Consider the following 54,604-nt stretch of genomic DNA (forward strand, 5'->3'; position numbering starts at 1 on the left):
GGCTCCCGGGCCGTACGGGGCGTTCGCCCCGGCGGGGACGGCCGTCACGGCTGTGGTCAGGACGACGGCGGCGGCGCACAACACGGCTGCGCGTTTTCCCATGGGGTCCTTCCAGGACGCAGGTCTCGGACCGCGCGTGCCACGGCCCTCGCCGTATTCGTCCCGGAACGGGCGCCAGGGGGAACCGGTTCCGGTGAGACTTGACCCGATCGGGTAGGGAGATCCGCTCCTCCGCCCTCAGATGAGCGACAGCTGGGTGGGTTCGGACCGCGTGTGCTCGGCCGGCTCCGGCTCCGGCTCGGGCTCGCGGATCCGCCGGGACATCCCCGCGCGCGTGGGGCCGATGCCGTACTCGCGTGCCAGGTCGTGCACCTGACGGGTGATCCGGCGCTGGTACCACTTCGGCGCGTAGGCCCCGTCCGTGTACAGCCGTTCGTACCTGCGCACCAGATGGGGGTGCTCACGGCCGAGCCAGGCCATGAACCACTCGCGGGCCCCGGGCCGCAGATGCAGTACCAGCGGGGTGACGGAGGTGGCGCCGGAGGCGGCGATCGCGCGCACGGTGGCGCGCAACTGCGCCGGGTGGTCGCTCAGGAACGGGATCACCGGCGCCATCAGCACACCGCACCCCAGACCGTGCTCGGTCAGGGTCCGTACGACGTCCAGGCGCCGCTCGGGCGCGGGCGTGCCCGGCTCCACGGTGCGCCACAGCTGTGGATCGGTGAAGCCGACCGACACGGAGACGCCGACGTCGGTCACCTCCGCGGACTGCTTGAGCAGTTCCAGGTCGCGCAGGATCAGCGTGCCCTTGGTCAGGATCGAGTAGGGGTTGGCGTGGTCGCGCAGGGCGGCGAGGATGCCCGGCATCAGACGGTAGCGGCCCTCCGCGCGCTGGTAGCAGTCGACGTTCGTGCCCATGGCTATGTGCTCGCCCTGCCAGCGCCGCGATGACAGCTGGCGGCGCAGCAGCTCCGGCGCGTTCACCTTGACCACGATCTGGGAGTCGAAGCCGAGGCCCGTGTCGAGGTCGAGATAGCTGTGGGTCTTGCGGGCGAAGCAGTACACGCACGCGTGCGAGCAGCCGCGATAGGGGTTCACCGTCCACTCGAAGGGCATGCGCGAGGCGCCCGGCACCCGGTTGATGATCGAGCGGGCCCGGATCTCGTGGAACGTGATCCCGGCGAACTCGGGAGTGTCGAAGGTACGGGTGACCACGGCGTCCGCGCCGAACAGGGCAGCGTCGGCCCGGCTGTGGTCGGACTCCAGGGTGAGGTTCTCCCAGCGCATGGTGCCTCCTCGGTAGCACTGGGCACAGAATAGAACACATGTTCCCTTGATCGTGCGGTCTATCTCCCAGGTCTGTTTTCGATCACTGTGCGATCGCTTCCGTGTGCTGACGGGGACCCCGATTTGGGTGGTCCGGGAGCGGGGTGGTTGGCTTGCCCCAACCCCGAGAACTCTGGTCCTGGAGGAAGTCAATGGCGCAGGTCGAGGCCACTACGGAGCGGGTCGTCGCGGCGGACGCGGAGAAGGTGTTCGACGCCCTCGCCGACTACAGCGGCACCCGGCGGAAGATCCTGCCCGAGCACTTCAGCGAGTACGAGGTGCGCGAGGGCGGCGACGGCGAGGGCACCCTCGTCCACTGGAAGCTCCAGGCCACCAGCAAGCGCGTCCGCGACTGCCTTCTGGAGGTCAGCGAGCCCACCGACGGCGAGCTCGTCGAGAAGGACCGCAACTCCTCGATGGTCACCACCTGGCGGGTCACCCCGGCCGGTGAGGGCAAGGCCCGGGTCGTCGTCACCAGCACCTGGCAGGGCGCCGGCGGTATCGGCGGCTTCTTCGAGAAGACCTTCGCGCCGAAGGGCCTCGGGCGGATCTACGACGCGCTGCTCGCCAAGCTCGCCACCGAGGTCGAGAAGTAACTCCCGTCCCGTCGCGGGTCGTTGCCGGGCCCGCTCCCGGGCAGCAGCTCTCCACCGCCTCACCGGATCGAGTGGATCTTCCTCTCGCCCGGCGAGGTGCCGTAACTCGTCGCGCTTGCTCGTAGTTGTCGCTTACGCGGGAATTGTGCAGCAGCGCGACGAGGGGAGCGGTACGTGGGCGGGATCACTCTGGTGAAGGATGAACCGGCCGCGGCACCCCCGGACGCTCCCGCTCCGCATGACGCTCACGGCCCCGAACTCAGCCCCGCCCGCGTGCGGTTGGTCTTCTTCGCGCTGATGCTCGCGCTGCTGCTCGCGGCGCTGGAGCAGATGATCGTCGCCACCGCGCTGCCGAAGATCGTCGGCGAACTGCACGGCCTGGAACGGATGTCCTGGGTCATCACCGCCTATCTGCTCACCGCCACCGTCGGGTTGCCCGTCTACGGCAAGCTCGGCGATCTGGTCGGACGCAAGGGCGTCTTCCAGTTCGCGATCGTCGTCTTCGTCGTCGGCTCCGCACTCGCCGGGCGGGCCGAGACCATGGACCAGCTGATCGCCTACCGAGCCGTCCAGGGCATCGGCGCCGGCGGCCTCCTGATCGGTGTGCAGACGATCATCGCGGACATCGTCCCCGCCCGGGAACGCGGCCGCCATATGGGCCTGATCGGCGCCGCGTTCGGCCTCGCCTCGGTGGCCGGACCCCTGCTGGGCGGTTACTTCACCGACCACCTCTCCTGGCGCTGGTGCTTCTACATCAACGTCCCCTTCGGCCTCGTCACCCTGGCCGTCGTCGCCGTCGCCCTGAAGCTGCCCCGGCCCAGGGCCAGGGCCCGGCTCGACATCCTCGGCTCCCTGCTGCTCGCCGCCGCCTCCACCTGCCTGGTCCTGCTGACCAGTTGGGGCGGCACCGAGTACACCTGGGACTCCCGTGTCATCCTCGGCCTCGGTGCGGGCGCGGCCGTGGCCACCGTCCTCTTCCTGGTCGTCGAGCGCTTCGCCCCCGAACCCCTCATCCCGCTCAGGCTGTTCAGGGACTCCGTCTTCAACGTCACCGGCCTGGTCGGCCTCGTGATCGGTGTCGCCCTGTTCGGCGCGGCCGGCTACCTGCCGACCTTCCTGCAGATGGCCGACGGGGCCACGGCCACCGAGTCCGGCCTGCTCATGCTGCCGATGATGGGTGGCATCGTGGGCGCCTCGATCATCTCCGGCCAGCTCATCAGCCGCACCGGCCGCTACAAGCTCCACCCCGTGCTCGGCAGTGCGCTCTGCGTCGTCGGCATGTGGCTGCTCTCCCGCCTCGACGCCGACACACCCCGGCTGCACTACAGCATCTGGATGGCCGTCCTCGGCGCCGGGATCGGCATGGTGATGCCGGTCCTGATCCTCGCCGTGCAGAACTCCGTGCGCCCCGCCGACCTCTCCACCGCCACCAGCGCCAACAACTACTTCCGGCAGATCGGCGGCAGCGTCGGCGCCGCGATCTTCGGCACTCTCCTCGCCGACCGGCTCGCCGACGCCCTGGCCGAACGCCTGCCCGTGCGCGGGGCCCCCGAACTGCCGGACCCGCAGGCCATCACCCCGCAGCTGGTCCACGCCATGCCCCCGCATCTGCGGGACGCCTACGTCCAGGCGTACGCCGAGGCCATGCCGAGGATCTTCCTCTACCTGGTGCCGGTGCTCGTCCTCGGTCTGCTCATCGCGTGCTTCCTCAAGGAGAAGCCCCTGGCGTCCCACGACGCCCCGGCCCCCGAGACGGAACCCGCGCCCGTGCACACCCCGGTCCCCCCGGCCCGTTCTCCGCGCTGGGCCGGAGTCCCCGTCCTCGGCACGGTGCAACACCCGGACGGAACCGCCGTCTCGCGCGCGGCGCTCACGCTCATCGACGTCACCGGGCAGCAGGTCGGGCGCGGCGCGAGCGGTGAGGACGGGCGGTTCGCCCTGACGACGCCGGGCGAGGGGACGTACGTCATGATCGCCGCGGCGGGCGGCCACCAGCCGCAGGCCGTCTCCGTGACCGTCGGTCGGTCTCCCGTCGAGGTGGACGTCGTCCTCGGCGGCGCCGGAGGCCTCGCCGGGCGGGTGCTCACCCCCGACGGCACGCCCGTGGACGCCACCGTCACGCTCACCGACGTCCAGGGGGAAGTCGTCGCCACGACCCGCAGCGACCGCGAGGGCGGCTACGTCATCACCGACCTGGTCGCCGGCGAGTACACCCTCGCGGCCAGCTCGGCCGCCTACCGCCCGGCCGCCGTCCCCGTCACCGTCCAGGCGGCCCGCGAGACCCGCCGGGACATCGAACTCGCCGGTGGCGCCGTCCTGCGCGGCACCGTGCGGGCGGGTGGCGGCCGGCCCGTCGAGGACGCGCGGGTGACCCTTCTCGACGCCGTCGGCACCGTCATGGACACCCTCACCACCGGCCCCGACGGCACGTTCCGGTTCGTCGACCTGCCCTCGGGCGAGTACACGGTCATCGCCACGGGTTACCCGCCGGTCGCCTCCGTGCTCCAGGTCGCCGGAGGAGGCCGCACGGAACGCGATCTTCAGCTCGGGCACGAGGACTGAGGCGCACACCGGTGCGGGCCGCTGTCCTGCGGGGACGCGGCCGGCCCCGCAGTCGCGCACGCCGGCGCCGCGGCGCCACGTCAATTCCCTTATTGCCGCACATCGTTCCCGTCCGGAGCCGTACGGTGGAGTAGGCGGCACAGATCTTGCGGAGCCGTGGGGAGAGAGGGCCTGGGGCATGAACCGTGGCACCGAGAGGGACGGCGCGGTGACAGAACACGCCGCGACCGGCCGTATCCCGCTGGCCGTGGTCGTGGTGGACCGCGAAGGCCTCGTCTCCCACTGGAGTTCCGGCGCACGACGCCTGTTCGGCGCCGCGAAGGAAGAGGCGATCGGACGCCCGGCCGTCGACCTGCTGCCCGTCTCCGGAGCGCTGCCGGACGAGGACGACGGCACGCCGTACAGGGCTTACTCCGCCTACGACGGACTCGGCCACGACCTCGAAACGTCCCTGGACGGACGGCTGTACTACCCGGCCGCGGGCCGCGCCCGGCTCACCGTGCCCGAGCACGATCGCGTCGACGTCCTGTGGTGGGCCTACCCGCTGGTGGGGCCCGGCCCGGAGCGGCTGCTCGTGCTCGGCGCCGACGTCGGCAGGCTCCAGCGGGACACGCCCGAGGACCACACCGCCTTCGAACGCGTCGCGCCCGGCTTCGCCCTGCACACCGACTTCCCGGGCGCCGAGGAACTCGCGCGCAAGCTCCCCGAGATCCTGCCCAGCATGAGCGTCGAGGAGGGCGCCCGCATCGTCGGGCAGATCCTCGAACTGGGCTATCCGGTCCTGGAGTTCAGCCAGAGCGACCGGGTTCCCGTCACGCCCGACTGGGGTGTTCCCCGGCGCGTGGAGCGCAGAGCCCGGCGCGAGCGCGCCGCACGGGCCGCCGCCGAAGGCGTGCCATTACCACAGGAGTACGCCGACGACGGCGAAGACCTCGAGTACGTCGCCGTACGCGAACGCCTGGAGTTCCTCAACGAGGTCAGCGGCCGCATCGGCACCTCCCTCGACCTGGCGCAGACCATCGTCGAGGTCAGCAAGGCCGTCGTGCCCCGCTTCACCGACGTCGCCGGCACCTACCTGCGCGAACAGGTCGTCGCCGGCGAGGGATTCCCCGACGGCGTGCCCGACACGACCACCATGTGGCACCGCGTCGCCGTCGAGCACACCGACGAACCCGGCCGCTGGGACGACGTCGTACCGGTCGGCGAGGCCATGCCGTTCCCGGCGCACACACCCTTCTTCCAGTGCATGACCACCGGCGAACCCGTCCTCGTGCCGCGCATCAGCGAGCAGATGGGCCACGCCATCGCCTCGCAGTTCGACAAACGCGACATCCGGCCGCTGATCACGGGCCGCTCGATGCTGGTCGTACCGCTCAAAGCCCGCAACGTGGTGCTCGGCTTCATGATCCTGCTGCGTCACCCGGAGCGGGCCGAGTTCAACGACATGGACCGGGTCACCGGCGCCGAACTAGCCGCCCGCGCGGGCCTCGTGCTGGACAACGCGCGCATGTACACCTACCAGGAGGCGGTCGCCGAGACCCTCCAGGACAGCATGCTGCCGCACATCCCCTCGCGCAGGGCGGGCTGCGACATCGCCACCCGCTATCTGCCCGGCACCCTCCTCGGCCGGGTCGGCGGCGACTGGTTCGACTCCGTGAAGCTGCCCGGCGCCCGCACCGCCCTCGTCGTCGGCGACGTCATGGGGCACGGCCTCAACTCGGCAGCCATGATGGGCCAGTTGCGTACGGCCGTGCAGACCATGGCCGCCCTCGACCTGCCGCCCGCCCAGCTGCTCCGCAACCTCGACGACCTCGCCCAGCGCCTCGGCGAGACCTACCTCGCGACCTGTCTGTACGCCGTGTACGACCCCATCGCGAGCGAGCTGCACCTCGCCAACGCCGGACACATCCCGCCCGTCCTGGTCCGCGCCGACGACGGCCGCAGCGAGCTGCTCGACCTGCCCACGGGCGCGCCGGTCGGCGTCGGCGGGGTGCCCTTCGAGACGGTACGCGTGCGCGTGGCACCCGGGGACCGGATCGTCATGTGCACCGACGGACTGGTCGAGGTGCGCGGTGAGGACATCGGTGTCGGCCTCGCCACCCTGTGCGAGTCCGCCGCCCACCCGGCCGCTTCCATGGACGACGCCTGCGACACCATCATCCGTGCCCTCAACACACGAGGCGGCCGCAAGGACGACGTGGCCCTGCTGATGGCCCGTCTCAACGGCATCGCACCGCAGGACGTCGCCGAATGGCGGCTCTCCCTCGATCCCGTGGAGGTCGGGAGGGCCCGAGCCGTGGTCCGCGAGCAGCTGCACTCCTGGGGCCTGCCGACGCCGGCCGACAGCGCGGAGCTGATGGTCAGCGAGCTGGTCACCAACGCCCTGCGGCACTCCCACAGCCGCCCGGTCGTACTGCGCCTCGTGCGCGGCGACACCCTGCTGTGCGAGGTCGACGACGACGACCACGATCTGCCGACCCTCCTCAGCGCGGGGCCCCACGACGAGGCCGGGCGAGGGCTGCGCGTGGTGAGCACACTGGCCCGCGAGTGGGGCACCACCCGGACCGGCGGCGGCAAGACCGTGTGGTTCGAACTCGCGCTCCCGCGACGCTGATCACGTAACGCCCGCCGAGGGCGTACGACGGCGTGCCGGGTCGCGAATACGGAGTGAAGGTGTGCGTCACCGGCTTGTAGCCGTCACCCGGCCGCGATAGACCGTACTCGCCCGCACGTTCAGGGCGGGTCGGCATCGCACCCTGGGGAGTCGGTCATGAGCGTGACGAGTCGGTACCGCGAGGCCTGGGAGGGCTTTTGGAGTGAGGCCCCGGACGAACAGGGGGCGGTGTTCTGGGACGCGGAGCCGGCCCTGACCGTCGGCCGCCACCTGGCACTGTTCGAGACGCACCTGACCGATCCCGGCCTGCCGATGGTGGACCTGGGCTGCGGCAACGGCACCCAGACCCGGTTCCTCGCCGACCGCTTCCCCCGCGTCCTCGGCGTCGACCTGGCCGACGCGGCACTCGGGCATGCGCGCACCTGCGACCCCGCGGGACAGGCGACGTACCGCCTGTTCGACGCAGTGGACAAGACCGAGGCCGAGACGCTGCACGCCGAACTCGGGGACGCCAACGTCTACATGCGGGGCGTCCTGCACCAGGCCGAGCCGGAGGACCGGCAGCCCATGACGGACGGGATCGCCACGCTGGTCGGCGAGCGCGGCCGTGCCTTCCTCGTCGAGCTCTCCGAGTCCGCGAAGCCGGTCCTGACGGGCCTCGCCCAGAGCCCCGCCGGACCGCCCGCCAAACTCGCGCCGGTCTTCCGGCACGGCATCGCCCCGGGGGAGGTGGCCGACGCCGCGATACCCGAGTATCTGCGGGCGGCCGGGCTGACCGTGCTCGCGAGCGGCGAGATGCCGCTGGTCACCACCGAGTACCGGCCCGACGGCACCCGGATCGAGCTGCCGTCGAGGTGGGTGGTGGCGGGCCGGACCGCCTGACCGGGCACGGCCGGCCGTCGCCCTCCGGCGCGGCGCGCGCCGGAGTTCACCTCGTCGTGACTCCGCACGGACGACGTGCGCGGCTGAGCCCGGGGCGTGGCCTCAGGACTCGGTGGGCACGCAGAGTACCGGCGTGCGGGACAGGTGCAGCAGCTTGTGCGGGGTCGATCCCAGCAGGGCCCCCCGCAGCGGGCTCTCCCCCCAGCTGCCGACCACGATGCACCTGGCCGCGTGCCGGGCCGCGGCGTCCAGCAGCGCCTCCGCCGGTTTCCGGTCGACCACCTCGATCCTGGTCGGCACACCGGCCTCGTCGGCCACCGCGACGGCGTGCGCGAGCGCGGCCCGACCGGCCTCGTGAAGGGCGTCGCGGTGGGCGGAGTACTCCTCGCCGAGCGCGCCCGGTGCGGCGGCGCCGTAGACCAGCACGAGCGGCTCGCCGAACGCCGCCGACACCTCGATGGCGACATGCAGGGCGCGCACCGCGCCGGGGGACTCGTCGTAGCCGAGAACGATCGACATCCTCAGCCCTCCTTCGTGTCGCCGTGGACCAGTGCGGGGTCGGCCACCTCGGGGCGTTCGGACCAGAAGGCGGGCGCCGTCACACGCCGCACCAGCATGAGGATCACCCCGGTGAGGGTGATGCCGATGCCGATGACCAGCGGGGGGCCGAGCCCGAACCACGAGACACCGCTGTAGGAGTTGGCGGGATCGGACATGTCACTGATCGACTCGGCCAGCAGCCAGACCAGCAGCCCGGCACCGACCACGGGGCCGAGGCCGATGAGGACGAAGTGGCGCAGGCTCTCGGTGAGATGACGGCGGTGGTAGACCGCGCAGGCGACACCCGTCAGCGCGTAGTAGAACGCGATCAGCAGCGACAGCGCGGTCAGCGAGTCGAAGAGGGCGTTCTCACTGATCCGGCGGACGGCGAGATACCAGGCGATCGCGATGCCGGCCACCCACCAGGTGCTCACGTCCGGGGTGCGGAACCGTGCGTGGATGTGACCGAAGTGCGCCGGCAGGGCGCGCCGGCGCGCCATGGACAGGGCGGTGCGTGACGCCGGGATGATCGTCGTCTGCGTCGACGCCAGCCCGGAGGTCGACACGGCCAGCAGTACCACCCAGTCCAAGGCCCCCATCGCCTCCTCGGCGAGCAGGGCGAAGATGAACTCCTCCTCCTCGGCGTTCTCCGCCAGGTACGCGGGCCCCGCGTAGGCCACGACCGCGACGGCGACCGCCACGTAGGTCACCAGCAGGATCACCGTCGACCACACGGCCGCCCTGCCGGGCGCGGTGGCGGGGTTCTCGGTCTCCTCGGTGAGGTTGACCGCCGACTCCCAGCCCCAGTAGATGAACACGCCCAGCAGCAGACCCGCCGTCAGCTCCGCGCCCCCGGCGCCGAAGGGATCCAGCCAGCTGATCGACGGGTCGACGGAGTCGAGCGTGCCGGTTCCGGCGTAGACGCGGTAGATCGCCACCACGGCGAACGCCAGCAGGCAGCCGACCTGCGCGAGGATGAGCACGTTCTGCACCCTGGCCGAGACCTCGGTGCCGATCACGCACACGGCCGTCATCACCAGGATGAGCAGCACCGTGAGCGCCTCGCGCGCGACATCGTTCTCGACCCAGCCGTCGAGGCCGACGGCGAGCAGGGCGAAGGTCACCGCGACGTCGGCCAGCGAGCCGACCACCAGGACCCCGGTCATGGTGATGGCCCAGCCGCCGAGCCATCCCGCCCACGGGCCCATCGCCCGGGTGACCCAGGAGAAGGTGGTCCCGCAGTCCTGGTCGACCTTGTTGAGGTAGTAGAACGCGGACGCGATCAGCAGCATGGGCACGAACGACGCGAGCATGACGCCCGGCGCGTGGACGCCCACCAGCGCCACGACCGGGCCGATGGCCGCGGCCAGCGAGTACGCGGGCGAGGTGGCGTTGAGACCGATGACGAGTGCGTCGAGGAACCCGATCGCGTCGGCCTTCAAACCCCTCGGGGGCCGGGTGTCCGCGCCGCCTTCGGCCATGCTCCCTCGCTTCGGTCGTGTACGACCACATGAAACCGGGAGGCACGGGGGCCAGCGCGTCTTGGACTTACCAGCGCGGGGTGTATCACCCGAGTGCGCTCGTACGGGAACGTCAGCCGTCGGCGGGAACCGCGGGCGGGGTCTGGGCCCGAGCCATGACGGCCAGGTCGGCGGGACTGCGCGGGCCGGGCGCCGCCTCGTCCAGCAGGCCGTGCGTGCGGAGCACCTGGGTGGCCGCGATACCCCAGGGCAACCGCAGGCCCGCCTGCTGGAGGAGGTCGGTGCGGGCCAGCATCGCGGGCGCGGGGCCGGTGCGTACACCGGACGGCGTCAGGAGCGCCGCGTCGTCCGCCCACCGCAGGGCGAGGTCGACGTCGTGGGTGGCCATCACCACCGTGGTGCCGCCCGCGCGCAGCCCGTCGAGGGTGGCCAGCAGGCGTTCCTGGCCGTCGGGATCGAGGCCGGCGGTCGGCTCGTCCAGGATCAGCACCCGCGGCCGCATCGCCACCGCGCCCGCGATGGCGGTGCGCTTGCGCTGCCCGTACGACAGCAGGTGCGTGGGGCGGTCGGCCAGCGCGGTGATGTCCAGGGCGGTGAGCGCCTCGTCGACCCGCGCCCGTACCTCGGCGTCGGTGAGGCCGAGGTTCAGCGGGCCGAAGGAGACGTCCTGGGCGACGGACGCCGCGAAGAGCTGGTCGTCGGGGTCCTGCACCACCAGCTGGACGGTCGTCCGCAGCCGGGTCAGCCCCTTGCGGTCGTACGTGACCGGGGAACCCTCCACCGTCAAGCGGCCCTCGTGCGGGCGCAGCCCGCCGCTGAGCAGCCGCATCAGCGTGGTCTTGCCGGTGCCGTTGCGCCCGAGCAGCGCCAGCGCGCGCCCCTCGTGCACGTCGAAGTCGAGGCCGTCGAGGACGAGGGGGCCGTCCTCATAGGCGTAGGACGCGCCCCGCAGGGCGACCAGGGCGGTGGGCTCGCTCATGGCAGGGCCTTCTCCAGTACGAGGGTGAGGGCGGCCAGCGCTGCGAGCAGCACGCAACTCCAGGCCGTGAAACGGACGGAGACCCGGGCCTCGGGCACCAGGACGCGCAGGGTGCCGTCGTACCCGCGCCCGGCGAGCCCTGCCTGGAGCCGGGTGGCACGGTCGAAGGCGCGCACGAAGGCGACGGCGCCGAGCCCGGCCAGCGAACGCCACTCCGCGGCTCGGCTCATGTGCCCGAGCCGGGCCGCCTGGGCCTCCCGGATCCGGCGCACCGAGTCCAGGAGCAGGAAGCTCATGCGGTACGTCACCAGGGCCACGTCGACCACCGGCGCGGGCACCCCCGCCTTCACCAGCCGGGGCAGCAGATCGGACATCGGGGTGGTGAAGGCGAACAGCAGCACCCCGAGGGAGGCCGCCGAGGTGCGCAGCAGCAGTTCCCCGGCGCGCAGCGGACCGCCGTCGGCGAGGGACACGAAGCCGCCCGGTCCGCCGACCTGGACGAGCAGGGTCACCGCGCCGGTCACGCAGAAGCCCAGCGGCACCCGGTACGCCCGCCACAGCCGGCGCCCCGGCACCCCCGCGGGACCCAGCAGCACCACGAGGGCGGTGACCAGCACCAGGGCCGCGCCCGGCCAGGGCGGCAACGAGATCGCGAGCGCGGTGAGACCCAGCCCGAGCACGGCCTTGTCCACGGGGTGGCGGCGGCGCCAGCGACTGCTGTGCGCCGCCGCGTCGATCGGCAGCACGCGGGCTCAGTCCCCTTCGGGCGACGGCTTCCCGGCGGTGCCGCTCGGGACGCTCCCGGTCTCCCGGTCCCGTTCCCGCTCCAGCGCCCGCTGCTCACCCTGCCGCCGCCCCCGGTGCAGACCGAAGTAGTAGGCGAGCACTCCGGCGCCGAGCGCCGCCTGCAGGGAGAACAGCGCCGACTCGATCTCACCGGACGGCGGTTCGTACAGGGGGGAGAACCAGGGCTCGTAGTCCGGCTCGATCTCGGTGATCGCCGACTCGGCCTCACCGTCGGCCCCCGTGAACGGCTCCTCCTTGTGGTCGCCGAGGCCGAGCACCAGCGGCAGCACGGCGAGCGCGGCCACCACGAGCAGCAGCACGAGGTTGATCCTGGTGTTCTTGCTCATCGGGCCGCCGCCTCCGTCTCGGTCCGGGACTGCTTCTTGGCGAGGAGCACGCCCAGCCGGGTGAGTTCGCCCTTGCTGGACTGCACCAGCAGCCGCATGACGAGCACCGTGAGCAGACCCTCGCTCACCGCGAGGGGGATCTGCGTGACGGCGAAGATGGAACCGAACTTGCCGAGCGCGCCCAGGAATCCGCTGCCCGGGTCGGGGAAGGCGAGCGCCAGCTGGACGCTGGTGACGCAGTAGGTGGACAGGTCGGCGACGAACGCGCCGAAGAAGACGGCGACCATCAGCGGCACGTCGAAACGCCGCAGCAGCTTGTAGACGGCGTACCCGGCCCACGGCCCGGCGATCGCCATCGAGAAGACGTTCGCGCCGAGCGTGGTCAGACCGCCGTGCGCGAGCAGCAGGGCCTGGAAGAGCAGGGTGATCGTGCCCAGGACCGCCATGATCGGGGGCCGGAACAGGATGGCGCCCAGCCCCGTGCCGGTGGGATGGGAGCAGCTCCCGGTCACCGACGGCAGCTTGAGCGCGGACAGGACGAAGGTGAAGGCTCCGGAGGCGCCGAGGAGCAGGGTGCTCTCGGGATGCTCCCTGACCTCACGGGTGAGTGAACGGACTCCGTGGACGACGAACGGCGCCGACGCTACGCCCCAGGCGACCGCGTGCGCCGGAGGCAGGAAACCCTCGGCTATGTGCATGGCTCAGCAGACCCTCTCCAGCACCTCGTGGATGGTTGACGTGCCTTGGCCGGTCTCCTGGCTGACGGGTACCACCGCCCGTGCTCCGCCTTCCCGGGTCCCGAGGGACCCAGTGGCTGCCCGTGAGGGCTGGAGCCGGACTTCCCGATTCACAGTGGCGAGGGCCGCACCGGCATCACACCGGATTTCCCGTTCACCAAGGCGTGGTGACAGTAGTGCCCGCACCGGGTGGCTGACAAGCGGGCCCCGGGGGCGTGAAAGTGGCGTTCGCCCGCTTCATGGCGGGTTTCCCCCTCGGCGCGTAACGTGACGGAACATGAAGATCCTCATCAGCGCCGACATGGAGGGCGCCACCGGCGTGACCTGGCCGGGGGACGTGCTGCCGGGGACGCCTCAGTGGGAGCGGTGCCGCGGGATGTTCACCTCGGACGTCGACGCCGCCGTGCGGGGATTCTTCGACGGGGGCGCCGACGCCGTCGTCATCAACGAGGCGCACTGGTCCATGCGCAACCTGCTGCTGGAACGGCTCGACGAGCGGGCGGAGATGCTCACCGGCCGGCACAAGGAACTCTCCATGGTCGAGGGCGTCCAGCACGGCGACGTGGACGGGATCGCCTTCGTCGGCTACCACGCGGGCGCCGGGATGGAGGGTGTCCTCGCCCACACCTACCTCGCGAACCAGATCACAGGGGTGTGGCTGAACGGCGTCCGCGCGAGCGAGGGGCTGCTGAACGCGCACGTCGCCGCCGAGTACGGCGTTCCCGTCGTGCTCGTCACGGGCGACGACGTGGCCTGCGAGGACGCGCTCGGGTACGCGCCCGGGGCGCTGAAGGTCGCCGTCAAGGACCATGTCTCGCGGTACGCGGCGGTGTGCCGTACGCCGGCCAGGACGGCCGCCGGCATCCGCGCCGCGGCCAAGGAGGCCGCCTCGCTGGCGGTCCGTCAGGAACCGGTGCACGCGGGGCCGTTCACGGTCGCCGTCGAGTTCGACGCCGAGCACCTGGCGATGGCCGTCACCGTCGTCCCGGGTGTGGAACGGACCGGGGAGCGGAAGGTGGCGTACACGAGCGAGCACATGTACGCGGGAATCCGTACCTTCAAGGCAGTGACCACGATCGCCTCGGCGGCGGTGGAGGAGCAGTATGGCTGACCAGCTGGCACTGGACGAGGTCGTGACGTTCACCTCCGACCTCATCAGGATCGACACCACCAACCGCGGCGGCGGGGACTGCCGCGAGCGCCCCGCCGCCGAGTACGCCGCGGCCCGGCTGGCCGAGGCGGGCCTGGAGCCGGCGCTGCTGGAGCGGACCGCGGGCCGTACGAACGTCGTGGCCCGCTTCGAGGGCAGCGACCCGTCGGCCGACGCGCTGCTCCTGCACGGTCATCTGGACGTGGTGCCCGCGCAGGCCGCCGACTGGAGCGTGCACCCGTTCTCCGGGGAGATCCGCGACGGGGTCGTCTGGGGCCGGGGTGCCGTCGACATGAAGAACATGGACGCGATGATCCTGGCCGTCGTGCGGGCCTGGGTCCGGCAGGGCGTCCGGCCGCGACGCGACGTCGTGATCGCTTTCACCGCCGACGAGGAGGCCAGCGCCGAGGACGGCGCCGGGTTCCTCGCCGACCGGCACGCCGGGCTGTTCGAGGGCTGCACGGAGGGCGTCAGCGAGTCCGGCGCGTTCACCTTCCACGACGGCGGAGGGCGGCAGATCTACCCGATCGCGGCGGGCGAACGCGGCACCGCCTGGCTCAGGCTCACGGCCCGCGGACGGGCCGCGCACGGCTCCCTGCCCAACCGGGACAACGCGGTGACCCGCCTCGCCGCGGCCGTCACCCGGATCGGCGAGCACGAGTGGCCGCCGCGGCTGACCCCGACGGTCCGGGCCTGTCTCACCGAACTCGCCGCGCTGTACGGCCTCGACGCCGATCTGGACGATGTGGACGGCCTGCTGAAGAAGCTCGGCCCCGCGGCCAGGCTCGTCGAGCCGACCGTCCGCAACAGCGCCAACCCCACCATGCTGGAGGCGGGTTACAAGGTGAACGTGATCCCCGGGCAGGCCGTCGCCCACATCGACGGGCGCTGTCTGCCCGGCGGGGAGGAGGAGTTCGACGAGACCCTCGACCGCCTCACCGGACCCGACGTGGACTGGGAGTACCTCCATCGCGAGGTCGTCGCCCTGCAGGCGCCGGTCGACTCACCGACCTACGCCCGGATGCGCGCCGCCGTCGAGGAGTTCGCGCCCGAGGGGCACGTGGTGCCGTACTGCATGTCCGGGGGCACGGACGCCAAGCAGTTCTCGCGGCTCGGCATCACGGGATACGGCTTCTCCCCGCTGAAGCTGCCGGAGGGGTACGACTACGGGGCCATGTTCCACGGCGTCGACGAGCGGGTGCCCGTGGAGGCGCTGCACTTCGGCGTCCGGGTGCTCGACCGTTTCCTGCGGACGGCCTAGGCGGGGTGGGGGAGACAGTGCGGACACTGGCCTACGGTTCCTGGCCCTCGCCCATCGACGCGGCCTTGGCCGCCGCGCACGACGGTCGTCCCGAGTACGTGGGTTTCGTGGGGGACGAGGCGTGGTGGACCGAGCCGCGCCCGACGGAGGGCGGCCGGCGGACCCTGGTACGGCGCCGGACCGACGGCCGTGAGGAGTCGGTCCTGCCCGCCCCGTGGAACGTGCGCAGCCGGGTCGTCGAGTACGGCGGGCAGCCCTGGGCGGGCGCGATGGTCGAGGGCCGGCCGCTCGTCGTCTTCGCCGACTTCGCCGACCAGCGGCTCTACCGGTACGAGGAGGGCGGCGACCCGCGTCCGCTCACCCCCGTGTCCGCGGTGGGCGGTGGACTGCGCTGGGCGGAGCCGCTGTTGCGGCTCGACGACGGTGAGGTGTGGTGCGTACTGGAGGAGTTCACGGGGGAGGGGCCCGCAGATGTGCGGCGCGTCCTGGCCGCCGTACCCCTGGACGGCTCGGCCGCCGACGACCGCGGTGCCGTACGGGAACTCACCGACGACCGGCACCGGTTCGTCACCGGCCCCCGGATCTCGCCCGACGGGCGGCGCGCGGCATGGCTGGCCTGGGACCATCCGCGCATGCCCTGGGACGGCACGGAGCTGCTGGTCGCCGACGTCGGGGCCGACGGCACCCTCGACGGCCCGCGGACCGTCGCCGGGGGCCCGCAGGAGTCGATCGCCCAGGTCGACTGGTCGCACGACGGCCGCCTGCTGTACGTCAGCGACCGCAGCGGCTGGTGGAACCTCTACCGCGACGGGGCGCCCCTGTGCCCGCGCGAGGAGGAGTTCGGCGGGGCGCTGTGGAAACTCGGTCTGCGCTGGTTCGCCCCGCTGGCGGACGGACTCGTCGCGGTCGTGCACGGCCGTGGCTCGACGGCCCTCGGGATCCTCGATCCGGACACCGGCGAGATCGTCGACGCGGCCGGGCCGTGGACCGAGATCGCGCCGACGCTCGCGGCGCACGGAGAACGCGTGATCGCCGTCGGTGCCAGTCCGCGCAGCGCCTACGAGGTGGTCGAACTCGACACCTGCACCGGCAGATCCCGGGTGATCGGGGCCGAGCACGACGACGCCGTGGACCCCGCCTACTATCCCGAGCCGCAGATCCGCACCTTCACCGGCCCCGGCGGGGACGAGATCCACGCCCACATCTACCCGCCGCACAACCCCACCTGCGTGGCCCCCGCGGACACCCCGCCGCCGTACGTCGTCCGGGCGCACGGCGGCCCCACCGACCGGGCGCCCCTCGTGCTCGACCTGACCATCGCCTACTTCACCTCGCGCGGCATCGGCGTCGCCGAGGTCGACTACGGCGGCTCCACCGGCTACGGCCGCGCGTACCGCAACCGGCTGCGCGAGCAGTGGGGCGTGGTCGACGTCGAGGACTGCGCGGCCGTGGCGCTCGCCCTCGCCGACGAGGGCACCGCCGACCGCGCCCGGCTCGCCATCCGCGGCGGCAGCGCGGGCGGCTGGACGGCGGCCGCGTCCCTCACCACGACCGACGTCTACGCCTGCGGCACGATCCTCTACCCGATCCTCGACCTGGCCGGCTGGGGCACGGGTGAGACCCACGACTTCGAGTCCCACTACCTGGAAACCCTCGTGGGCCCGCTCGCCGAGGTGCCGGCCAGATACGCCGAGCGCTCGCCCGCCGCCCACGCCGACCGCCTCACCGTGCCCTTCCTGCTGCTCCAGGGCCTGGACGACGTGATCTGCCCGCCCGCCCAGTGCGAGCGGTTCCTGGCCCGCCTGGAGGGGCGCCGGGTGCCGCACGCCTATCTCGCCTTCGAGGGGGAGGGCCACGGATTCCGGCGGGCGGAGACGACGATCCGCGTCCTGGAGTCGGAACTCTCCCTGTACGCCCAGGTGTTCGGCCTGAACCCGCCCGGCGTCCCGAACCTGGAGCTCACCCGGTGACCCCGGCCGTACGCCCCCTCGTCCGGCCACGCCGGCTCGCCCCCGGCGCCCGCGTGGCGGTCGTGGCCCCCAGCGGGCCCGTCCCCGAGGAGCGGCTGCAGGCCGGGCTCGACGTGCTGCGCGGCTGGGACCTCGACCCGGTGGTGGCCCCCCATGTGCTGGACCGGCACACCGACTTCGCCTACCTGGCGGGCACGGACGCCGACCGGGCCGCCGATCTGCAGCGTGCCTGGTGCGATCCGTCGGTCGACGCCGTGCTGTGCGCCCGGGGCGGATACGGGGCGCAGCGGATGACCGACCTGCTGGACTGGGACGCGATGCGCGCCGCAGGACCCAAGGTGTTCGTCGGCTTCAGCGACATCACCGTGCTGCACGAGGCGTTCGCCACCCGGCTGGGCCTGGCCACCCTCCACGGGCCGATGGCGGCGGGCACCGACTTCCTGAAGAACGCGCGGGCGCAGGAGCATCTGAAGGCCACGCTGTTCGAACCGGAGTCGGTGCGCACGATCACCTCCACCGGCTCGCCCCTCGTTCCGGGCCGGGCGCGGGGGGTCACGCTCGGCGGCTGCCTGTGCCTGCTCGCCGCGGAGGCCGGCACCCCGCACGCCCGGACCTCCGCGCGCGGCGGGCTGCTGTGCCTGGAGGACGTGGGGGAGGAGACGTACCGGCTGGACCGCTATCTGACCCAACTCCTGCGCACCGGCCTGTTCGACGGCGTGCGCGGGGTGCTGCTCGGCTCCTGGCAGGAGTGCGAGCCGTACGAGCGGGTGCGGGCGTTGCTCCTGGACCGGCTCGGCGGCCTCGGTGTGCCCGTCGCGGAGGAGTTCGGGTTCGGGCACGGCGAGGGTGCGCTGACCATACCCTTCGGGGTGAGCGCCGAACTGGACGCCGACGCGGGAACGTTGACGCTCGACGAACCGGCACTGCGCTGAGCCGCCTGCGCTGAATAGCCGTCAAGAAATCCCCGCCCCGCCGATTGACCCGCTCTGACACGTGTCACACCATGACAACGGCTGGTACTTACCGGTCGGTATGCAGGGTTGCCCTCAGTGTGGAGGTCTTCGTGTCCCGTCGTGTGCCCAGATCCCGAGCCCTTCTCGCTCTCGTCCTCGGCGCCACGCTCACCGCACCCCTCGCGCTCACCGCCCCGGCCGCCGCCGCGGACGGCCGGTTCACCGTCACCGCACTGAGGTTCACCGTCCAGGCGGGAGGCCGGACCTGCGCCGTCGACGCCGACCTGTACCGTCCGACGGGGGCCGACCGCGGCCACCGCGCGCCCGCCGTGCTCGCCACCAACGGCTTCGGCGGCAGCAAGTCCGACGGCTCGACCGACGCCATCGGCAGGGCCTTCGCCCAGCGCGGATACGTCTCCCTCGTCTACTCCGGGCTCGGCTTCGGCCGGTCCGGCTGCCTGATCTCGCTGGACGACCCGAGGATCGACGGTGCCGCGGCCTCGCAGCTCGTCGACTTCCTCGGCGGCCGACGCGCCGCGGACGACGGCACCAGAGCCGACTTCGTCACCCTCGACGCACCCGGCGACCCACGCGTCGGCATGATCGGCGGCTCCTACGGCGGGGCCGTCCAGCTGGCCACGGCCGCCGTCGACCGGCGCGTCGACGCGCTGGTACCGATGATCACGTGGCACGACCTCGCCTACTCCCTCGACCCGAACAACGCCGTCGGCAGCGGCGGCGTGCCCGGCGCCTTCAAGTGGCAGTGGGCCAACGGCTTCTACCTCATCGGCGAGGGCCAGCCCCTGCTGGAGCCGAACCTCGACCCCTCCCGCATCAACGCCCTGGCCTGCCTGCACTTCGTCACCAGGGCCTGCGAGACGATCCGCACACTCAACTCCGGCCGCTACCCGGCGAAACAGACCGCCGAACTGCTCTCCTACGCGCGCAGCGTCTCGCCGGTGTCCTACCTGAGCCGCGTCAAGGCGCCCACCCTCCTCGTCCAGGGCCAGGCCGACAGCCTCTTCAACCTCAACGAGGCCACGGCGACGTACCGGACGCTCAAGGCCCAGGGCACACCGACGAAGATGATCTGGCAGTCCTGGGGCCACAGCGGCGGCCTCACCGCACCCGCCACCGGTGAACTCAACCTCGCGCAGGGCAACTTGGAGACCAGCTACGTCGGCCGGCGCATCCTCGCCTGGTTCGACCGCCACCTGCGCGGGAACAGCGTCGACACCGGGCCCGCCTTCGCCTACCGCAGGGACTGGATCACCGACCCGGACCGCACCTACGCCACCGCCGACCGCGTCCCCACGCCCAACCGGACGCTCCACCTCTCCGGCGACGGCAAGCTCGTCGACCACCGCGCCGAGGTGGCCCGCGGCAGCCGTACGTACACCAACTGGCCGGTCCCCACGAGCCATTCGGAGAACTCGCTGTACGGCATGCTCGGGCTCCCCGACCCGGCGCCGTACGACACCCCGGGCACCCACCTCGCCTGGACCAGTGAGCCGCTCACCCGCACGACGGACGTCGTGGGCGCTCCCCGCGCCACCCTGAAGGTCGTCTCCCCGGTGGCCGAGCGTACCCAGCACTCCCGGGACGCCGCGGACAAGCTCGTCCTGTTCGCCAAGCTGTACGACGTCGCGCCCGACGGAAAGCAGACGCTGGTGCACCGGCTGGTCGCGCCCGTGCGCGTGCCCGACGTCAGGAAGCGCTTCACCGTGACGCTGCCGGGGATCGTGCACCGGTACCAGCAGGGCCACCGGCTGCGGTTCGTGGTCGCGGCGAGCGACGACGCGTACTTCGGCAACCGAGGGATCAAGCCGGTGACCGTGGTCAGCGCACCCGGGGACACCGGGGTGCTCCGGCTGCCGGTGATCGGCTGAGCCACCCCGCGGCCGTGCTCACCATGCGTGAGCGCGGCCGCGGGAGCATCCTGGTCCTATGACCGCCAAGACCACGCGGAGAGACAGGAAGGCGGGCGGGACGCGAACCGGGTGGCGCGAGGCGCTGACCCCCAAGGGGATCACCGTGCTGGTGCTCCTCGCCCTCGCCCTGGTCTTCATCTTCGAGAACACCCGCACGACCGAGATCCGGCTGCTGGTGCCACTGGTGACGATGCCGCTGTGGCTGGCACTGCTCGGCGTCGGCGTCGTCGGCGTGCTGCTCGGGGTGCTTTTCATGAGCCGGCGCCGCTAGGTCGGACACGACCTAGGGGGCGTCGTGAGCGATCCGATCCGAACGACACGCCCGGGCGCGCCGTCGTAGGCTGGCGCAATGCCCCATCCCGCGACCCGCTATCTCGCCGAAGGCCCCCGCGTGGGCATACGTCACTTCACCTACGAGGACTCCGCCGAGTTCACCGCCCGTGCCCGGGAGAGCAAGGAACTGCACCACCCCTGGCTCTCCCCGCCGGACGGCGCCGCGGCGTACGCCGCCTACGCGGGGCGGCTGATCGAGGACCCGAGCAAGGCGGGGTTCCTGGTCTGCGCGAAGGACGACGGCGGAGGCATCGCCGGGTTCATCAACATCAACAACATCGTCGAGGGCGCCTTCCTCAGCGGCGCCCTCGGCTACGGCGCCTTCGCCCACGCCGCCGGGCGCGGACTGATGCGGGAGGGGCTCGACCTCGTGATCGGGCACGCCTTCGGGCCGATGCGGCTGCACCGGCTGGAGATCAACGTGCAGCCCGCGAACACCGCCTCGATCGCCCTTGCCCGCGCCTGCGGATTCCGGCTGGAGGGCTTCTCGCCGAACATGCTCTTCATCGACGGGGCCTGGCGCGACCACGAACGGTGGGCGCTCACGGTCGAGATGCGGGCTTCCGGTTGATCTTCATCGTGCCGAGAGACCACCGGGTACCGCTTCGGCACGTGCTTGAGCGGCGACGGTCCCATGCGCCCCGGACGATCACCCGGTAGGTCTGCTGCACGCTCGTGACCGGCTGGCTCGTTCCGCTCGGGTCGTGGCGTCGAGGGCCGACTCCACGTTCGGCGAGAATGGGCCGCATGCCGAATCTCGTGGTGCTCGACGCCCCCTCCAACCTGGGCCTGCGCCCGCCCGCTCCCGGCACCGTGCCCGGCTGCCACAAGCTGGCCGGCGCCTTGCGCGAGCAGCGGATCGTCCAGCGACTCAGGGCGTCGGAGGGCGGGGTGGTGGTGCCGCCGCGCTACGACCGCGGGGACTGGCAGGAGGGCGACGGAGTCTTCAACGCGGCGGCCATCGCCGCCTACACCCGCAGGCTCGCCGACCGCATCGAGCATCATGTACGCGCCGGGGACTTCCCCGTCGTGCTGGGCGGCGACTGCTCCATCAACCTGGGCGCGGCCCTGGCGCTGCGCCGCATCGGCCGGTACGGCCTGGCGGTGCTGGACGCCTCGCCCGACTTCCGGCACCCGGGCAACTCCGACCGGGTCGGCGCGGCCGGCGGCGAGGAGGTCGCCCTGGCCACCGGGCGGGGGCAGGAGGACCTGACGAACCTGGAAGGGCTGGGGCCCTACCTGCGGGACGAGGATGTGCGGTACTTCGGCATCCGTGACTGCTTCGAGGCTGAGCGTGCCGAACTCGCCGAGCTCAGGATCCCCGTCGTGACCGTCGGTGACGTACGGGAATGGGGGGCGGGGACGCTCGCCTCGGTGACCCGGCAGGCGTTCGAGATCCCGCAACTGGACGGGTACTGGGTGCACTTGGACGCGGATGTCCTCGACCCGTCCGTGATGCCCGCCGTCGACAGTCCCGACCCCGACGGCCTCACCCCCGGGGAACTCGTCGCGCTCCTGGAGCCGCTGCTGGCCTCACCGCACTGCGTCGGCCTCAACGTCACCATCTACGACCCCGACCTGGACCCCGAGGGCACGGCGGGGGCGCTGCTCACCGACATCGTGGTGGCGGCCCTCGGTCAGGCCTGACGGTCCACGTACTCGTACACGACCCCGTCCGGGTGCATGGCGATCAGATTGCGGCCCACCGGCGTCGGGACCGGGCCGGCGATGATCCGGGCACCCAGTTCGCTGAGCACCTGGTGGGTCTCCTCGACGTCCTTGACGGCGATCGTCGCCGCGACCTTGCGCAGCACCTCCAGCTCCGCCTCGGGACCGCTCATCAGCAGGAAGCAGCCGATCGCGGCCACCTGCACGCCCCCGCGTTCGAAGCGGAGGGCCGTGCCGCCCGCGAGGCGTTCGTAGAAGGGGACCGCGGCCTCCAGATCGTCGACGCACACGCGCAGCGTGGCTCCCAGAATCTCCATGCCCAGAGCCTAGTTGGGGGCAGCCGCGGACGGAGATCGTTTCACGCGATCCCCTCACTCCCCGTTATGCGTACGCCTGTACGGGTACTCGGTGGCCATGGACCGCTTGGATCACCTTGAGCATCTCGACAAGCACTTGGTCGACGAGCTGGCGCAGGTGGCGCGCGAGACGGTACGTGACGAACTGCGCGAGCAGACGCGCAGGCAGCGCCGCCGGGCCATGCTGTACGCCGCGTCCGGCGCCGTCGCCCTCTACGCGGGCGCGGCCCTCGCGCTCGCCCTGGGGCTGGGCCTCGCGGCCGGGCTCCCGGACTGGGCCGCCGCGCTGATCACCGCGGCGATCCTCGGTGCGGTGGCCTACGCGCTGCGGGGTGCGGCACGTCCCTCCGCCTCCCGTCCGACGCCGGGGCACGGGGCCGAGACGGCCACCACGCCGCCCCACCGCGTCGTCGGCGGCACCGCCCCGGCCACCCCGCCCAGCGGGCTCGGCCTGCCGTACCCGCCGATGCCGGCGGGCCCGCCCGGGACCGGAGCACCCGCCGCGGTGCCGGGGACGCCCGGCGCGCAGACCTCCGGCCCTGACGACATCGACCCCGAACAGCCGCATCACCGGGCGTGACACGCGTGCGCAAGCCGTGGAAGGCGGACCTGCCCCGGCGGGGCAGGTCCGTGGTGGTGACCGGGGCCAGCGGCGGCGTGGGCCGGGCCGCGGCCCTGGCCTTCGCCGCACGCGGCGACCGGGTCGCCCTGCTGGCACGCGGCCGCGAGGGACTCGCCGCGGCGGCCGACGACGTGCAACGGGCCGGGGGCGAGGCCCTGGCCGTCCCCGTGGACATGGCCGACGCGAAGGCCGTCGAGCACGCGGCCCAGCAGGTCGTCGACGCGTTCGGGCACATCGACATCTGGGTCAACAACGCCTTCGCCGGGATCTACGCGCCCTTCACCGAGGTCACCCCGGACGAGTTCCGGCGCGTGACCGAAGTGACGTACCTCGGCTGTGTGTTCGGCACGCGAGCCGCCCTGCGCCATATGCTGCCGCGCGGCCGGGGCACCATCGTGCAGGTCGGGTCCGCGCTGGCCTACCGGGGGATTCCGCTGCAGTCGGCGTACTGCGGGGCCAAGCACGCCATCCAGGGGTTCAACGAGTCGTTGCGGTGCGAGCTGCTGCACGGGGGGAGCCGGGTGCGTACGACGATGGTGCAGCTGCCGGCCGTCAACACCCCCCAGTTCGACTGGGTGCTGAACCGGCTGCCGGGGCGGGTCCGTCCGGTGGCGCCCGTGTACCAGCCGGAGGTGGCGGCACGGGCGATCGTGCATGCCGCGCAGCACGCAAGGCGCAGGGAGTACTGGGTGGGGGGTGCCACGGCGGCCACGCTGATCACCAACGCGATCGCTCCCGGCTTCCTGGACCGTTACCTGGCCCGGACCGGCTTCGACGCCCAGCAGGACCAGGGCGAGCCGGAAGGCCCGGGCAACCTGTGGACCCCGGCGGACGGGCCGCACGGACGGGACTTCGGGGCGCGTGGACGCTTCGACGAGGAGTCCCACCGGCTAAGCCCTCAGGTGTGGTTCTCCCGCAATCGCGGCCGCATGGGGCGGGCGCTCACCCTCGGCGCCGGGATCCTGGCCGCGCGACGCCTCACCCGCCCGGCGCGTCGGCATCCGAACGGCCGACCCTAGGCCACCCGGTACTGCTCGACCTCCTCCGTTCGCAGTGTCAGACCGTGGCCGATGCCCTGGGTGGGAGTGATCGTGCCGCCCGTGGGGTCCAGGGCGCCGTCGAAGAACATGTCCTCGATACGGACGTGGTCGTGGAACCACTCGATGTGACGGAGGTTGGGCAGCGCGGCGGCAGCGGCGGCGTGGGCGTGCGGGGCGCAGTGCGCCGAGACCTGCAGGCCGTGGGCCTGGGCCAGGGCGGCGGCACGCAGGAACTCCGTCAGGCCGCCGCAGCGCGTGGCGTCGATCTGGAGGCAGTCGACCGCCCCCGCGGTGATCATGCGGGCGAAGTACGGGAGGTCGTAGCCGTACTCGCCGGCCGTGACGTCGCACGGCAGGGCGTCCCGGACCAGCCGCAGACCCGTCAGGTCGTCCGAGGACACCGGCTCCTCGAACCAGCCGACGCCGTGCTCGGCGAGGGCGTGGCCGATGCGGACCGCCTGCTTGCGGGTGTAGGCGCCGTTCGCGTCGACGTACAACTCCGCCTTGTTGCCGATGACTTCGCGTGCCTCCCGGACCCGGGCCACGTCGCGCAGCACCGCACCGCCCCGCTCCTCGCCGATCTTGATCTTCACGCGCGGGATGTGCTGACCGTGCACCCAGCCGTTGAGCTGCGCGACCAGGTGGGTGTCGTGGTACGTGGTGAAGCCGCCGCTGCCGTACACCGGGACGCGTCCCCGGCACGTGCCCAGCAGGCGGGCCAAGGGGAGTTCCAGCAGGCGGGACTTGAGGTCCCACAGCGCGATGTCCAGCGCCGAGATCGCGCACGCGGCGACGCCCGCGCGGCCCGCGTTGCGGATCGCGCGGCACATCGCCTCGTGCGCGGCCGGGATGTCCAGGGCGTCGCGGCCCTCGACGAGGGGAGCGAGGTGGTCCCGCAGGAAGTCGCCGATCGCCGCCGGACCGTAGGTCCAGCCCGTGCCGGTGGCGTCGCCCGCCGTGACCTCGGCGATCACCACCGTCGTGGCGTTCCAGGACAGCGTGCCGTCCGCCTCGGGGGCGTCGGTCGGGACCGTGTACACGGAGACGACGGGAAGACGGAGTTTCATCGCCGGATGCCGCCCCTCGTCACCGCTGCAGCTGCGGCAGCACCTTCGTGCGGTAGAAGTCGAAGAAGCCCCGCTGGTCGGGGCCGATCTGGTTGACGTAGATCCGGTCGAAGCCCGCCTCGGCGAAGGCGTTCAGGGCGCCCACGTGCTCCTCGACATCGTCCCCGCACACCGTGTTCTCACGCACCATCTGCTCGGTGACCAGCGGCTCCAGCTGCTCGAAGTGGCGCGGCGAGGGCAGGATCTGGCCCATCTCGCCAGGCAGCAGCTGGTTGGACCACAGCCGCCGCACCGTGCGCACGGCCTCGTCGCGGTCGCTGCCGTAGCAGACCTTCGTGCCGCCCATGACCGGCTTGCCGTGCCCGCCGCCCTTGCGGAACCGGGTCACCAGCTCCTCGTCCGGCATCATCGTGATGTAGCCGTCCCCGATCCGGGCCGCCAGCGCCGTGGCCTCCGGACCAAATCCGGAGACGTCGATCTGGACCGGCTCGTCGGGCACCGTGTAGAGGCGGGCGTTCTCCACCCGGTAGTGGCTGCCGTAGTGGCTGATCTCCTCGCCGGAGAACAGCCGGCGCATGATCAGGATCGCCTCCTCCAGCATCTCCAGGCGGACACTCGCCGGCGGCCACACATGGCCGAGGATGTGCTCGTTGAGGGCTTCTCCGGAGCCCACGCCGAGCCGGAAGCGGCCGTTGGTCATCACCGCGCAGGTCGCAGCCGCCTGCGCCACCACCGCCGGATGGATCCGCACGGTCGGGCAGGTCACCGCCGTCTCGACGGGCAGCGACACCGCCTCCGAGACTGCGCCGATCACCGACCACACGAAGGGGCTCTCGCCCTGCGCGTCGTTCCACGGGTGGTAGTGGTCCGAGATCCACAGCGACTGGAACCCGGCCTGCTCGGCCATCCGTGCCTGTTCGACGAGGTCGGCGGGGCGGAACTCCTCGGTCGCCAGGAAGTAGCCGTACTCGGGCATGGGGGACACCTCCGGGAGTGCCGCGGCGGCGGGGACGGTCGCCGTCCGGGTACCCGGCGCCCCGCCGGGAAACCGGTCCTGCCGGTTCCACCTGCCGGACGGCGGCGCCGCCGCCCGGGCCCACGTTTGGCGGCCCCGACCAGGGGGACGCGGAAGGCTCGCGAGGTACGCGACCGGGCTGAAGACGCCCGCAGGCGAACCAGCCATCAAAAACGTCGGAGGCCAACCGTGAGTCGACCCCGCATCGTGATCGTCGGCGCCGGATTCGCCGGATACCGTGCGGCCCGCACGCTGTCCCGGCTGACCAGGCACCGTGCCGACATCACCCTGCTGAACCCGACCGACTACTTCCTGTACCTGCCCCTCCTGCCACAGGTCTCCGCGGGCATCCTGGAGCCACGCCGGGTGACCGTCTCCCTGTCCGGCACCCTGCCCCACGTACGGCTCGTGCTGGGCGAGGCCGACGGCATCGACCTCGACGGGCGGACCGTGCACTACACCGGGCCCGAGGGCGACGGCGGCACCCTGTCCTACGACCGGCTGATCCTCGCCGCGGGCAGCGTCAACAAGCTGCTGCCCATCCCCGGTGTCGCCGAGCACGCGCACGGCTTCCGCGGGCTGCCCGAGGCGCTGTACCTGCGCGACCACGTGACCCGGCAGGTGGAGCTGGCGGCGACCGCGGACGACCCCGCGACCTGCTCGGCACGGTGCACCTTCGTCGTCGTGGGCGCCGGGTACACCGGTACGGAGGTCGCCGCGCAGGGCCAGCTGTTCACCGACGCCCAGGTGCGCAAGCACCCCCTGCGGTCCGGCATGCGGCCGCGCTGGATGCTGCTCGACATCGCCGACCGCGTCCTGCCCGAACTCGACCAGCGGCTCTCGCGCACCGCCGACCAGGTGCTGCGGCAGCGGGGCGTGGACGTGCGGATGGGCACCTCCGTCAAGGAGGCCACGCACGAGGGCGTTCTGCTGACCGACGGCGAGTTCGTCGACACCCGCACGCTGGTGTGGTGCGTCGGCGTACGGCCCGATCCGCTCGCCGAGTCCCTCGAACTGCCCCTGGAACGGGGCCGTCTGCTCGTCGACCCGCATCTTCAGGTGCCGGGCCGGTCGGAGCTGTTCGCCGCCGGGGACGCGGCCGCCGTCCCGGATCTGGCCAAGCCCGGACAGTACACCCCGATGACCGCTCAGCACGCCTGGCGGCAGGGCAGGACCGTGGCCCACAACGTGGCCGCGTCCCTGGGGATCGGCGAGCGGCGCGCCTACCGCCACCGCGACATGGGGTTCGTCGTGGACCTGGGCGGCGTCAAGGCCGCCGCCAATCCGCTCGGCGTCCACCTGTCCGGTGTGGCGGCGGGCGCGGTCACCCGCGGCTACCACCTCGCCGCGATGCCCGGCAACCGCGTCCGGGTCGCGGCCGACTGGTTCCTGGATGCCGTACTGCCGCGCCAGGCAGTGCAGTTGGGTCTCGTACGGTCGTGGGCCGTACCGCTGGACACGGCTTCGCCGGAGCTGGTGCGCAAGCCTGACGGGGTGGGGAAGGGGGCCGCCGGGGCGGCCGCGGCCGACGGCGGCAAGAGGGGCGCCACCGAGGAGACGGGCGGGCCCGCGAAGGCACGGTCCGGAGGGGAGCCCGCGATGAGTCGATCTGAGGATGAGCCCGCGAGGAACCAGCCCGGTGGTGAGCCCGCGAGGAACCAGCCCGGAGGTGAGCCCGCGAGGAACCAGCCCGGAGGTGAGCCCGCCGAAGGCACGGACGAGCGCGCGGCACCGAACGGTGCGCAGCCGTCCGGCCCCCTCCAGGACGCGGATGCCGGCAAGCACCCCGAAGCCCCCGGCCCCGTGACGCGCGCCGACCTGCGAGCGGCCCGCGCGTCGCACTCCGGTGCCTCCGACGACCCCGCCGAACCAGCCCGCTCCCGCACCACCACGGAAGGAGACACATGAACACCGCCGAACTCGTCGAGCTGGCCCAGCAGTTGCGGGTGGACAGTGTGCGGGCCGCCGCGGCCGCGGGATCGGGGCATCCGACGTCGTCGATGTCCGCCGCCGATCTGGCCGCCGTACTGTTCGCGAACCACCTGCGCTACGACTTCGAGCGGCCCGCCCACCCGGCCAACGACCGCTTCGTGCTGTCCAAGGGCCACGCCTCGCCCTTGCTGTACGCCGTCTACAAGGCGGCCGGTGCCATCGAGGACGGTGAACTGACCACCTTCCGCAAGATCGGCAGCCGTCTCGAAGGGCACCCCACCCCGCGCCGGCTGCCGTGGGTGGAGACGGCGACCGGATCGCTCGGGCAGGGACTGCCGATCGGTGTCGGGATCGCGCTCGCCGGGAAGCGGCTCGACCGGTCCGGGTACCGGGTGTGGGTGCTGTGCGGGGACAGCGAACTCGCCGAGGGCTCCGTCTGGGAGGCCGCCGAGCACGCCGCGTACGAGGAACTGGACAACCTCACGGCGATCGTCGACGTGAACCGGCTCGGCCAGCGCGGTCCGACCCGGCACGGCCACGACCTCGACGCCTACGCCCGCCGCTTCCAGGCCTTCGGCTGGCACACGGTCGAGGTGGACGGCCATGACGTGGACGCCGTCGACCGGGCGTACGGCGAGGCCAGGTCCACCACCGGACAGCCCACCGTCATCCTCGCCCGCACCCTCAAGGGCAAGGGCGTCGAGAGCGTCCAGGACCGCGAGGGGCTGCACGGCAAGCCGCTGCCGGACGCGGACGAGGCGATCGCCGAACTCGGCGGGCCGCGCGACCTGCGCGTCGGCGTCCACGAGCCGCCCGCCGCCCGCATGCTGCACGCCGTGCACACCGGCGGCCTCGAGCTGCCCCGCTGGGAGAAGGGGGAGGAGGTGGCCACGCGCAACGCCTACGGCGAGGCGCTCGCCGCGCTCGGCACCGCACGCTCCGACGTGGTCGCCCTCGACGGCGAGGTCAGCGACTCCACCCGCGCCGAGTTCTTCGCCAAGGAACACCCCGACCGGTTCTTCGAGTGCTACATCGCCGAGCAGCAGCTCGTCGCCGCCGCGGTCGGGCTCTCGACGCGCGGCTGGGTGCCGTACGCCTCCACCTTCGCCGCCTTCCTGACCCGTGCCCACGACTTCGTGCGCATGGCGTCGGTCAGCGGCGCCGGCATCAACCTCGTCGGCTCGCACGCCGGTGTCGCCATCGGCCAGGACGGCCCCAGCCAGATGGGCCTGGAGGACCTGGCCATGATGCGGGCCGTGCACGGCTCGACCGTGCTGTACCCGTGCGACGCCAACCAGACCGCCAAGCTCGTCGGTGCCATGGCCGGCCTGGACGGCGTCCGCTACCTGCGCACCTCGCGCGGCAACAGCCCGGTGATCTACGGGCCCGACGAGGAGTTCCCCGTCGGCGGCAGCAAGGTGCTGCGCTCCGGTGACCGCGACCGGCTGACCGTCGTCGCGGCCGGCGTCACCGTGCACGAGGCGCTCGCCGCCGCCGACGCCCTGGACCGCGACGGCATCCAGGTCAGGGTCATCGACCTGTACTCCGTCAAGCCCGTCGACCGGGCCACCCTGCGCCGGGCCGCCGAGGAGACCGGCTGCCTGCTCACCGTGGAGGACCACCATGAGGAGGGCGGCCTCGGCGACGCCGTCCTCGACGCGTTCCTCGACGGGCGCCCGGTGCCGCGCCTGGTGCGGCTCGCCGTGCGCACGATGCCGGGCTCGGCATCCCCGGACGAGCAGCTGCACGCCGCCGGCATCGACGCCGCGGCCATCGCCGCCGCCGGCAAGCTGCTGGTGGAGGAGGCGGTCGTACGATGACCGCCGACGGCGACACCAGGAAGGTCCGGGCGGGTCGCCGTACGGTCGAGGTCAAGCGCGTCGACAAGGTGCTCTTCCCCGGGGACGGGGGCGCGAAGGAGTACACCAAGGGCGACCTCGTCGACTACTACCGGTCCGTCGCCCCCTTCATGCTGCCGCATCTGCGGGGCCGACCGCTGATGCTGGAGCGGCACCCCGACGGCGTCGACGGACCGACGTTCATGCAGAAGAACACCCCCGAGCACTACCCGGACTGGATCACCCGGGTCGAGGTAACCAAGGAGGACGGCACCGTCCGCCACACGGTCTGCGACGACACCGCCACCCTCGTCCACCTCGCCGACCAGGCCTGCCTCACCCTGCACCGCTGGCTCTCACGCGCCGACAGCCTCGACCGGCCCGACCGGCTGGTCTTCGACCTCGACCCGGCCGACGACGACTTCGGACAGGTGCGGGAGGCGGCCGGGCTGCTCGGCGAACTGCTGGACACGCTGAAGCTGCCGTCGGCGCCGATGACCACCGGTTCACGCGGGCTGCACATCGTCGTGCCCCTCACCGGTCAGCAGGACTTCGACGAGGTGCGCGCCTTCGCCCGGGACGTCGCCGACACCCTCGCCGACGCCCACCCGGACCGGCTCACCACCGCCGCCCGCAAGAAGGACCGCGGCGAGCGCCTCTACCTCGACGTGCAGCGCAACGCGTACGCGCAGACCGCGGTCGCCCCGTACACCGTCCGTGCCCGGCCAGGCGCTCCGGTGGCCACGCCGCTGACCTGGGACGACCTGGACGACCCGAGGCTCGACGCCCGCCGCTGGAGCATCGCCGACGCACGGGAACAGGCCCGCACCGACCCATGGGCGGGGGTGATGGGACGCGGCCGTGCCCTGGGCCCGGCACGGCGCCGGCTGGACGCACTGCGTGGCTGAACCACGAAAACTCGTGGGTTTGGCCAACGCCTGTCGGGCCACTCGCCGTTGGAGGTGCACATGACTGATTCACAGAACACCCATAAAACATCCAGAAAAGGACAGGGTGCGGCGGACGGCAACCCGAGCCCCATGGAGGTGCTGCGCCAGGCGCGCGCCCAGCTGGCCGAGCTCACCGGCATGGCCGCGGAGACGGTGTCCTCGTTCGAGCAGACCGAGGACGGCTGGACGCTGGAGATCGAGGTCCTGGAGCTGGCCCGTGTCCCCGACACGATGAGCCTGATGGCGAGCTACCAGGTGGAACTCGATCACCAGGGGCAGCTCACCGGCTACCGCCGTGTCCGCCGCTACGAACGCGGACGCTCGGACGCGCGCAGGTCCGGCGGCCGGTAGGCCGCCCGCCCACGCCCTTCACACCATCCCCAGACAGATTCACGGACAGATTCACGGACAAGGAGGAACGGCCGGCATGACCGTAGTACCGGCACAGCAGACCGGAGGCGGAGGCGGCAGCAGCGGTCTCTACGACGTTCTCGAACTCGTCCTCGACAGGGGGCTCGTCATCGACGCCTTCGTCCGGGTCTCCCTCGTCGGCATCGAGATCCTGAAGATCGACGTCCGGGTGGTCGTCGCCAGCGTCGACACCTACCTGCGCTTCGCCGAGGCGTGCAACCGGCTCGACCTCGAGGCCGGGCCGCGCAAGAACCCGGGCCTGCCCGACCTGGTCGGGGAGATCACCGAGTCCGGGGCGCGCGGCAAGTCCAAGGGGGCGCTGTCCGGTGCCGCCCAGACCATCTCCGACGCCTTCAAGCAGGCGCGGGAGGAAGGCGAGAGCGAGCCCAGGCCGCGTGCCCGCAAGTCCACCTCGACGCGCCGGAAGGAGGAGCAGGAGTGAGCACGTACGTGTACGGCATCACCGCGAGTTCGCATCCCGAGCTGCCGAAGGACTTCGGCGGCGTCGGCGACCCGCCGCGCCCCGTCCGCGTACTGAAGGAGGGCGCTCTGGCCGCCCTGGTCAGCGACGCCCCCGAAGGGCTGCGGCCCAAGCGCAAGGAACTGCTCGCGCACTCGAACGTACTCGCCGAGGTGGGAGCGAACGGCTGTGTGCTGCCCATGCGGTTCGGCAGCGTCGCCCCCGACGACGAAGCGGTCACCTCGGTCCTCGCCGAACGCGCGGACCACTACCAGGAGCGCCTGCGGGCCCTGGACGGCAAGGTCGAGTACAACGTCAAGGCCACCCACGTCGAGGAGGCCGTGCTGCACCGGGTGATGGCCGGCAACCCGGAGGTCCGGGCCCTGACGGAGGCCAACCGGCAGGCGGGCGGCGGCTCCTACGACGACCGGCTGCGGCTCGGCGAGATGGTGGTCGCCGCGGTCAAGGCGCAGGAGGCCGAGGACGCCACCGACGTGCGGCACACCCTGGAGCCGGCCGCGGACGCGGTCAGCGTGGGCCCCGACTCCTCCGGCTGGCTCGCCAACGTGTCCTTCCTGGTGGACCGCGACGGGGTGGAGACGTTCCTCGCCGCCGTGGAGCAGCTCCGCAAGGGCCATCCGCACCTCGACCTGCGGGTGAACGGCCCTCTGCCGCCGTACAGCTTCGTCGAACCCGGCCCCGCCGAGCCCGCGGGCACCACGATCGGCGCGGAGAGCGCGGAGGAGTGAGGCCGTGGGACTGATCGGAGAGGTACTGCTGCTGCCGTTCGCCCCGGTGCGCGGCAGCGCATGGGTGATCAGACAGGTGGTGCAGGAGGCGGAACGCCTCTACTACGACCCGGCCGCCGTGCGCGCAGAACTGGCCGCGCTGGAGGAGAAGTTGTCCGCGGGTGAGATCACCGAGGAGGAGTTCGACCGCCAGGAGGACGAACTGCTCGACCGGTTGGAGACCGGGCTCGCGCGCACGGGACGGGCAAGCGATGGGACGGCACGATGAACAGAATGGGACTGGGCCTCGCGGTAGGGGCCGGATACGTCCTCGGACGTACGAAGAAGATGAAGCTGGCGTTCGCCATCGGCTCTCTGGTGGCCGGCAAGCGGATGCAGCTGACTCCACGGGCCATCGCCGACGTGGTGTCCCAGCAACTGCAGAACAATCCGCAGTTCAAGGAGATCGGGGACCAGCTGCGCGAGGATCTGCGCGGTGTGGGCAAGGCCGCCTCGGGCGCCATGGTCGAGCGGCAGCTCGACGCCCTCGCCGACCGGCTGCACGGGCGTACCGCACAGGTGCGTGACCAGCTGGCGGGAGTGGCGCCGCAGACGCCGGACGACGAGGAGCCGGAGGAGGCCGAGGAGCCGGAGGGCGCCGAGGAGTCGGAGGAGGCCGAGGAGCCGGAGGACGCCGAGGAGCCGGAGGGCGCCGAGGAGGAGCCGCGTCGGAAGGCCGCGAAGAAGGCACCCCCCGCCAAGAAGGCACCCGCGAAGAAGGCCGCGGCCAAGAAGCCCCCGGCCAAGAAGTCGGCCGCGAAGAAGACCGCGGCCAAGAAGTCGGCGGCGAACAAGCCCGCCGGCAAGAAGACGGCCGCAGCGCGCGGGGCCGCCCGCAGCGCGGGCCGGACTGCCGAAGGGCGGTGACGAACGATGACCGAGACACTCGGATCAGCGACCTCAGCGGCAAACGGAGCGACGAAGGGAGCGGCCAAGGGTCCACTCGGCGGCCTGGCCCAGAGCGAGGCCGCCGACCGGCTCAAGGAGGAGGTACGCGAGTACCTCGCCGCCCAGGCCACCCGCGTGCTGACCGGCGCCGGCCAGAAGCTCGGCCAGGCCACGGTCAAGCTGACCGACGTGGCCGAGGGCCGCAGCCCCGGCCTCGCCAAGATGGCCCTCGACGGCGGCCGCAAGCTCGCCGAGGGCAAGGGGCCGGTGCGCAGCGCGCTGGAACTCGGCGCCTCACGGGCCAAGGACAGCGTGGCCGGCGCGTTCAAGAACCTCGGCGGCGGCGGCAAGGGCAAGCGTAAGCGCGGGGCGGGCGGCAAGCCCACCGTCATCATCGAGTACGTCGACGTCGGCGTCCCGCTGCGCACCGCGTACGACCAGTGGACGCAGTACCAGGACTTCAGCACCTTCGCGAAGGGTGTCAAGAGCGCCAGCCGCGCCGACGACACGAAGTCCGACTGGCAGCTGAAGGTCTTCTGGTCCAACCGCAACTGGAAGGCGACCACCACCGAGCAGGTGCCCGACGACCGCATCGCCTGGACGTCGGAGGGGGCGAAGGGCACGACCAAGGGCGTCGTCTCCTTCCACCGGCTCGCCGACAACCTCACCCGCGTCCTGCTGGTCATCGAGTACTACCCCCAGGGCCTGTTCGAGAAGACCGGCAACATCTGGCGCGCCCAGGGCCGCCGTGCCCGCCTCGACCTCAAGAACTACGTCCGCTTCATCACCCTCAAGGGAGAGGCGGAGGACGGCTGGCGCGGCGAGATCCGCGACGGCGAGGTCGTGCGCAGCCATGAGGACGCGGTGGCGGAGGAGGAAGAGGAAGCGCGCGAAGAAGAACAGGGAGAGGAAGAGCAGGACGACACGGCGGCCGCCGAGGACGACAACGGCGAGTACGCGGACGAGGAAGCGGAGGACGAGCAGGAGCCGGAGGACGAATACGAGGACGAGGAGGAGGGCGAGTACGAGGATGAGGAGCCCGAGGCCGAGGAGGAGCCCGAGGCCGAGGAGGAGTCCGAGTACGAGCCCGAGGAGGAATTCGAGGACGAGGACGAGGTCGAGCACGCCGGTGGCGGGAGCCGCCGATGACGACGCCCGGTCGGCTGCCGGATCCCTACGGCCACAACGGGGGCGCCAACCTCGCCGACATCCTGGAGCGGGTGCTCGACAAGGGCGTGGTCATCGCCGGCGACATCCGGATCAACCTGCTCGACATCGAACTCCTCACGATCAAGCTGCGCCTCATCGTCGCCTCGGTCGACAAGGCCAAGGAGATGGGCATCGACTGGTGGGAGGACGACCCCGCGTTGTCCTCCCGCGCCCGGCGCGACGAACTCGCCCGGGAGAACGCCGAGTTGCGTGAACGCCTGGCCCAGCTGGAGCCGGCCCGGGGACAGGAGGAGGCCTCATGACCGGACTGCGCTACGTGTACGCCGTCTGCCATCCCTTTCGCTCCCCGCTCCAGGTCCAGCTGAGCGGGGTGGCCGGGGCACCGCCGAAGCAGCTGACCCACCACGGGCTGGTCGCCGTCGTCAGTACGGTGCCCGAGTCGGACTTCGCCGAGGAGCCACTGCGGCGCCACCTGGAGGACCTGGACTGGCTCACGGCGACGGCCCGCGCACACCAGCAGGTCATCGACGCCCTTACCGTCGTCACGACGCCGCTGCCGCTGCGGCTCGCCACCGTCTTCCGCGACGACAGCGGGGTACGCAGCATGATGGAGGCCCGCGAGGCGGACTTCCGGCGCGTCCTCGACCGGCTTGAGGGGCGGGTGGAGTGGGGCGTCAAGGTGTACGCCGACGTGGAGCCCGCGGAGTCCGCCGAGTCCGCGGACAGCGGCGCCACCAAGGCGCAGGCCATGTCGGGACGGGACTATCTGCGACGGCGCCGTTCGCAGACCCGGGCCCGCGAGGACGTCTGGCAGCGGGCCGCCGCATTCGCGGGCCGACTGCACGAAACGCTTTCCGCGTTCGCCGAGGAATCCCAATTGCACGCCCCGCAGAACTCCGCTCTCTCACGCGCGGCCGGGCAGAATGTGCTCAACGCCGCTTATCTGGTGCCGCGCGCCGATTCCGAGGAATTCGTGGAACTGGTGGACCGGGAGAAGGACGACGCTCCGGGAATACGGGTGGAACTCACCGGGCCATGGGCGGCCTATTCCTTTACGGCGGAGTTCGCGGAGGAACGGACGGAGGAGGGGATGTGACCGTCGTCGAACGCCGTGAGATCGCCCTCGTGGACCTGCTCGACCGGCTGCTGGCCGGCGGGGTGGTCGTCACGGGGGACATCACGCTGCGCATCGCGGACGTCGACCTCGTCCGCATCGACCTGAACGCGCTGATCAGCTCCGTCAACGAACAGGTACCGTCACCGTGGGGGGACTGACGTGACGTCACACCGCAACCGGCTCGACCTCGAACCCGACACCGTCGAACGCGACCTCGTCAAACTCGTGCTGACGGTGGTCGAGCTGCTGCGCCAGCTCATGGAGCGCCAGGCGCTGCGCCGTTTCGACCAGGGGGACCTGAGCGAGGAGCAGGAGGAACGGATCGGGCTCACGCTGATGCTGCTGGACGACCGCATGACCGAGCTGCGTGAGCGCTACGGGCTGCGGCCCGAGGACCTGAATCTGGACCTCGGGCCGCTGGGACCACTGCTTCCCCGGGAGTGAGCTCACCTCACCACCGGTACCAGCGACCCCTGCCTCCCGCCGCGGTCGTGCCTCGCATCACGAAACCCAGGAGCCATACCACGAGGACCGCGATCGCAATCCACCAGAGTGCCTTCAGCGCAAATCCGGCACCAAAGAGAATGAGAGCCAGAAGCAGCACGAGCAGAATAGGAACCATTTTTTTGACCTCCTGCTCAACGGGTTTCCAGAAAACCGCGATTCAGGCGTCTTTCCGACACAGAATCTCCCCGTGCAGCACACTGAACCAGCCGTCCTCCTGCCGCCCCCACTGCCGCCACGCCTCGGAGGCGGCCCGCAGCTGCTCCCTGCTCGCGTGGCCGCCCTCGATGGCCCGCTCGGCGTACGCCGAGGCCAGCGTCCGGTCCGCCCACAGGCCGCTCCACCAGGCCCGCTCGTCCGGCGTCGAGAAGGTCCAGGTGCTGGAGCCGGCCGTGACGTCCGTGAGTCCGGCCCGGTGTGCCCAGGACTTCAGGCGGCGTCCGGCGTCCGGCTCGCCGCCGTTGGCGCGGGCGACGCGGCGGTACAGGTCGAGCCAGGCGTCCATCCCCGGTGACGCCGGGAACCAGGTCATGGCCGCGTAGTCCGAGTCTCGGACCGCGATGAGACCGCCGGGCCTGGTCACCCGCTTCATCTCGCGCAGGGCGCCCACCGGGTCCCCGACGTGCTGCAGCACCTGGTGGGCATGGACGACGCAGAACGTGTCGTCCGGGAAGTCCAGGGCGTGTACGTCCGCGACCCCGAACGCCACGTTCGCCAGACCGCGTCCGGCGGCCGTGGCCCGGGCCTGCTCCAGGATCTCCGGCGCGCGGTCGATGCCGGTGACATGGCCCTCGGGGACCAGGGCCGCCAGGTCGGCGGTGATCGTGCCGGGGCCGCAGCCGACGTCCAGGACCTTCATGTGCGGCTCCAGTGAGCCGAGCAGGTAGGCCGCGGAGTTGGCCGCGGTGCGCCAGGTGTGCGAACGCAGTACCGACTCGTGGTGCCCGTGCGTGTAGACAGCGGTCTCCCGGGCCTGTTCCCGTGCCTTCGACATGGCTGTTCCCCTCGTCTCGCCGTACCGGATCAAGGGGCCGCACGGCCCCGCGGGCGGTACGCGACACCGTACGCCTTCATGTCGAATGTTGAGACCGCTGTTTCACAGTATGGACGGGAGTCTCCGAGTGGACCGGAGGGGTCCACCGGGGGTCACGTACCGGCCAGCGGTCGGTAGACGGTCAGCGCCTCCGGCAGCTTCTCCAGCGTCACCTCGCCCCCCACCTCGGTGACTTCGCCGTCGTAGGCGAGGAGCGCGCCCCGGGTGACCCCCGACAGGTGCAGCCGCCCCACCTGGACCGCCGCGTGCGCCGGGGACCGGGTCAGCGGACCCGCGAGGGCGGCGGCGAGCAGCCGCAGGGCGGGCCGACGGCCGCCGTGCACGACCCGTACGTCGAGCACGCCGTCCGCGAGGTCCAGACGCCGGGCCGGGGCGAGGCCCACCCGGTGGTAGGTGCCGTTCCCGGCGAACAGCAGCCACAACGGGTGGGCCCGCCCGCCGACCTCGGCGTGCAGCGGGTGCCGCTCGCGGCGCAGGACGCGCAGGGCCGCGAGCACCCCGGCCGGCCAGGCGCCGACCCGGTGCGTGAAGCCGTCCCGCTCGCGCACCAGCTCCGGGTACACCCCCAGGCTGCACGTGTTCAGGAACAGCCCCTGGCGCCCCCCGCTGGTGAACCGTCCCACATCCACCCGCACGGCCTCGCCGCGCCCGACCGCCCGGCTCAGATCACGTTCGTCCTCCACGCCCAGGTCGAGGGCGAAGTGGTTCAACGTGCCGCCGGGCAGCACCGCGAGCGGCAGATCGTGCCGCAGCGCCACCTCCGCCGCCGTGTTCACCGTGCCGTCACCACCGCACACACCGAGCACCCTGGCCCGGGTCGCCGCCTTCTCCAACTCGGCGCGGGTGTCGGACGGTTCGCACTCCACCAACTCGGCACGCGGCAGCAGGTCCAGCAGGGCGTGCACCCGGTCGGCGGTGCCCGACCCCTTGTTGGCCACCATGACCAGGCCCTCTCCGTCCGGCAGCGCCGGGACGTCCGTACGGGGCCGGGCCGGCGGAACCAGCCGGTCACGCGTCGGCACCATGCCCCGTACGGCGAACGCGGCACCCGCGCCCAGCGCCGCCCCGGCCAGCACGTCGCTCGGGAAGTGGACGCCGGTGTACACCCGCGAGAGCGCCACCGACCAGGCCACCGGAGCCACCACCAGACCCCAGCCGGGCGACTCCAGCGCCACACCCGTCGCGAACGCGGCCGCCGAGGCGGCGTGCCCGGACGGGAACGAGGTGGTGATCGGCTGCCGCTTGAGCTGCCGGACCAGCGGCACGGGGTCCAGGGTCGGCCGGGGCCGGCGCACCGACCGCTTGCCGAGGGTGTTGATGGTCAGCGAGGCGAGGCTCAGCGAGGCCAGGCCCCGGGCCGCCGCCCGGCGGGCCCTGGGGGTGCGGCTCGCGGCGATGGCGGCGGCCGCCGCGAACCACAGCACTCCGTGGTTCGCGCTCCGGCTCAGCCGCGGCAGCACCGGCTCCGCATACGGCCAGTTCCGCTCGGCGGCGAACTCGAACAGCCGCGAGTCGAGGGCGAGGAGGCGGTCGCGCAGGGCATGCCGGCCGCGGGTGGCAACGGTGAAGTCGACGTCTGGACTCATACACCCCTGGGTACCCTGAAGCGGCCGATTGCTGTCCGGCCGACGGTGAACGACCCACGGAGGAACCCGTCAGATGCGCCTGCTCCTGATCCGCCACGGCCAGACGCCCTCCAACGTGGACCACCTGCTGGACACGGCCGTCCCCGGCCCCGGTCTGACCGCCCTCGGCGAAGCGCAGGCCGCGGCCCTGCCCGAGGCCCTGGCCGCCGAGGACATCGAGGCGGTCTACGCCTCCACCGCGATCCGCGCCCAGCGCACCGCCGCCCCGCTGGCCGCCGCCCACGGCCTCGACGTGCTCGTCCGGGACGGCATCCGGGAGCTGGCCGCCGGCGACATGGAGATGCTGCCGGGCCACGCGAAGCAGGCGGAGCCCTACATGAGGACGGTGTTCGCCTGGGCGGCCGGCGACACGGAGCTGCGCATGCCGGGCGGCGAGAGCGGGACCGAGGCACTCGCGCGCTACGACGCGGTGGTGGCGGAGGCCGCGGGCGGCGGGGCCGGGACCGCGGCCCTGGTCAGCCATGGAGCGGCGATCCGAATGTGGACGGCGGCGCGGGCGGCCAACGTCGATGTCGCGTTCGCCGCGGCGCATCCGCTGGCGAACACGGGCGTGGTGATCCTGGAGGGCTCGCCCGAGGAGGGCTGGAAAGCGCTGGAGTGGGCGGGGGCGGTGGTGTCTCCGGCGGGGGAGGGCGGGCCGGCCGGATGGCCCGTCGACGGGGCGGCGCCGTAGCGGCGGGGTGCGGGGCGGGCGCGGGACCGCCTCCTGCGTCCGCTCGGGGCGGCCTTGGATAAGCGTTTGCCCAGGCCGCGCGGCGGACTCCAGAATGCGTCCTCATGGGACATCTGGAAGCCGCGCACCTGGAGTACTACCTCCCCGACGGGAGGGCGTTGCTCGGCGACGTCTCCTTCCGGGTGGGAGAGGGCGCCGCCGTGGCGCTGGTCGGGCCCAACGGCGCCGGCAAGACGACCCTGCTGCGGCTGATCTCGGGGGAGCTGAGGCCGCACGGTGGCACCGTCACCGTCAGTGGCGGGCTCGGCGTGATGCGGCAGTTCGTGGGCTCCGTACGGGACGAGACGACCGTACGCGACCTGCTCGTGTCGGTCGCGCCGCCGCGCATCCGCGAGGCCGCGCAGGCCGTGGACGAGGCCGAGCACGCCATCATGACCGTCGACGACGAGGCCGCCCAGCTGAAGTACGCGCAGGCCCTCGCCGACTGGGCCGAGGTGCGCGGGTACGAGGCCGAGACGCTGTGGGACATGTGCACGACGGCCGCGCTCGGAGTGCCGTACGACAGGGCGCAGTTCCGGGAGGTCCGCACGCTCTCCGGCGGTGAGCAGAAGCGGCTGGTGCTGGAGGCGCTGCTGCGCGGCACCGACGAGGTGCTGCTGCTCGACGAGCCCGACAACTACCTCGACGTGCCCGGCAAGCGCTGGCTGGAGGAGCGTCTGAAGGAGACCCGCAAGACGGTCCTGTTCGTCTCCCACGACCGCGAACTCCTCGCCCGAGCCGCCGACAAGATCGTCTCCGTCGAGCCCTCACCGGCCGGCGCGGACGCCTGGGTGCACGGCGGTGGCTTCGCCACCTACCACGAGGCCCGACGCCGGCGCTTCGCCCGCTTCGAGGAGTTGCGCAAGCGCTGGGACGAGAAGCACGCCCAGCTGAAGAAGCTGGTCCTGACGCTTCGGCAAGCGGCCGAGAACAGCCCCGACATGGCCTCCCGCTATCGCGCCGCCCAGACCCGGCTGCGCAAGTTCGAGGAGGCCGGGCCACCCCCGGAGCCGCCGCGCGAGCAGGACATCAGGATGCGGCTCAAGGGCGGCCGCACCGGCGTGCGGGCCGTCACCTGCGAGGAACTGGAGCTCACCGGCCTGATGAAGCCCTTCTCCCTGGAGGTCTTCTACGGCGAACGCGTCGCCGTCCTCGGCTCCAACGGCTCCGGGAAGTCCCACTTCCTGCGGCTGCTGGCCGGCGACGAGGTGGCGCACACGGGGAAGTGGAAGCTCGGCGCGCGGGTCGTCCCGGGGCACTTCGCACAGACGCACGCGCATCCCGAACTGTTCGGCCGCACCCTCCTCGACATCCTGTGGAAGGAGCACGCCCAGGACCGGGGCGCCGCGATGTCCCGCCTGCGCCGCTACGAGCTGACCCAGCAGGCCGAGCAGACCTTCGAGCGGCTCTCCGGCGGCCAGCAGGCCCGCTTCCAGATCCTCCTGCTGGAGCTCCAGGGTGTCACGGCCCTCCTCCTCGACGAGCCGACCGACAACCTCGACCTGGAGTCGGCCGACGCGCTCCAGGAAGGGCTGGAGGCCTTCGAGGGCACGGTGCTCGCCGTCACCCACGACCGGTGGTTCGCCCGCTCCTTCGACCGCTACCTCGTCTTCGGCAGCGACGGCCGGGTGCGCGAGACGCCCGAGCCGGTGTGGGACGAGCGGCGGGTGGAGCGGGCCCGCTGACGCCGGACGCCGGGGGAGCCGAGTCCGCTCGGCTCCCCCGGCGCTGTCGCGGCGACATCGCTCAGGCCCAGCGCAGCAGGGCTCCCAGCCCGCCCGCCGGCTCCGTGGCCGGGTCGGCCGGGGTGACCGACAGCGCCACCGCGCCGGTGGCGACCGCGGAGCGGATCAGCGCGTCGTCGGCCCGCGCCGACCAGCTGTTCTGCTCGCCGAGGATCTTCAGGTCCGTACGGCGCACCGCCACCTGGTCCGGGTCCTCGCCGATCCACACCTCGCGACGGGCGTCGGGGCTGTCCGGCCTGATCAGGAGCTCCTCGATCCGGTGCTCGCGGGCGGCCTCGATCAGCGCGGGCACTCCCTCCGCCGCACCGGCGCGACCCTCGCCGTCCGGCTCCCGGGCCGCCAGGAAACGCTCCAGCTCACGCTCCGCCCGCTGCCGTACATGCTGCTCGCGGATCCGTTCGACGTCATCGTCGAGCAGCCTGCTGCCGGTGCCGTGCGGGGCCTCGACGACGAGGCCGTGCAGCCGCTGCGGCAGCCGCTCGTGCACCGACCGCCGCTCGCGGTCGTCCCCGACGAGGATCAGCAGGTCGGCGCGGGTCTCCTCCTGGCAGACGGTGAGCGCGTCGGCGATCTCGGCCGCGTTGTGCTCCCAGGTGTTCTCCACCTTGAGCTGGAAGTGCCGCTCGGACCAGTCGACGCTGCTCGTGCGGTGGATCGGGTGCTGCCGGCCGCTGACCGAGCCGACGTCCTGCCGGCCCAGCGCGCTGCGCAGCTCGAAGGCGGCGCCCCTGCGGTCGACGTAGGCCACCACGCACACCGGGTCCTCACCGGCGAGCTCCAGGAGGGGCGCGGTGTGCGGCAGCGGCGCCCAGTGGGCGCTGTCCCGCTGCGGGGGCCTGGCCAGCGGCGGATCCAGGACCACCTTGCCGGCGCAGGCGAAGACCGCGCGTCCATGGGGCTCGGAGGAGTGCTCAAGCCCTTCCAGCGCGTCCCGCACGGCCCGGCAGGTGGCCTCGTCGGCGCCCTGCTCGGCCAGCTCCCGGGACAGGGCCTGGGCGGTGAGGTGCCGCTCGTGGGGCGTGTCCTCCGTGTGCCGGGACGTGCCCACGTACACGGAGGCCCAGGGGCCGGGGTGTTCGTACAGTGGATGCAGAAAGGCGAGATCCATAGCTCTCTCCCGTACCGAGCTCGGGTGCTGTGTGCTCGACGGGCGGGTACCCGGACGGCATCATTGAACACGACGAGCGGGGCACACCATGAACGGAGTCGACCCCGGCCGGCTGGACGACCAGCAGCTCATGAAGGAGCTGGAGACGATCCACCGGACGCGCCACGACACGTTGCTGTACGGCTCGAACGACGCGCTGCGAGCCCACAACGAACGCATGGCCCAGCTGGAGGGCGAGTACCTGCGCCGCAACCCACGTCGCACGGTAGCCTCGGGCCGGACCCGTGAGGGCGCCCGCGACCGCACGGGCAGCAGCGAGACCCCGACGAGCCCGCCGGCGTGAACGGGCCCGGCGCGCCCGCGCCGGGCCGCTGAGACACGCCGGTGCGCCGGGCGGACCCCTGTGAGTCCCTCACCCGGCGCACCTGGTCCTGCGATGTCCGACTCGGTCTCTCGTACCGTGCGGCGGCTCGGTCCCGTACGGCTGGGTCGGCGGTCGGTTCAGCCGTGCACGGGCGGCCTGCCCCAGTGCCGGTGCGCCTGCAGCGCGGTCCTGAAGGCCTGCAGGAACTCCTGCGTCGCCGGTCCCGGCGAGGTGTCCGTCACCACGCCCTGGTCGGTGACCGTGCGGTGGAACTCGGCCGACAGCCGTACGCCCTCCGGCTTCAGGGCGGACAGCACACCCACGCCGGAGCCGAGCGCGCCGACCGGTTTGCCGTGCCGGTAGCAGTCGCGTACGAAGCGCATCGCGTCCGGGTCGGCGGCCGCGTCCGGGGCGTCCGCCGGGCCGCCGGGCACGAGTACGGCGTCGTACAGCACCGAGGCCACGGTCGGCAGCGCGCGGTCGACCACGAGCCGGTCGCCGTCGGTACCGGTGACGGTGCCGTCCGTCGGCGCCAGCGCCTCGACGACGGCGCCCTCGGCCGTGAGCGCCTCACGCACCGACGTCACCTGGGCGACGTCGACACCGTCGGCGACGAGTACCGCGATCTGCCGGGTCCGGATCGAACCGTCGCCGCGCAGGGACTCCAGGCTCAGCGCGGGGGAGGACAGCTTGTCCGCCGCCTGCGTCGCCGGCGGCTCCGGCACCCCGATCCCACGCGCCACCGAGACCGCCAGCTCACCGTTCACCTTGGCGAGGTGCTCGACCGTGCGGGCCCGCACCTCCTTCGCGCCGACCTTGCCGAGCTCGAACCGGAATGCCTCGACGATGTGCTGCTTCTCCCAGTCCGCCATGCTGTTGAAGAACATCGCCGGCTGGGTGTAGTGGTCCTGGAAACTGGCGCTGCGGCGGCGGATCTTCGCGCCGTCGACGCGTTCGGCGTGGTGCGTGTAGGCGTGTCCGCCCGCGCCGCCGTGCGCCGGGCAGCCGCCGCCCAGGGAGTTCGGGAAGTAGTTCGTGCCCCGGTGGACCGTGCTCTGGTGGTAGCCGTCACGCTGGTTGGTGCGCACCGGCGCCACCGGCCGGTTCACCGGCAACTGCGTGAAGTTGGGACCGCCCAGGCGGATCAGCTGCGTGTCCAGGTAGGAGAAATTGCGGGCCTGGAGCAGGGGGTCGTTGGTGAAGTCGATGCCGGGGACGACGTTGGCCGTGTGGAAGGCGACCTGCTCGGTCTCGGCGAAGAAGTTCTCCGGGTTGCGGTTCAGCACCATCCGGCCGATCGGCCGTACCGGCACCTGCTCCTCCGGGATGATCTTCGTCGGGTCGAGGAGGTCGAAGTCGAAGGCGAACTCGTCCTCCTCCGACACGAGTTGGACCCCCAGCTCCCACTCCGGGTACTCGCCCGCCTCGATCGCGTCCCACAGGTCACGCCGGTTGAAGTCCGGGTCGCGGCCCTGGCACTCCTGCGCCTCGTCCCACACCAGCGAGTGCACACCCAGCTTCGGCGTCCAGTGGAACTTCACGAACGTGCCCTTGCCGTCCGCGGTCACGAACCGGAAGGTGTGCACACCGAAGCCCTGCATCATGCGGTAACTGCGCGGGATGGCCCGGTCCGACATCAGCCACATGATCGCGTGCAGCGTCTCCGGCTGGAGCGACACGAAGTCCCAGAGGGTGTCGTGCGCGGAGGCCCCGGTCGGGATGTCGTTGTGCGGCTCCGGCTTCACGGCGTGCACGAAGTCGGGGAACTTGATGCCGTCCTGGATGAAGAAGACCGGGAAGTTGTTCCCGACCAGGTCGTAATTGCCCTCCGAGGTGTAGAACTTGGTCGCGAAACCCCGGACGTCGCGCACGGTGTCCGCCGAGCCCTTGGGGCCCTGCACCGTGGAGAACCGCACGAAGACGGGCGTCCGCACCGACGGGTCCTGCAGGAAGGCCGCGCGGGTGAACGCCGCACAGGACTCGTACGGTTCGAAGAAGCCGTACGCCCCCGCGCCCCGCGCGTGCACCACCCGCTCCGGGATCCGCTCGTGGTCGAAGTGGGTGAGCTTCTCCCGGAAGTGGAAGTCCTCCATCAGCGTCGGCCCGCGTTCGCCGGCGGCCAGCGAGTCGTCGGTGTGGTCGACCTCCACACCCTGCTCGGTGGTCAGCGGCCCCGACGTCGGGTCGTCGGCCCGGAAGCGCTCCCGCTGTTCCTGCTTGGGGTCTGCCATCAGGCGGCCTCCTCGGACTCCCTGGCGAACACGTCGAGGAACGCCTCGCAGAACGCCTTCAGGTCGTCCGGCTTGCGACTGGTGACCAGCTTGTTGGGGCCGTGGTCGCAGATGCGCACCTGCTCGTCGACCCAGGTGCCGCCCGCGTTGCCGATGTCGGTGCGCAGGCTCGGCCAGGAGGTCAGCACCCGGCCCCGGACGACGTCCGCCTCCACCAGCGTCCACGGGGCGTGGCAGATCGCGGCCACCGGCAGGCCCTTGTCGAAGAAGTCCCGCACGAACGCGACGGCCTTGCCGTCCATCCGCAGAAAGTCCGGGTTGGCGACGCCGCCCGGCAGGACCAGCGCGCCGAAGGAGTCGGCCGAGGTCTCGCCCACGACCTCCTGCACGGGGAACTTCTCCGCCTTGTCGAGATGGTGGAACGCCTGGATCGAGCCCGGCTTCGTCGACACGAGCACCGGTTCGTGGCCCGCGTCGACCGCCGCCTGCCAGGGATCGGTCAGCTCGACCTGCTCGACGCCCTCGGTTGCGGTCAGAAATGCGATACGCATGATGTCTCAATGTCCTTCCATGGCCCGGTGACGGGCCTCGTCGCTGGGGATGCGTTTCCCGCCGCGGCGGCGGGCGCGCACGCAGCGCAGCAGCTCCTCGCCGTACGGCAGCAGTACGCAGGCGCCGATGGCGACCCCGATGCCCGCGAGGTAGCCGCGCGACAGCGGCCGTCTGCGCGGCACGAGACGCCACGCGTCGCCGTCGCCGCGGCCCCCGCGCAGCAGGGACTTCACCTGGTCGGCGTGCAGGCACATCAGGGAGGTCAGCGCGGCGAACGGCAGCGACTCCAGGAAGCTGTGGATGTGCTGCTCCACCGGCTTGACCTCGCGTTCGCTGCCGACCGCCGTGCGCACGTCCCACAGCGCGGTCGCCTCGTGCGCCGCGGTCGCGCCCAACTGCACGGTGAGCAGCAGCGGATTGACCTCGTAGCGCAGGGTGAGCGCGATGGGAATGCCCACCTCGGTCATCATCAGCGCGTGGATGAGGGACTCCTTGGTCCCAGCCGTCTCCTCGATCCGGGTCCGCCGGTGCATCACCCAATCGGCGAGACCCGGCACGAACCAGCTGGGCAGCAGCCCGTACAGCAGATAGCGGACGGTGGCATCGCCCACATCAGTGGTGACTCCGGTGGCGCTGATCTCGGCGGCCTGATCCCGGCTCATCCAGTGGTCCGATCGTCGGTCACGCTTTGCTCCTCTCGTCGGTCACGCGCTCACTCGTCCGGTGCGGCCCGGCTGATCTCGGCCAGCGCCGAGTCGGGATCCTCGGTCTCGGCGAGGTCCCCGAGGGTGACCACGCCGACCGGCAGACCGTTCTCGACGACCGGCAGCCGCCGCACGTGGTGCTCGCGCATCAGGGAGACGGCGAGGGACACCCGCTCGCCCGGGCCGATCATCACCGGGTCCGGGGTGCACACCGACTGGACGCTCACCGTCAGCGGGTCGGCGCCGTCGGCGACCGCCCGCACGGTGATGTCACGGTCGGTGAGCACACCGACGATCCGCTGCCCGTCCGCCACCACCACATCGCCGATGTCCTGCGTGCGCATCAGCTGCGCCGCCTCGACGAGCGAGGCGCCCGGGCGTACGGCGACCACGCCCGGTGTCATCACGTCCCTCACGAAATCAGCCATCGAATGGGCCCTCCTGCGTGCCCCGGCCGACCGGGTACCGCGGCCGCGTCGACGACGCTCGCGGTACCCGACCGGCCGCTCCCTTATGCGCTGCGGCGCCGTGACGATGACCCCGTGCCGGTCAGGGCCTCCGCGAGCTCCTGGATGTTGGCGTAACGCGCGCCGCGCGGCAGCCGCTCCAACGGCTCGACCAGGGTGTCGGGGGCGTATCCGCGGCGCAGGACCCCGGCCAGTTCCCGAGGGCTCGCCGGGAAGGAACTGCGGTTCAAGAACCGCGCCAGCTCCAGCCGGACCACCGCCAGGGACGCCGTCGACGCTCCCGGCGACACCGGCCCGCCCGCGACGCGCGGGTCGTCGTCGGCGGACGGCTCGGGGTCGTGCCACTCCTCGGCCCGGGTCGGGTGCCCGGACCTGAGCAGGCCCTGCAGTTCGTGCTTCATCTCGTCGTCGCGATGAACGCTCAGCCGGTCACTGCCTCGCTGCATGACTCCCTCCAGATCTTCGGGGGTCCGCACCGCGTACCCGTACACCGGGGACCGACACGGGGTTTGTCCCGCGGAAGGAGGGAGACCCGACCTTCACCCCCCACGGACGAACTGGGGAAGGACCAGGTCATGGCACTGCTCACCGTGCTGCTCCCGCTCGCCATGCTCGGCGTGCTGCTGGCACTGGGCCGCTACGAGGATCTGCTGCTGCCGAGGGAACCGGACGAGGAGCGCCCGCAGGAAGCCGCGCTGGGACACTGACCGGGGACCGGGATCATCCCGGCTGTCCCGCGGCCAGCGACCGCTGCAGCACGAACGTGTCGATCCACCGCCCGTGCTTGTGGCCGACCCCGACGAGGCGCCCGGCGTCGGCGAAGCCGAAGCGGCGGTGCAGGGCGAGCGAGGCGTCACTGCCGGTGTCGGCGATCACGGCGATCATCTGCCGCATCCCCGCCCGCGCCGACTCGGCGACGAGCACGTCCAGCAGGGCCGCGCCGAGCCCCTGGCCGGTGGCGCCGGGCGCGAGGTAGACGGTGTCCTCCACGGTGAACCGGTACGCCGGCTTGGGCCGCCAGGGCGAGGCGTGGGCGAAGCCGACGACCGCGCCGTCCGCTTCGGCGACGAGGAAGGGCAGCCCGCGTCCGGTCAGGTCCTCCAGCCGTCGTTCCCAGTCGGCCACGGTCGGTGGGGTCTCCTCGAAGGTGGCGACGGTATGGCGGACGTAGTGCGCGAAGATGTCGGCCACGCTCTCGAGGTCGGCCGCGACCGCCGGACGGACGGGGGAGTGGGCCGGGGGCACCGCGACGTTCATTTCTCTCCGCATTCCTCTCCCTCTCCGTCCCTTTTCGCTATAGCGAAAGCAGTAGCTATTATAGAGGAATGCTGGATCTGGAGGCACTGGGCAGGCGGGTGCAGGGGCTGAGGCACGACCTCGGCCTGACCCTGCAGCAGTTGGCGGAAGCCGCCGACGTGAGCGTGAGCATGCTGTCGTCCGTGGAGCGCGGGCAGAAGGCGCCGACCGTCGTCGTGCTCGCCCGTATCGCCGACGGACTCGGAGTGGCCCTCGCCGACCTGGTCGCCCGACCCGACGACCCGCGCGTCATCGTGCGCCGCGCCGCCGACCAGGACAGCGTCGAGGAGCCGGGCGGATGGCGGCGCACCGTCCTCACCCCGGTGGTGCCCGGCGTGAACTTCGAATGGATCCGCAGCACGCTGCCGCCCGGCTGCGACGCGGGCGACTTCCCGGCGTACGCCCCCGGCTCACACGAGTTCGTCACCGTCGAGTCGGGAACGCTGCGCCTGACCCTGGGCGATCGGACCGTGGAGCTCACGGCGGGCGACTCGGCCTACTTCGCCGCCGACGTCACCCACGGCTACGCCAACTCCGCCTCGGAGCCCTGCACCTACCACGTCGCCGCACTGGTCATGCGCCCGCGCGCCGCTCAGCCGCGCCCGCGGGTCGGACGCCGTACTGTCGAACCCGTCACCGAGGAGGAGGCCTGATGCGCAGCGTGACGTATTCGATGAACGTCTCACTCGACGGCTACATCGTCGGGCCGGACGGCGACTTCAACTGGACGGAGCCCGACGAGGAGGTCTTCCGCTTCTGGATCGACGAGATCCGCCAGGTCGACGTCCACCTGCTGGGACGACGGCTGTACGAGACGATGCTGTACTGGGAGACCGCCGACCAGGAGCCATCGCTCGACGACTCGACGCGGGAGTGGATCGCGCTCTGGAACCCGCTCCCGAAGGTGGTGTTCTCCACCACGCTGTCGGCGGTGCAGGGCCACGCCCGCCTGGCGTCCGGTGGCCTGGCGGAGGAGATCGAGCGGCTGCGCGCCGAGCCGGGGGAGGGCGACATCGCGATCGGCGGCGCGACGCTCGCCGCCCAGGCGGCCGAGTCCGGCCTGATCGACGAGTACCGGGCCATGGTCTACCCGGTACTGGTCGGCGGCGGCACCCCGTTCTTCCCGCACCGCGAGCGCCGGGTGGATCTCGAACTCCTCGACACCCGCACCTTCAACTCGAAAGTCGTCTACCTCCGCTATCGCGTGGCACGGGAGTCGTCGGCACAGCCCAGGTGATCCATTCCAGGGGGTCGGCGATCGTAGGCGGCCCGCGTTCAGCGTGTGCGACCTTTGCGGCGACCCGTCGTCAAGATCTCGACCGCGCGCGCTGGGCTAACGTCAAGGCCCTCACCGGCAGCCAGGTCGACAAGAGAGCCGGCGAGTCGGCGCTGAGGGACCTCGACATCAAGGAGCTTCCCGCCTGGGGCCACGTGTCAGAATGAGGAACCCCCTGTTCGCCCTTCCTTCATCGAGGTCCTTCCGTGTCCCAGCCCGTCGGCCGCGTCCCGCAGCGACGCAACGCACGGTCCAACCGGGCGCGCATCCTGGCCACCGCACGCCAGGAACTCGGGCGGAACCCGGACATCACCCTGGAAGAGCTGGCCCGCGCCTCCGGTGTCGTACGGCGCACGCTTTTCGGGCACTTCCCCGGGCGGACGGCGCTCCTGGAGGCACTGGCCGAGGAGGCCGCCGAGGCGCTCGAGTCCGCCGTGGCGGTCGGAGCGACGGCGACCGAGCCGGCGGAGCGGGCGCTCGCGCACTTCTCGTTGTCGATGTGGCCCGTCGGCGACCGCTACCGCATGCTTCTGGCGCTCGCCCAGCGGGACCTGGGCATGGAACGTGTCGCCGAGATCCTCCAGCCCGCCCGTGTCAATGTCACGGCCATCCTGGAGCGCGGGCAGCGAGATGGTGTCTTCCACTCCCATCTGCCGCCTGCGGTGCTGAGCGCCGGTCTGGAGGCGATGACGGTCGCCCTGCTGGAGCAGGTCAACATCGGGGCGCTGGAGGACGACGGCACCCGGGTGGCCGTCACCACGCTCATCGCGGCCGGTGTGCCGGAGGAGCAGGCGCGCGGCGTGGTCGAAGAGGTGGCCGCCGCGGCCACCGCGGAGGCCGGCGCCGAGGGGTGAGCCCGCGGCACGGCTGCTCACGCGGAGGTTCGAACAGACCCCGGTCGAAGGCACCGGGGTCTTGTCATGTGTATCCCGCCGTTCCCAGCTCCTCTGATCGGCGAGTGCCGAGTCGTCGGGTGAAGGGCCATCGGTCGCTGCCATGACGGCTGCACACACATCGAGGGCTTCGGCGATGTCCACAGCCGGTCGGCGGGCCTTGTGGCTCAGCTTTCGCCGGGTTGTGCCGGGCCCTCAGGTGCGGACAGCGGAACGGGACGGTGCCGGGCGTCCCCTCCCGGCACCGTCCGGGGGGCCGTGCGCCGCTCAGGCACAGCCCGTCCTGGGTGGAGGAGGCCGGAAACGAGATTCACGCCTCCGGCCCGCGGCCATGGGCCGCGCCGACCTCGTGGGCTCAGGCGCCCACGGTCTCGGTCTGCTCCTGGGTGGACTCGGCCGCTTCTTCCTGGCGGTGCTTGCCGGCGGCCTTGCGGCCGGGCAGGACGGCCATGACGATCAGGGTCCCGGCGGCCATGATGATGCCGCCGATGAGGCTGGTGTGGGCGACGGCGTGGGCGAAGGATTCGTGCACCGCCCCCAGCAGGGTCTGGGCCTGTTCGGCGCCGCCCTGGGGGTTCTTCGCGATCTGCTCGGCGACCGCCATGCCACCGGCGACGGAGTCCTTGGCGGTGTCCATCGCATCGGCCGGGAGGTGTCCGCCGACCAGGTCGGTCAGCTTGTCCTTGTAGGAGGTGGCCAGCAGCGAGCCGAGGACGGCGATGCCCAGGGCGCAGCCGAGTTCCAGGGCGGTGTCGTTGGCGCCGCCGCCGACGCCCAGCTCGTCCTCCGGGAAGGAGCCCATGATGGTGTCGGTGGCCGGCGACAGGCTCAGGCCGATCGCGAAGCCGAGCAGCAGCAGGGGCGCCAGGAAGTCGGTGTAGGTCGAGCCCGACTCGATCCGCGTGAGCAGGAAGACGCCCGCGGTGCCGATCACCATGCCGGTGCCCACGACCAGCTTCACGCCCAGCTTCGGGGCCAGCTTGCCGGTGACCGCGGCGCCGACGAACACCGCACCGGCCAGCGGCAGCAGACGGATTCCGGTCTCCAGGGCGTCGTATCCGAGGACGAACTGCAGGAACTGGGTGGAGTAGTAGATGGAGCCGAAGGTTCCGAAGAAGAAGAACAGCACCGCGAGCATCGAGCCGCTGAAGGGACGCTCGGCGAACTTGCGCACGTCCAGCATCGGGTTCGGGTGCTTCAACTCCCAGGCCACGAAGGCCGGCAGAGCCACACCGGCGACCACGGCCGCGGTGATCGGGCCGACGCCCCAGCCGAAGTGCGGGCCCTCGATGGTCGCGTAGACCAGCGAGCCGACGGAGACGATCGACAGCAGACCGCCGACGTAGTCGATCCGGCCCATGCCTTCCGCCTTCGACGGCGGGACCAGGAGCAGTGCGCCGACGACGCCGAGAACGGCGACGGGGACGTTCATCAGGAAGGTGGAGCCCCAGGCGTGGCCCTCCAGCAGCCCGCCGGCGGCAAGCGGACCCACGGCGATCGCGAGCCCGGAGGTGGCGGACCATGCCGTGATGGCCTTGGCGCGCTCACCGCGGGGGAACATCGCGACCAGCAGCGACAGCGTGGCCGGCATGACGACTGCGGCACCCAGGCCCATGATCGCGCGGGCGGCGATGACCAGGTCGGTCTCCTCGACCAGGCCGCCCATCACCGAACCGCCGATGAAGATCAGCAGGCCCAGGACCAGGGCGCCGCGGCGGCTGTACTTGTCGCCCATCGCGCCGAGCACGAGCATCAGTGCGGCGTAGGGGACGGTGTAGCCGTCGATGACCCACTGCAGGTCACTGCTGGACAGGCCCAGGTCCTTGGTCATGTCGGGGGCGGCCACGATCAGCGACGTGTTCGCCATGACGACGATCAGCAGGCTCAGGCACAGGACCAGCAGGGCCCACCAGCGGCGTGGATAGGGCGCGGTCATCTTCTCGACGGACGTGTTCGCAAAGAGCGGCATCGGCAGGCTCCTCGGCAGGAGGCGAAGCGGAGGCTTCGGGGTGCGGATCGAGGGGAGCGGTGCGTGCGCGGACGGGACTGGACGCGGCACCGAGAGCAGTTAATTGCCCGTTGATGTGCAGACTAGTTTATTGCCCGTCGGTGTGCAACTATCGAGTCGCCTCCCCCCGTCGACCGGAGGTCCGACATCGACATGACCCACCCACCCGTCACCGCCACCCCTGAACGCGGCCGAACCCTGCTCACACGGGCCCGCATCCTCGAAGCGGCCAGGCAGGAACTCAGCCGCGACCCCGACGCGAGCCTCGGCGACATCGCCGAGGCGGCAGGTGTGGTACGCCGTACGGTCTACGGGCACTTCAACGGCCGGGCCGCACTGGTGGAGGGGCTGGTGGAGGACGCCGCACAGGCGCTGCGGCAGGCGCTCGCGGCCCCGCGGGCCCCGGCGGTGGACGCCGTCACGGAGTTGGCGCGCTTCGTCCTCGCCATGTGGCCCGTCGGTGACCGCTACCGCATCCTGCTCCGTCTCGCACCCCAGGACCTCGGGGCCGAACGGGTCGCTGAAGTCCTCGCCCCCGCACGCGACATGGCGGAGGCGATCATCGACCGGGGGCAGCGGCAGGGGGTCTTCCAGACCAGCGCTCCGCCGGCCGTGCTGACCCGGGCGCTGGAGGGCCACCTGCTGGGGCTTGTGGACTGCGTGAACGGCGGGGCCTGGAGCGACGACGGCACGGGCACCGCGACCGCGGCCCTGATCGCGATGGGCGTGGACGCCGGCCGTGCCGCCACCTGTGTCCGGGCGCTCGTCCGGCCCGAGGGCCTCGGCGCGTAGGCGCCCTTCCCGAAGTACCACCCGAAGAGGAGAACCATGTACCAGTCCCAGCGCGACGAGGGGTTCACCGGCGAGCCCTACTACGGCGACAGCGCCGTGTACGTGAGCCCCCCGACCCGGACGAGGCGGCGCCTGATCATCGTCGCCGCGTTCCTGGTGGCCTTGCTGATCGGTGCCGTCGCGGTCGACCGGATCGCCGCGGCTCGCGCGGAGAGCCGTACGGCCGAGGCTTTCCAAGACGGCATGGGCACCGCAGATCGGCCATCAGTGCACGTCAGCGGCTTTCCCGTGCTGGCCCAGCTCGCCGAGGGCCGCCTGAACCACGTCGACCTCACCGCCCACGGCATACCCGCGAACGGCACGACCCGGCCCCTGCCGGTGACGAAGCTGACAGTCGGGATGGACGGTCTGAAGACCTCGGGCGACGCCGACGAGGCGCACGCCCGCAGCGTTCGGGCGAACGCCCATCTGTCGTACGCGGATGTGTCGCACGCGCTCGGCGTGGAGGTGTCGCAGGGCGACGAGTCGGGCCGGATCGACGCGACGGCCAGTCTGCCGCTCGTCGGCGACGTGACCGTGAGCGCGGCCGTCTCGGCGGCCAGCGGTAACGGCATCGCCTTCACGGACGTCCGCGCCGAGCAGGGCGAACTGCTGCCTCCGCTGAAGTCGCTTCTCGACAAGGCCCTGTACGAGCCCATTCCGCTGCAGAACGTTCCCGAGGGGCTCCGCCTGCGGTCGGTCACCACCACGGAGGACGGGATCGACGCCCGCTTCAGCGGCCGCTCGGTCACCTTCCGCCCGGACTCGTCGTCCTTCCATGCGTCGTCAGTCGAGGTCGGGGAGGGGGCGCCCAGCGACCTCGTGAGCGTCGTCCGCCGGTAGCCCCAGCATGCGCAGGACCATCTCGGCGAGGTTCACCGCGGCCTCGTCGCCGTCCACCTCGGGGCGGGCGAACCTCAGCTCCACCAGGGCCAGCAGGGATCCGCCCAGCGCGCACAGCGCGACCGTCGGGTCGAGGGTGGTGAAACGGCCGGAGGCGATGCCGACCTGGAGATCGCGCAGCGCCCGGCGGGACAGTCCGTTGTCCGAGTGGATGTGCCCGAGGCCGCGGCGGCGCAGGACCTGCATCAGTTCCGGGTGGGAATCGGCCATCCGGGCGCTGAGCCGGAAGCCGGCCGCGACGAGTTCCGCCGGGTCGTCGACTCCGGCGAGGCGTTCGTCGAAGTTCTGGCCGAACTCCTCCAGGGCGTCCACCACCGCCGTCTCGAACAGCTCCGCCTTGGAGTCGAAGTGGTTGTAGAAGGAGCCGAAGCCCACATCCGCGCGCTCGGCGATCGCCTGGATGCTGGCGCTCGTGTCCCCGGTCTCGGCGAGTATCTGCCGGGCCGCTCGCACGAGAGCCCTGCGGGTCTCCGCGCGACGCCGCTCGAACCGGTTGCTGGGCAGGGCTGACGTAGGCATGCGCAGAGTCTAACCGCCGAA

At 72.0% G+C, this 54,604-nt stretch carries 58 protein-coding genes, 1 pseudogene and 1 riboswitch (1 of these 60 only partly in view); of the genes and pseudogenes, 36 read left to right on the forward strand and 23 right to left on the reverse strand.

Going from position 1 to position 54,604, the window contains the following annotated elements:
• Both ACWCPI_RS24990 and ACWCPI_RS24995 read right to left on the reverse strand, forming a co-directional pair.
• On the reverse strand, window positions 1-102 hold the 5' portion of the coding sequence (locus tag ACWCPI_RS24990; protein ID WP_451040203.1) for an alpha/beta hydrolase. It extends 1,476 nt beyond the left edge of the window; the window shows 102 of its 1,578 coding nt (coding positions 1-102); its start codon is at window positions 100-102; its stop codon lies off the left edge, out of view.
• Between the two features lie 135 nt (window positions 103-237).
• Entirely contained in the window at window positions 238-1,287 is a 1,050-nt protein-coding gene (locus ACWCPI_RS24995) for an Rv2578c family radical SAM protein (RefSeq protein WP_451040204.1), read from the reverse strand.
• Window positions 1,288-1,478: 191 nt separating this feature from the next.
• Between ACWCPI_RS24995 and ACWCPI_RS25000 the strand changes: the two genes are divergently transcribed.
• From ACWCPI_RS25000 to ACWCPI_RS25015, 4 genes are all read left to right on the forward strand, one after another.
• On the forward strand, window positions 1,479-1,922 hold the full coding sequence (locus tag ACWCPI_RS25000; RefSeq protein ID WP_451040205.1) for an SRPBCC family protein: 444 nt from the start codon (window positions 1,479-1,481) through the stop codon (window positions 1,920-1,922).
• Window positions 1,923-2,096: 174 nt separating this feature from the next.
• A complete protein-coding gene (locus tag ACWCPI_RS25005) occupies window positions 2,097-4,484 on the forward strand; it encodes an MFS transporter (protein WP_451040206.1) in 2,388 nt (795 codons plus the stop codon).
• Window positions 4,485-4,662: 178 nt separating this feature from the next.
• Entirely contained in the window at window positions 4,663-7,098 is a 2,436-nt protein-coding gene (locus ACWCPI_RS25010; RefSeq protein ID WP_451040207.1) for a SpoIIE family protein phosphatase, read from the forward strand.
• 156 nt (window positions 7,099-7,254) lie between these two features.
• A complete protein-coding gene (locus ACWCPI_RS25015; RefSeq protein ID WP_451040208.1) occupies window positions 7,255-7,980 on the forward strand; it encodes a class I SAM-dependent methyltransferase in 726 nt (241 codons plus the stop codon).
• Between the two features lie 102 nt (window positions 7,981-8,082).
• Here ACWCPI_RS25015 and ACWCPI_RS25020 read toward each other — a convergent pair whose 3' ends face one another.
• The 6 genes from ACWCPI_RS25020 to ACWCPI_RS25045 form a co-directional block, all read right to left on the reverse strand.
• Entirely contained in the window at window positions 8,083-8,499 is a 417-nt protein-coding gene (locus ACWCPI_RS25020) for a universal stress protein (protein WP_451040209.1), read from the reverse strand.
• A gap of 2 nt (window positions 8,500-8,501) precedes the next feature.
• Entirely contained in the window at window positions 8,502-10,001 is a 1,500-nt protein-coding gene (locus ACWCPI_RS25025; protein ID WP_451040210.1) for an APC family permease, read from the reverse strand.
• 112 nt (window positions 10,002-10,113) lie between these two features.
• On the reverse strand, window positions 10,114-10,980 hold the full coding sequence (locus ACWCPI_RS25030; RefSeq protein ID WP_451040211.1) for an ATP-binding cassette domain-containing protein: 867 nt from the start codon (window positions 10,978-10,980) through the stop codon (window positions 10,114-10,116).
• Complete coding sequence (cbiQ, locus tag ACWCPI_RS25035; RefSeq protein WP_451040212.1) at window positions 10,977-11,726, reverse strand: cobalt ECF transporter T component CbiQ; 750 nt, start codon at window positions 11,724-11,726, stop codon at window positions 10,977-10,979. The genes ACWCPI_RS25030 and cbiQ overlap by 4 nt, the downstream gene beginning before the upstream one ends.
• A gap of 6 nt (window positions 11,727-11,732) precedes the next feature.
• Window positions 11,733-12,113, reverse strand: a complete 381-nt coding sequence (locus ACWCPI_RS25040) for an energy-coupling factor ABC transporter substrate-binding protein (protein WP_451040213.1) — start codon at window positions 12,111-12,113, stop codon at window positions 11,733-11,735.
• Window positions 12,110-12,811 (reverse strand): energy-coupling factor ABC transporter permease, encoded by a 702-nt coding sequence (locus ACWCPI_RS25045; RefSeq protein ID WP_451040214.1) that lies wholly within the window; start codon window positions 12,809-12,811, stop codon window positions 12,110-12,112. The genes ACWCPI_RS25040 and ACWCPI_RS25045 overlap by 4 nt, the downstream gene beginning before the upstream one ends.
• A 30-nt stretch (window positions 12,812-12,841) precedes the next feature.
• Window positions 12,842-13,027: riboswitch (cobalamin riboswitch) on the reverse strand.
• 100 nt (window positions 13,028-13,127) lie between these two features.
• On the opposite strand from ACWCPI_RS25045, the gene ACWCPI_RS25050 reads away from it, so the two are divergent.
• From ACWCPI_RS25050 to ACWCPI_RS25085, 8 genes are all read left to right on the forward strand, one after another.
• Entirely contained in the window at window positions 13,128-13,961 is an 834-nt protein-coding gene (locus ACWCPI_RS25050; protein ID WP_451040215.1) for a M55 family metallopeptidase, read from the forward strand.
• The gene (locus ACWCPI_RS25055) at window positions 13,954-15,261 is read left to right on the forward strand and encodes a M20/M25/M40 family metallo-hydrolase (RefSeq protein ID WP_451040216.1); all 1,308 of its coding nucleotides are present in this window, start codon (window positions 13,954-13,956) and stop codon (window positions 15,259-15,261) included. The genes ACWCPI_RS25050 and ACWCPI_RS25055 overlap by 8 nt, the downstream gene beginning before the upstream one ends.
• Window positions 15,262-15,266: 5 nt before the next feature.
• Window positions 15,267-17,231 (forward strand): prolyl oligopeptidase family serine peptidase, encoded by a 1,965-nt coding sequence (locus tag ACWCPI_RS25060; RefSeq protein WP_451040217.1) that lies wholly within the window; start codon window positions 15,267-15,269, stop codon window positions 17,229-17,231.
• Window positions 17,228-18,163 (forward strand): S66 peptidase family protein, encoded by a 936-nt coding sequence (locus ACWCPI_RS25065; protein ID WP_451040218.1) that lies wholly within the window; start codon window positions 17,228-17,230, stop codon window positions 18,161-18,163. The genes ACWCPI_RS25060 and ACWCPI_RS25065 overlap by 4 nt, the downstream gene beginning before the upstream one ends.
• A 131-nt stretch (window positions 18,164-18,294) precedes the next feature.
• The gene (locus ACWCPI_RS25070) at window positions 18,295-20,073 is read left to right on the forward strand and encodes a CocE/NonD family hydrolase (protein ID WP_451040219.1); all 1,779 of its coding nucleotides are present in this window, start codon (window positions 18,295-18,297) and stop codon (window positions 20,071-20,073) included.
• Window positions 20,074-20,131: 58 nt separating this feature from the next.
• Window positions 20,132-20,386, forward strand: a complete 255-nt coding sequence (locus ACWCPI_RS25075; RefSeq protein ID WP_451040220.1) for a DUF1049 domain-containing protein — start codon at window positions 20,132-20,134, stop codon at window positions 20,384-20,386.
• A gap of 78 nt (window positions 20,387-20,464) precedes the next feature.
• Window positions 20,465-21,019 (forward strand): GNAT family N-acetyltransferase, encoded by a 555-nt coding sequence (locus tag ACWCPI_RS25080; protein ID WP_451040221.1) that lies wholly within the window; start codon window positions 20,465-20,467, stop codon window positions 21,017-21,019.
• A 176-nt stretch (window positions 21,020-21,195) separates the two neighbouring features.
• Window positions 21,196-22,095: an arginase family protein gene (locus tag ACWCPI_RS25085; RefSeq protein ID WP_451040222.1), complete on the forward strand. Its 900-nt coding sequence runs from the start codon at window positions 21,196-21,198 to the stop codon at window positions 22,093-22,095.
• Here the strand turns inward: ACWCPI_RS25085 and ACWCPI_RS25090 are convergent.
• Complete coding sequence (locus tag ACWCPI_RS25090; RefSeq protein ID WP_451040223.1) at window positions 22,086-22,433, reverse strand: VOC family protein; 348 nt, start codon at window positions 22,431-22,433, stop codon at window positions 22,086-22,088. The two genes, ACWCPI_RS25085 and ACWCPI_RS25090, sit on opposite strands and share 10 nt — an antisense overlap.
• Window positions 22,434-22,530: 97 nt before the next feature.
• Here ACWCPI_RS25090 and ACWCPI_RS25095 point away from each other — a divergent pair, with 97 nt between their 5' ends.
• Window positions 22,531-23,052 (forward strand): phage holin family protein, encoded by a 522-nt coding sequence (locus ACWCPI_RS25095; protein WP_451040224.1) that lies wholly within the window; start codon window positions 22,531-22,533, stop codon window positions 23,050-23,052.
• Window positions 23,053-23,057: 5 nt separating this feature from the next.
• Window positions 23,058-24,113 (forward strand): SDR family oxidoreductase, encoded by a 1,056-nt coding sequence (locus tag ACWCPI_RS25100; protein ID WP_451040225.1) that lies wholly within the window; start codon window positions 23,058-23,060, stop codon window positions 24,111-24,113.
• Here ACWCPI_RS25100 and ACWCPI_RS25105 read toward each other — a convergent pair.
• The gene (locus tag ACWCPI_RS25105; RefSeq protein WP_451040226.1) at window positions 24,110-25,201 is read right to left on the reverse strand and encodes an enolase C-terminal domain-like protein; all 1,092 of its coding nucleotides are present in this window, start codon (window positions 25,199-25,201) and stop codon (window positions 24,110-24,112) included. The two genes, ACWCPI_RS25100 and ACWCPI_RS25105, sit on opposite strands and share 4 nt — an antisense overlap.
• A gap of 19 nt (window positions 25,202-25,220) precedes the next feature.
• Window positions 25,221-26,177 carry an LLM class F420-dependent oxidoreductase gene (locus ACWCPI_RS25110; protein WP_451040227.1) on the reverse strand — a complete coding sequence of 319 codons (957 nt, stop codon included), beginning with the start codon at window positions 26,175-26,177 and terminating at the stop codon, window positions 25,221-25,223.
• Between the two features lie 228 nt (window positions 26,178-26,405).
• Between ACWCPI_RS25110 and ACWCPI_RS25115 the strand changes: the two genes are divergently transcribed.
• The 13 genes from ACWCPI_RS25115 (at window position 26,406) to ACWCPI_RS25175 (ending at window position 36,214) form a co-directional block, all read left to right on the forward strand.
• A complete protein-coding gene (locus ACWCPI_RS25115; protein ID WP_451040228.1) occupies window positions 26,406-28,124 on the forward strand; it encodes an FAD-dependent oxidoreductase in 1,719 nt (572 codons plus the stop codon).
• Entirely contained in the window at window positions 28,121-29,968 is a 1,848-nt protein-coding gene (locus ACWCPI_RS25120) for a transketolase (RefSeq protein WP_451040229.1), read from the forward strand. The genes ACWCPI_RS25115 and ACWCPI_RS25120 overlap by 4 nt, the downstream gene beginning before the upstream one ends.
• On the forward strand, window positions 29,965-30,894 hold the full coding sequence (ligD, locus tag ACWCPI_RS25125; protein ID WP_451040230.1) for a non-homologous end-joining DNA ligase: 930 nt from the start codon (window positions 29,965-29,967) through the stop codon (window positions 30,892-30,894). Before ACWCPI_RS25120 ends, ligD begins: the two co-directional genes overlap by 4 nt.
• Window positions 30,895-30,954: 60 nt before the next feature.
• Complete coding sequence (locus ACWCPI_RS25130) at window positions 30,955-31,287, forward strand: gas vesicle protein GvpO (RefSeq protein ID WP_451040231.1); 333 nt, start codon at window positions 30,955-30,957, stop codon at window positions 31,285-31,287.
• 76 nt (window positions 31,288-31,363) lie between these two features.
• Window positions 31,364-31,789 carry a gas vesicle structural protein GvpA gene (locus ACWCPI_RS25135; protein ID WP_451040232.1) on the forward strand — a complete coding sequence of 142 codons (426 nt, stop codon included), beginning with the start codon at window positions 31,364-31,366 and terminating at the stop codon, window positions 31,787-31,789.
• Window positions 31,786-32,556, forward strand: a complete 771-nt coding sequence (locus ACWCPI_RS25140) for a GvpL/GvpF family gas vesicle protein (RefSeq protein WP_451040233.1) — start codon at window positions 31,786-31,788, stop codon at window positions 32,554-32,556. The genes ACWCPI_RS25135 and ACWCPI_RS25140 overlap by 4 nt, the downstream gene beginning before the upstream one ends.
• A gap of 4 nt (window positions 32,557-32,560) precedes the next feature.
• Entirely contained in the window at window positions 32,561-32,824 is a 264-nt protein-coding gene (locus ACWCPI_RS25145) for a gas vesicle protein GvpG (RefSeq protein WP_019760423.1), read from the forward strand.
• 5 nt (window positions 32,825-32,829) lie between these two features.
• Window positions 32,830-33,462: a DNA primase gene (locus ACWCPI_RS25150; protein ID WP_451040234.1), complete on the forward strand. Its 633-nt coding sequence runs from the start codon at window positions 32,830-32,832 to the stop codon at window positions 33,460-33,462.
• Between the two features lie 6 nt (window positions 33,463-33,468).
• Complete coding sequence (locus tag ACWCPI_RS25155; RefSeq protein ID WP_451040235.1) at window positions 33,469-34,632, forward strand: SRPBCC family protein; 1,164 nt, start codon at window positions 33,469-33,471, stop codon at window positions 34,630-34,632.
• Entirely contained in the window at window positions 34,629-34,955 is a 327-nt protein-coding gene (locus ACWCPI_RS25160; RefSeq protein ID WP_451040236.1) for a gas vesicle protein, read from the forward strand. The genes ACWCPI_RS25155 and ACWCPI_RS25160 overlap by 4 nt, the downstream gene beginning before the upstream one ends.
• Window positions 34,952-35,749 (forward strand): GvpL/GvpF family gas vesicle protein, encoded by a 798-nt coding sequence (locus ACWCPI_RS25165; RefSeq protein WP_451040237.1) that lies wholly within the window; start codon window positions 34,952-34,954, stop codon window positions 35,747-35,749. The genes ACWCPI_RS25160 and ACWCPI_RS25165 overlap by 4 nt, the downstream gene beginning before the upstream one ends.
• Entirely contained in the window at window positions 35,746-35,928 is a 183-nt protein-coding gene (locus ACWCPI_RS25170) for a gas vesicle protein (RefSeq protein ID WP_356570648.1), read from the forward strand. The genes ACWCPI_RS25165 and ACWCPI_RS25170 overlap by 4 nt, the downstream gene beginning before the upstream one ends.
• Before the next feature lies 1 nt (window position 35,929).
• Entirely contained in the window at window positions 35,930-36,214 is a 285-nt protein-coding gene (locus ACWCPI_RS25175) for a gas vesicle protein K (RefSeq protein WP_388808149.1), read from the forward strand.
• A gap of 7 nt (window positions 36,215-36,221) precedes the next feature.
• Here the strand turns inward: ACWCPI_RS25175 and ACWCPI_RS25180 are convergent, their stop codons facing one another.
• The 3 genes from ACWCPI_RS25180 to ACWCPI_RS25190 all read right to left on the reverse strand — a co-directional run bounded on the left by ACWCPI_RS25180 (window position 36,222) and on the right by ACWCPI_RS25190 (window position 38,914).
• Window positions 36,222-36,392: a hydrophobic protein gene (locus tag ACWCPI_RS25180; RefSeq protein ID WP_394721338.1), complete on the reverse strand. Its 171-nt coding sequence runs from the start codon at window positions 36,390-36,392 to the stop codon at window positions 36,222-36,224.
• A 42-nt stretch (window positions 36,393-36,434) separates the two neighbouring features.
• Complete coding sequence (locus ACWCPI_RS25185) at window positions 36,435-37,268, reverse strand: methyltransferase domain-containing protein (protein WP_451040238.1); 834 nt, start codon at window positions 37,266-37,268, stop codon at window positions 36,435-36,437.
• A 152-nt stretch (window positions 37,269-37,420) separates the two neighbouring features.
• Window positions 37,421-38,914: a phosphatase PAP2 family protein gene (locus ACWCPI_RS25190; RefSeq protein ID WP_451040239.1), complete on the reverse strand. Its 1,494-nt coding sequence runs from the start codon at window positions 38,912-38,914 to the stop codon at window positions 37,421-37,423.
• 73 nt (window positions 38,915-38,987) lie between these two features.
• Between ACWCPI_RS25190 and ACWCPI_RS25195 the strand changes: the two genes are divergently transcribed.
• Window positions 38,988-39,647: a histidine phosphatase family protein gene (locus tag ACWCPI_RS25195; protein WP_451040240.1), complete on the forward strand. Its 660-nt coding sequence runs from the start codon at window positions 38,988-38,990 to the stop codon at window positions 39,645-39,647.
• Between the two features lie 104 nt (window positions 39,648-39,751).
• The gene (locus ACWCPI_RS25200) at window positions 39,752-41,371 is read left to right on the forward strand and encodes an ABC-F family ATP-binding cassette domain-containing protein (protein ID WP_451040241.1); all 1,620 of its coding nucleotides are present in this window, start codon (window positions 39,752-39,754) and stop codon (window positions 41,369-41,371) included.
• Window positions 41,372-41,432: 61 nt separating this feature from the next.
• On the opposite strand, the gene ACWCPI_RS25205 is transcribed toward ACWCPI_RS25200, so the two are convergent.
• Window positions 41,433-42,539: a baeRF2 domain-containing protein gene (locus tag ACWCPI_RS25205; protein WP_451040242.1), complete on the reverse strand. Its 1,107-nt coding sequence runs from the start codon at window positions 42,537-42,539 to the stop codon at window positions 41,433-41,435.
• Window positions 42,540-42,598: 59 nt separating this feature from the next.
• On the opposite strand from ACWCPI_RS25205, the pseudogene ACWCPI_RS25210 reads away from it, so the two are divergent.
• Window positions 42,599-42,882: pseudogene (locus ACWCPI_RS25210) on the forward strand (DUF6158 family protein).
• A gap of 158 nt (window positions 42,883-43,040) precedes the next feature.
• On the opposite strand, the gene ACWCPI_RS25215 reads toward ACWCPI_RS25210, so the two are convergent.
• From ACWCPI_RS25215 to ACWCPI_RS25235, 5 genes are all read right to left on the reverse strand, one after another.
• Window positions 43,041-45,134: a catalase gene (locus ACWCPI_RS25215; protein WP_451040243.1), complete on the reverse strand. Its 2,094-nt coding sequence runs from the start codon at window positions 45,132-45,134 to the stop codon at window positions 43,041-43,043.
• The gene (locus ACWCPI_RS25220) at window positions 45,134-45,685 is read right to left on the reverse strand and encodes a type 1 glutamine amidotransferase domain-containing protein (protein ID WP_451040244.1); all 552 of its coding nucleotides are present in this window, start codon (window positions 45,683-45,685) and stop codon (window positions 45,134-45,136) included. The genes ACWCPI_RS25215 and ACWCPI_RS25220 overlap by 1 nt, the downstream gene beginning before the upstream one ends.
• 6 nt (window positions 45,686-45,691) lie before the next feature.
• Window positions 45,692-46,348 (reverse strand): diguanylate cyclase, encoded by a 657-nt coding sequence (locus ACWCPI_RS25225; protein WP_451040245.1) that lies wholly within the window; start codon window positions 46,346-46,348, stop codon window positions 45,692-45,694.
• Window positions 46,349-46,398: 50 nt separating this feature from the next.
• On the reverse strand, window positions 46,399-46,818 hold the full coding sequence (locus ACWCPI_RS25230; RefSeq protein WP_451040246.1) for a CBS domain-containing protein: 420 nt from the start codon (window positions 46,816-46,818) through the stop codon (window positions 46,399-46,401).
• An 83-nt stretch (window positions 46,819-46,901) separates the two neighbouring features.
• On the reverse strand, window positions 46,902-47,303 hold the full coding sequence (locus tag ACWCPI_RS25235) for a DUF2795 domain-containing protein (protein ID WP_451040247.1): 402 nt from the start codon (window positions 47,301-47,303) through the stop codon (window positions 46,902-46,904).
• Window positions 47,304-47,432: 129 nt separating this feature from the next.
• Between ACWCPI_RS25235 and ACWCPI_RS25240 the strand changes: the two genes are divergently transcribed.
• Complete coding sequence (locus ACWCPI_RS25240) at window positions 47,433-47,564, forward strand: hypothetical protein (protein WP_388808132.1); 132 nt, start codon at window positions 47,433-47,435, stop codon at window positions 47,562-47,564.
• A 13-nt stretch (window positions 47,565-47,577) separates the two neighbouring features.
• Here the strand turns inward: ACWCPI_RS25240 and ACWCPI_RS25245 are convergent, their stop codons facing one another.
• Window positions 47,578-48,114 carry an N-acetyltransferase family protein gene (locus ACWCPI_RS25245; protein ID WP_451040248.1) on the reverse strand — a complete coding sequence of 179 codons (537 nt, stop codon included), beginning with the start codon at window positions 48,112-48,114 and terminating at the stop codon, window positions 47,578-47,580.
• 68 nt (window positions 48,115-48,182) lie between these two features.
• Between ACWCPI_RS25245 and ACWCPI_RS25250 the strand changes: the two genes are divergently transcribed.
• The 3 genes from ACWCPI_RS25250 (at window position 48,183) to ACWCPI_RS25260 (ending at window position 50,283) form a co-directional block, all read left to right on the forward strand.
• Entirely contained in the window at window positions 48,183-48,806 is a 624-nt protein-coding gene (locus ACWCPI_RS25250; protein ID WP_451040249.1) for a helix-turn-helix domain-containing protein, read from the forward strand.
• On the forward strand, window positions 48,806-49,390 hold the full coding sequence (locus ACWCPI_RS25255; protein ID WP_451040250.1) for a dihydrofolate reductase family protein: 585 nt from the start codon (window positions 48,806-48,808) through the stop codon (window positions 49,388-49,390). Before ACWCPI_RS25250 ends, ACWCPI_RS25255 begins: the two co-directional genes overlap by 1 nt.
• A gap of 245 nt (window positions 49,391-49,635) precedes the next feature.
• Window positions 49,636-50,283: a TetR/AcrR family transcriptional regulator gene (locus ACWCPI_RS25260; protein WP_451040251.1), complete on the forward strand. Its 648-nt coding sequence runs from the start codon at window positions 49,636-49,638 to the stop codon at window positions 50,281-50,283.
• A 394-nt stretch (window positions 50,284-50,677) separates the two neighbouring features.
• Here the strand turns inward: ACWCPI_RS25260 and ACWCPI_RS25265 are convergent, their stop codons facing one another.
• Window positions 50,678-52,291, reverse strand: a complete 1,614-nt coding sequence (locus ACWCPI_RS25265; protein WP_451040252.1) for an MFS transporter — start codon at window positions 52,289-52,291, stop codon at window positions 50,678-50,680.
• A gap of 192 nt (window positions 52,292-52,483) precedes the next feature.
• Here ACWCPI_RS25265 and ACWCPI_RS25270 point away from each other — a divergent pair, with 192 nt between their 5' ends.
• Both ACWCPI_RS25270 and ACWCPI_RS25275 read left to right on the forward strand, forming a co-directional pair.
• On the forward strand, window positions 52,484-53,122 hold the full coding sequence (locus tag ACWCPI_RS25270; RefSeq protein ID WP_451040253.1) for a TetR/AcrR family transcriptional regulator: 639 nt from the start codon (window positions 52,484-52,486) through the stop codon (window positions 53,120-53,122).
• A gap of 36 nt (window positions 53,123-53,158) precedes the next feature.
• Window positions 53,159-54,004: an LmeA family phospholipid-binding protein gene (locus ACWCPI_RS25275; protein ID WP_451040254.1), complete on the forward strand. Its 846-nt coding sequence runs from the start codon at window positions 53,159-53,161 to the stop codon at window positions 54,002-54,004.
• On the opposite strand, the gene ACWCPI_RS25280 is transcribed toward ACWCPI_RS25275, so the two are convergent.
• On the reverse strand, window positions 53,948-54,583 hold the full coding sequence (locus ACWCPI_RS25280) for a TetR/AcrR family transcriptional regulator (RefSeq protein ID WP_451040255.1): 636 nt from the start codon (window positions 54,581-54,583) through the stop codon (window positions 53,948-53,950). The genes ACWCPI_RS25275 and ACWCPI_RS25280 overlap by 57 nt on opposite strands.
• Window positions 54,584-54,604: the final 21 nt, after the last annotated feature.

This window comes from Streptomyces sp. NPDC001920 (assembly GCF_053594495.1).

Coding starts and splice junctions, on each gene's coding strand:
- ACWCPI_RS25205 (WP_451040242.1), bottom strand. CDS start 42,539: ATGGATCTCGCCTTTCTGCATCCACTGTACGAACACCCCGGCCCCTGG.
- ACWCPI_RS24995 (WP_451040204.1), bottom strand. CDS start 1,287: ATGCGCTGGGAGAACCTCACCCTGGAGTCCGACCACAGCCGGGCCGAC.
- ACWCPI_RS25195 (WP_451040240.1), top strand. CDS start 38,988: ATGCGCCTGCTCCTGATCCGCCACGGCCAGACGCCCTCCAACGTGGAC.
- ACWCPI_RS25045 (WP_451040214.1), bottom strand. CDS start 12,811: ATGCACATAGCCGAGGGTTTCCTGCCTCCGGCGCACGCGGTCGCCTGG.
- ACWCPI_RS25250 (WP_451040249.1), top strand. CDS start 48,183: ATGCTGGATCTGGAGGCACTGGGCAGGCGGGTGCAGGGGCTGAGGCAC.
- ACWCPI_RS25055 (WP_451040216.1), top strand. CDS start 13,954: ATGGCTGACCAGCTGGCACTGGACGAGGTCGTGACGTTCACCTCCGAC.
- ACWCPI_RS25030 (WP_451040211.1), bottom strand. CDS start 10,980: ATGAGCGAGCCCACCGCCCTGGTCGCCCTGCGGGGCGCGTCCTACGCC.
- ACWCPI_RS25090 (WP_451040223.1), bottom strand. CDS start 22,433: ATGGAGATTCTGGGAGCCACGCTGCGCGTGTGCGTCGACGATCTGGAG.
- ACWCPI_RS25020 (WP_451040209.1), bottom strand. CDS start 8,499: ATGTCGATCGTTCTCGGCTACGACGAGTCCCCCGGCGCGGTGCGCGCC.
- ACWCPI_RS25215 (WP_451040243.1), bottom strand. CDS start 45,134: ATGGCAGACCCCAAGCAGGAACAGCGGGAGCGCTTCCGGGCCGACGAC.
- ACWCPI_RS25025 (WP_451040210.1), bottom strand. CDS start 10,001: ATGGCCGAAGGCGGCGCGGACACCCGGCCCCCGAGGGGTTTGAAGGCC.
- ACWCPI_RS25110 (WP_451040227.1), bottom strand. CDS start 26,177: ATGCCCGAGTACGGCTACTTCCTGGCGACCGAGGAGTTCCGCCCCGCC.
- ACWCPI_RS25270 (WP_451040253.1), top strand. CDS start 52,484: ATGACCCACCCACCCGTCACCGCCACCCCTGAACGCGGCCGAACCCTG.
- ACWCPI_RS25190 (WP_451040239.1), bottom strand. CDS start 38,914: ATGAGTCCAGACGTCGACTTCACCGTTGCCACCCGCGGCCGGCATGCC.
- ACWCPI_RS25245 (WP_451040248.1), bottom strand. CDS start 48,114: ATGAACGTCGCGGTGCCCCCGGCCCACTCCCCCGTCCGTCCGGCGGTC.
- ACWCPI_RS25160 (WP_451040236.1), top strand. CDS start 34,629: ATGACGACGCCCGGTCGGCTGCCGGATCCCTACGGCCACAACGGGGGC.
- ACWCPI_RS25155 (WP_451040235.1), top strand. CDS start 33,469: ATGACCGAGACACTCGGATCAGCGACCTCAGCGGCAAACGGAGCGACG.
- ACWCPI_RS25000 (WP_451040205.1), top strand. CDS start 1,479: ATGGCGCAGGTCGAGGCCACTACGGAGCGGGTCGTCGCGGCGGACGCG.
- ACWCPI_RS25015 (WP_451040208.1), top strand. CDS start 7,255: ATGAGCGTGACGAGTCGGTACCGCGAGGCCTGGGAGGGCTTTTGGAGT.
- ACWCPI_RS25180 (WP_394721338.1), bottom strand. CDS start 36,392: ATGGTTCCTATTCTGCTCGTGCTGCTTCTGGCTCTCATTCTCTTTGGT.
- ACWCPI_RS25085 (WP_451040222.1), top strand. CDS start 21,196: ATGCCGAATCTCGTGGTGCTCGACGCCCCCTCCAACCTGGGCCTGCGC.
- ACWCPI_RS25255 (WP_451040250.1), top strand. CDS start 48,806: ATGCGCAGCGTGACGTATTCGATGAACGTCTCACTCGACGGCTACATC.
- ACWCPI_RS25275 (WP_451040254.1), top strand. CDS start 53,159: ATGTACCAGTCCCAGCGCGACGAGGGGTTCACCGGCGAGCCCTACTAC.
- ACWCPI_RS25080 (WP_451040221.1), top strand. CDS start 20,465: ATGCCCCATCCCGCGACCCGCTATCTCGCCGAAGGCCCCCGCGTGGGC.
- ACWCPI_RS25280 (WP_451040255.1), bottom strand. CDS start 54,583: ATGCCTACGTCAGCCCTGCCCAGCAACCGGTTCGAGCGGCGTCGCGCG.
- ACWCPI_RS25200 (WP_451040241.1), top strand. CDS start 39,752: ATGGGACATCTGGAAGCCGCGCACCTGGAGTACTACCTCCCCGACGGG.
- ACWCPI_RS25075 (WP_451040220.1), top strand. CDS start 20,132: ATGACCGCCAAGACCACGCGGAGAGACAGGAAGGCGGGCGGGACGCGA.
- ACWCPI_RS25105 (WP_451040226.1), bottom strand. CDS start 25,201: ATGAAACTCCGTCTTCCCGTCGTCTCCGTGTACACGGTCCCGACCGAC.
- ACWCPI_RS25235 (WP_451040247.1), bottom strand. CDS start 47,303: ATGCAGCGAGGCAGTGACCGGCTGAGCGTTCATCGCGACGACGAGATG.
- ACWCPI_RS25265 (WP_451040252.1), bottom strand. CDS start 52,291: ATGCCGCTCTTTGCGAACACGTCCGTCGAGAAGATGACCGCGCCCTAT.
- ACWCPI_RS25130 (WP_451040231.1), top strand. CDS start 30,955: ATGACTGATTCACAGAACACCCATAAAACATCCAGAAAAGGACAGGGT.
- ACWCPI_RS25165 (WP_451040237.1), top strand. CDS start 34,952: ATGACCGGACTGCGCTACGTGTACGCCGTCTGCCATCCCTTTCGCTCC.
- ACWCPI_RS25050 (WP_451040215.1), top strand. CDS start 13,128: ATGAAGATCCTCATCAGCGCCGACATGGAGGGCGCCACCGGCGTGACC.
- ACWCPI_RS25120 (WP_451040229.1), top strand. CDS start 28,121: ATGAACACCGCCGAACTCGTCGAGCTGGCCCAGCAGTTGCGGGTGGAC.
- ACWCPI_RS25240 (WP_388808132.1), top strand. CDS start 47,433: ATGGCACTGCTCACCGTGCTGCTCCCGCTCGCCATGCTCGGCGTGCTG.
- ACWCPI_RS25220 (WP_451040244.1), bottom strand. CDS start 45,685: ATGCGTATCGCATTTCTGACCGCAACCGAGGGCGTCGAGCAGGTCGAG.
- ACWCPI_RS25230 (WP_451040246.1), bottom strand. CDS start 46,818: ATGGCTGATTTCGTGAGGGACGTGATGACACCGGGCGTGGTCGCCGTA.
- ACWCPI_RS25135 (WP_451040232.1), top strand. CDS start 31,364: ATGACCGTAGTACCGGCACAGCAGACCGGAGGCGGAGGCGGCAGCAGC.
- ACWCPI_RS25040 (WP_451040213.1), bottom strand. CDS start 12,113: ATGAGCAAGAACACCAGGATCAACCTCGTGCTGCTGCTCGTGGTGGCC.
- ACWCPI_RS25225 (WP_451040245.1), bottom strand. CDS start 46,348: ATGAGCCGGGATCAGGCCGCCGAGATCAGCGCCACCGGAGTCACCACT.
- ACWCPI_RS25150 (WP_451040234.1), top strand. CDS start 32,830: ATGGGACTGGGCCTCGCGGTAGGGGCCGGATACGTCCTCGGACGTACG.
- ligD (WP_451040230.1), top strand. CDS start 29,965: ATGACCGCCGACGGCGACACCAGGAAGGTCCGGGCGGGTCGCCGTACG.
- ACWCPI_RS25185 (WP_451040238.1), bottom strand. CDS start 37,268: ATGTCGAAGGCACGGGAACAGGCCCGGGAGACCGCTGTCTACACGCAC.
- ACWCPI_RS25095 (WP_451040224.1), top strand. CDS start 22,531: ATGGACCGCTTGGATCACCTTGAGCATCTCGACAAGCACTTGGTCGAC.
- ACWCPI_RS25010 (WP_451040207.1), top strand. CDS start 4,663: ATGAACCGTGGCACCGAGAGGGACGGCGCGGTGACAGAACACGCCGCG.